The following is a 56969-nucleotide window of genomic DNA, read 5'->3' on the forward strand; positions in this document are numbered from 1 at the left end:
CCTCCCACGAGGCCAGCAGCTCCACCGTCCGGGCCTTCGGCGCCCCCGTCATTGACCCGCCCGGGAACAGGGCGCGGGCGACGTCGACGGCGCTCACCCCGTCGGCGGCCACCCCCGTGACGGTCGAGACGAGCTGGTGCACGCTCGCGAAGGACTCGACGGCCATCATCGCCGGCACCCGCACCGAGCCGGGCTCGCACACCCGCGACAGGTCGTTGCGCAGCAGGTCCACGATCATCAGGTTCTCTGCCCGGGTCTTCGCGTCCGCGGCCAGGGACCGGGCCGCGGTGGCGTCGCGCTCCGGGTCCGCGTGGCGCGCAGCCGTGCCCTTGATCGGCTTGGTGCTGTACACACCCGAGCGGCCCGAGAGGAACCGCTCCGGCGAGGCCGAGACGACGGCCAGCCGCTCCTGCTCAGGGGCGCCCCCGTCGATTTCGAGCAGCGCCGCGTAGGGGGCGGGGCTGCCCTCGCGCAGCGCCATGAACAGCGCCAACGGGTCGATCTCCACGTCATCGGCGACGTCGAAGCGCGTGGTCAGGCACAGCTCGTAGGACTCGCCCTCCCACAGTGCCCGGTGGCAGCGGTCGATCAGCTCGGCATACTCGCCGCGGTTGTGTCGCCACCTGCCGTGCACGGACGAGGCGGGTGACCCAGGCGCGGCGGGGGAGTCCGGGGACGCGGGCGAACGACGGTCATCGGCCAGGCGGTCGTCCGTGGCTGCAGCAGTGTCCGCCACCTCCAGCGCGGCGAGCACCCGCTCGTGCCAGGCGGCGCACGCCTCGTGGACGCGGGCCTCGTCCAGTCCGACGGTGACGCTCGTCAGGGTCCCGGCCCGGTGGTCGAGCACGACATACCGGCTCGGTCGCACCCAGAGCATGCCCGGCACGACCGGGTCCTCAGGTCCGGGCGTCGGGGCCCTGACGCCCAGGTCTGCGAGGCCGAGCTCATAGGAGCAGAACCCGACCACGCCACCGCGCAGTGGCAGGCCCTCCCCGCCGCGCACCTCACGGCCACCGACGAGGGCAGACAGGCGGGCCCACGCCGCCTCGGGATCCGTGTGGCCGGCGCGCAGGATCCTCGGGCCGAGCGGGCCGTCGTCGTCCGCGCCGCCCGCGTCCTCGTCGTTCAGCACGTCCGCTGCGTCGCCGAGCACACTGTGCCGGGCGCCCTCGTCGTGTTCGCCGGCCGGGGTCACCCGCGCAGAGTCCAGCCAGAACCTCGCCCCGGGCTGGTCCGGCATCCGTTCCAGGGCGTGCGCGTAGACGGCCGGGCCCGCGCTGGCGCTCGTGTGTCCGAGGGCGGCCAGCCGTGGGGAATCGATCGTCCGGGTCGCCACGTGCAGCGGCGCGGGTGCCGCCGTCGGGTCCGGCACGGCCACGCTCATGCGGTCCCGCCGGTGGCCTCGGCGCCGATGAGGGCGGGCAACACGCGGGCGGCTGTCCCGGCGAGTCGGTGCGTGACGTGTGGGCTCAGCTCGGTGCGCTCGGGGTTCACCTCGACGACCGGCACCCCGGCCTCGAGTGCGAGCAGCGGCAGGGACGCGGCCGGCTGCACGAACGAGGAGGTGCCGACCACGAGCACCAGGTCGGCGCGCTCCACGGCGTCGACGGCACGCTCCCACGGCCCGGCCGGGAGCATCTCCCCGAACCACACGACGCCGGGGCGCAGCGTCCCGTCCGGGCAGCGGGGGCACGCGGGCGGCTCGTGCCGGAGCATCGCCGCCAGGTCCGCCTCGGAGCCGGCCGCACCCTCATCGGCGACGCCCGGGTCGTGCTCGGCGGGGGCGTCGCACACGGCGCAGCGGTGCTCGAACAGCGAACCGTGCACGTGGGCGAGCACGCGCGCCCCGGCGCGCTCATGCAGGTCGTCCACGTTCTGGGTGACCACGTGCAGGCTGGCCTCCGCTGAACCCGCCGTGCCATCCGCCGCGTCGAGCCGACGCTGCCAGGCCGCGAGCGCCCGATGCCCGGCGTTCGGCTCACACGCGCGGATCATGCGGGCTCGCCAGCGGTACCAGGACCACACCAGTGCCGGGTCGGCGCGGAACGCCTCCTCGGTGGCGAGCTCCTGCGGGCTGAACCGCTCCCACAGGCCGGTCTGCGCGTCGCGGAACGTGGGGACGCCGGACTCGGCGGACATGCCCGCGCCAGTCAGGACGACGGGCCGTTGTGCGTGGTCGACGAGGGTGCGGACGGCGTCCAGCGTCGCGGCGTCGAGGCCGGCGCTGGAGACGGGGTCACCGGGGTTCTGGTGAGGGGAGTCGTCGGGGGTGGCAGGCATGGCTCCAGCCTAGAATGGCGGGCATGGCTGGACTGATCGTGCGCAAGGACATCGACCTCGTCCGCGAGCGCACTGATCTGAAGGCCGTCGTCGAGGAGTATGTGACGCTGCGCTCGGCCGGCGTCGGCTCGTTCAAGGGCCTGTGCCCCTTCCACGACGAGCGCACCCCGTCGTTCCACATCCGCCCGGCCGTCGGCACGTATCACTGCTTCGGCTGCGGTGAGCACGGCGACGTCATCGCGTTCCTCATGGCCCTGGAGCACACGACGTTCACTGAGACGGTCGAGCGGCTGGCCGAACGGGCCGGCGTCGAGCTGCACTACGAGGACGGCGGATCCGGCCCGGACAGGCAGGAGGTAGGGCGTCGGCGTCGGCTGCTCGAAGCGCACAAGATCGCCGACGAGCTGTTCGTGCGGGCCCTCGGCTCGCGCGAGGCGCAGACGGCGCGCGAGTTCCTCACCGACCGCGGGTTCACCGCGGAGCACGCCAAGCACTTCGGCATTGGCTACGCCCCGCAGGGCTGGTCGAACCTGCATGACGAGCTGCGCCGCCGCGGCTTCACCGACGACGAGCTGCGCGCCTCCGGTCTGGTCTCCGAGGGCCAGCGCGGCCTCTACGACCGGTTCCGGGGCCGGCTGATGTGGCCGATCCGGGACATGACCGGCGCGACCATCGGCTTCGGCGCCCGCAAGCTGTACGAGGACGACCCTGGCCCGAAGTACCTGAACACTCCGGAGAGCCCGCTGTACAAGAAGTCGCAGGTGCTCTACGGCATCGACCTGGCCAAGCGGTCGATCGCGAAGAAACGTCAGCTCGTCGTCGTCGAGGGGTACACGGATGTGATGGCCGCGCACCTGGCCGGCGTCGACACGGCCGTGGCCACGTGCGGCACCGCGTTCGGCGCGGAGCACATCAAGATCGTGCGGCGGCTGATCTCCGACGACGGCACCGGCGGCGAGGTGGTGTTCACCTTCGACGGCGATGAGGCCGGGCAGAACGCGGCGCTCAAGGCGTTCGACGAGGACCACCGGTTCCTGGCGAAGACGTTCGTGGCGGTGGAGCCCTCCGGCATGGACCCGTGTGATCTGCGCCAGCACAAGGGCGACGAGGCGGTGCGGGCGTTGATCTCCTCGCGGCGGCCGCTGTTCGAGTTCGCGATCCGCGCGGGGCTGAAGGACTACGACCTGAACACCGTGGAGGGCCGGGCCGGAGCCCTGCGGCACGCGGCGCCGATCGTCGCGGGCATCAAGGACTCGGTGCTGCGTCCCGGCTATGAGCGGGAGCTGGCCGGCTGGCTGGGCCTGGACCCGAACGATGTGCGCCGGGCCGTCGCCGCGGCGGGGCGTGGCCGGCGTGCGGGGGAGCGGGCCGGGGACCGGACGCAGCAGCGCGCGGAGCGTCGGGAGGCGGCGGAGCCGGCGCAGTCGGCCGAGCACGTGGACCAGCAGCCGCGGGTCCCGTTGGTCGTCCCCGTCGATCCTCGGGATCCGACGGCCCGGCGTGAGCGCGAGTCCCTCGAGGTGGTGCTGCAGCATCCGACGTTGCTCTCGGCCGAGCAGTGGCGGGCGTTCTACACGTCGCGGTTCACGGTGCCGCAGTATGCGGCGGTGCACGCGGCGGTGAAGCGGGCGGGCGCGTCGGGGGCAAGCCCCCAGCACTGGGTGGACGCGGTGCGTGACGCGGTGCCCGAGGAGGTCGGGGCGGTCGTCTCCGAGCTGGCGGTGCGAGACATTCCGGCGCGGACGGAGGCGGATGTGGTGCGCTACTGCCAGGACATCATGAACCGACTGTTCGCCCTGCAGATCCAGCACCAGAAGGAGGAGCTACTCGGGCGGCTCCAGCGGCTCGGGCTTGACGGGGCCCACGACGAGTTCGTGCGCCTGAACGAGGAGCTCATGCGGCTCGAGGCACGGCGTCGGGCGCTGCGGGCGGAGGACTGATCGGTCGGTGGGACGGCCGAGCGCGCGGCCGTGCCGTTGACCAGGCGGCCCCGGACACTGGTGGCCGCGTCGTCTGCATGGGCTGTGGCGTCGCGTCGATGTGACTCGCCGGGGACGCTCTGGTATGGTTTCATCCGTTGCTCGGACGGCCCTGGCCGCCGACGACAGCATTCCCCCGTAGCTCAACGGCAGAGCATTCGACTGTTAATCGAAGGGTTGCTGGTTCGAATCCAGCCGGGGGAGCTGAGCAGAAGCTCCCTGAGCCCCTGCACCGACTAGTTCGGTGTGGGGGCTTCGTCGTGCCTGAAGAAGCTCCGGGCCGAGCAGGTCCGCGAGCGAGATGTCTAGCCAGTCGGCAATCTCCATGAGTTCAACGAGGGTGAAATCACGAGTCGCATTCATGCGGACGCTCACGGCACTTCGGGCGATACCGAGGTGACGCGCGAGGTCGCTCTGTGACTTTTGGCGCCGTCCCAGCCATGCGCGAATCTCACTCGCCACCATCGCTGAGCGGGGGTCTCCATTGCTGTGCACTCGTCCTGTCATGACTCCAGGGTACTCGTGATGATATCGAATGTCATCGAATCGAGCCCGAAAGTTCGTGTTACGAGATCATCCGTCTTGACTTGATGACGCGTAACGAGAACACTTGTCCTCATGACGAGACAGACACAGCTCATTCGCCAGATTCGCTCACGACTCGCTCTGCTGGATCGGACGCAACGAGACCTTGGCCAATCGCTCGGCCTGGGTCATGCAGCTATCTCCGCCCGCATGAACGGGCACCGGGACTTTTCCTTCACGGAACTCGAGAAGGTGGCTACGTTCCTGGAGGTCCCACTGCACGAGCTGCTGACGTTCGAGCGTGACGGGGTGATGTCGCAGTGAGCGTGGATCTTCAGCCTTCGCTGGCCGACCAGGGCAACGACCTCCTCACCCAACGTGGAGCGCGTGAGCTGACGGATCAGATCAAGACCGGAATGGAGTCGGTCTGGCACCTGATCCGGGCTGCTTATCGCGGTCGGGCCTGGGAAGCGATTGGGTACCACTCCTGGGACGAATACGTCACACGAGAGTTCGGCAACCTCTATCTGCGGCCGCCGCTCGAAGAACGACAGAACGTGGTCCTGTCCCTGCGTGAGGCCGGAATGAGCACCCGAGCCATCGTGAGCGCCACGCAACTCTCGATTGGCACGGTGCACCGCGAGCTGAGGAGTGCCGAGACAGCAGGTGTTCCAAATGGAACACCTGAAGACGAAGAACACACTCGTGTCCTCGGTGTCGACGGCAAGGAGTACCAGCCCGCACGCCCGCAAGCACCGAAGCCCGCCGTAGAGGCCGTTGAGGAAGACATCGACATTGACGCGGTCCTGGACATGCCCGCTGAGGAGTTTGGTGTCGAGCCTCTGGACATGGAGCAGCGCGACAAGGAAGAAGCTGGGCGCGCCCGTCGAGTGCTGACCGCGTTCAACGGGTCTGGGGCCGCAGCGGTTCCCGCGCTCATCAAGGCTGCCGCGCCGATGGCCTCGCTGGTCTCTCCGGCTACAGGGGAGGCCGCGGTTTCGGACGAGGAGCTGCACGGAGTCGTGTGGGACTCCGCCCGGTGTGTGCGGACCCTGGCGAACGTGATTCAGAGCGTGGGCCGCGTGAAGGGCGAGTCCACGACAGAGATTCAGTCGACCTTGCGGGATGCGGTCGATGACCTGGACACCGTGCTGAAGCGGATTGAGGAGGTCGAGCAGTGAGTGCTCAGGAGCAGTGGGAGGCCCGGACGGCCCGGGCCCGACATGAGGAATCCCCGGTCAGCGGGCAGGCTGCCGAGGATTCCACTCACGTCCATTCCACGATGCAGGTTGGCTCCAATTCATCGGTTGGACGAGATGAGGATACCGCGCCCGATGGTGCCGCGTCATCGGAGCGGCCCGTGGGAGTGCCCCGGCGGCTGGACCCTACGGACGGACGGTTCATTCGGGCGATTGTGATCGGGACGGCCATCGCCGGGGTGGTGGCGTTCAGCATCAGCTTCGCGGCGTTGTACGAGGTCGCGTCCTGGCTGGGACTGCCGCTGTTCATGAGCTGGGCCGTGCCGGTGTTCATCGACCTGGCGATCCTCGTTTATGCAGGTTCGGTGCTGATCCATCAGGCCCGTGGCGAATCGGCGCGAGCGTCCTGGTGGGCGCTCGGGGCGTTCACGGGCTTGTCGATGATCGCTAACGGGGCTCATGCGATGAGCGCGCAGACCGGGAGCGTCTGGCAGTCCTTGGTGGGTGTGACCATCGCGGTGATGGTCCCGGTGGCCGTGTTCGTGGCTACCGATCAGCTGGCGCGGGTCGCGGTTGAGACGCCGGATTCCCGGCGCGCGGAGCAGGCGACGCAGATGTCGGAGGAGGCCGAGCAGATCCGGGCTCGGGCCGAGTTGGAGCGTCAGCGTGCCGAGGTTGAGGCGGAGCTCGCGGCCAGTCGTCGGCAGATCGAGTCGGCGCGGCGTGAAGCCGAGCGTGAGGCCGAGGTCGCTGAGGCTCGGCACCAGCGCGAGCTGGACCGGATGGGTCGTGAGGCTGAGGCCGAGGAGGTCCGGGCGAGCACTGCCTTGGAGTCCACGGCAACGGTGTCCGAGAGGCAGGAAGACACGACGGCCCCGGCTCCGGCTCCGGTGAAGGCATCGGGTGCTGAGGTGACCGCGTGGATCGTGGAGCAGGCCGAGGCGGGACAGGCCCCGTCGGCGGCGGAGATTGCCGAGCGGTTTGGGTGCTCGGAGCGCACGGGGCGTCGCCGACTGGCTGATGCGCGTGAGGCGCACCCGGAGTCGTTCAGCGTGGAGGAGGAGCAGGCATGAGCACGACCGGACGTGAGGACCACGAGGTCGAGATGAACGTGATGGCGGCGGAGTGGGCCATGAATCGCACCGAGACCACGAGCGTGGAGCAGCGGATGGTGCTGATCCAGCTGGCGGCACGGGCTGACGAGGACGGACGTGGGGCCGTGTCGTTGGCACAGCTGGCGCAGTCCAGTGCGCTGACGGTCGGGCAGGTCGAGCGGCATCTTGCCGGGATGAGCTGGCGGCGCGTGCTGGTCGTTGAGGTGCACGACGGGCGGGTGCTGTACCGGCTTCCGCTGACGGAGAGCGAGGGTCAGGCATGAGTATCGAGGCGATGATGTGGGCGCGTCGGGTCACGGAGACCGGCGTGCTGAACACCGGCCAGGCGTTCGTGCTGCTGCTCTTGGGGGATCACGCGGACGAGGAGTGGAGCTGCTTCCCGGGCCAGGAGCTGCTGGCTCAGGGGACGGCGCAGTCGGTGCGGTCGGTCCAGCGTCAGCTGACGAGGCTGGAGGAGCTGGGACTGATCTCGGTGAAGCCGATCTACGGCGGCAGGGACCGTGGTCGGACGGGATCGCGGTACCAGCTGCACCCTCAGACACTGGAGACGGTCACTGGAGAGCAGGTCGAGAACCGCATGAATCCGCGGGGCGACAATCTGTCGTCCAAATCCGAGAACCGCATGAGCACGCGGGGCGACAATCTGTCGCCCAAATCCGAGAACCGCATGAATACGCGCCCTGACACTTTGTCGCCCAAACCTGATTTGGGCGACACCGTGTCCGATTTGGGCGACAACCACGACATCGCGCCTTATAAGGATCGCGCGCGGACTAACCCTCAAGAACCCTCATTGACTGATCCGTCCGTCAGTCCGTCTGTCGTCTCCGGTACGCGAGGCGACGACGACGGACCGACGACGGACGACGAGTCCCAGGACGAGGGGGAGGTGGTCCCGGCTTCGCATCGGGGCGTCGACCTGACCGAGTTGGTCCAGCGAGTCCCAGCCGCTGACTCCCTGGAGGCTGGGCAGGTGCGCTCCATCGTGGACGTGGTCCTGGCTCGGGCGGCTGGACCGGTCCGTAAGCCCACCGCGTTCGTGGCCAGGTCGTTGGCCGCCGAGTTCGAGGAGCTGGTGGCGGTTACCCGCCCACGGTCTGCGCCGTCGAGCGGTGCCGGGGCTGGGCCGGTTGCGGTCCGTCAGGGCCGGGTCGGTGAGCCGTGCGAGAACCCGGGGGTGCATGTGCCCAACTACGGGCGGTCTGTGCTCGATGACTGCCCGCACTGCCGGATCGAGCGCCGGATGATCCCGCGTGAGCCGGTCGGAGCCGGGGCGGTGCGTGACTGATGGGTGAGCGCAACCAGCAGATGACCGAGGCCGTAGAGGTCTCGGGGGAGGAGCTGGCCGAAGCGGTCGCTTCGGTGCGCGGCACGGTGGTCTCCGTGCTCGGCCCCGCGGGCAACGGTGACGTCGTGGACGACGTTCTCCAGACCACGTGGGAGGCCGCGTGGAAGTCGCGGGACCGGTTTGACGCCGAGCGCGGATCGTTGCGGACCTGGGTCGGCACAATCGCCCGGAACAAGGCTGTCGATCACCTGCGTTCGGTCGCTGGGGATCGGGACCGGCAGGAGGTTTTCGAGGCGTCGGCGGTCGCCCGTGAGAAGAACTCGGTGTCGATGTTCCTGGCTGATCCGACCGACGAGGTTGTCGACGCGATGACCGCGCACAGCGAGGTCGCCGCGATCATGCGGGCCACGTTCGCGTGCATGGAGTCTCGGCAGATGGCCGCTCGGGCGTTGGCGGTGGTGATGGTCTACCGCGACGACGTGGCGGCTGCGTCGGCGGCGATGGGTGTCTCGGTATCCGCGTTGCGGCAGGCCCGCCGTGAGCTGGTGCGTTGCGCCCGTGTGGTGCGCGCGGCCCAGCGGGTCGCGGCGTCAGGTGCGCCGGTGACGTTGCGGGTGCTGGTGGGCTGCCTGCCCGACGACGGCGACGCGGGCGACTGGTCCCGCCAGGTGGCGCTGGCCTGCGCGAAGGCCGGGGGCCGTTTCGAGGCCGTCACGGTCGAGCACATCATGCAGACCACCGGGTTCAGCCACTCCACGAGCAGGCAGTACCTCGCGGATACGCGGCATCTGCTGCGGGTCGCGTCGACGGTGATTCGGAACGAGAGGGGAGAGCAGTGAACGAGCAGGAGACGCAAGAGCAGGGTGAGCCGCAGGTGATCTACATCGAGCGGGACAAGCCGAAGAAGCGGCTGAAGGACTCGGTGCAGAAGGCAGCGGCGCAGTGGCGTGAGAACTCGGTCGACGCGCCGTTGCCGGAGCAGCTGAGCGAGCGAGTTCCGGCGAGCTGGGACTCGCCACGAGGCCGGGCGCTGATCGGGGTGGTGTGCCTGGTGATGCTCGCCCTCTGGGTGCTGGTGATGGTTCTGGTGCTGTCGTGACAGACACGGAGGGCGGGGCCGACGAACTTGTGATGAGACCAGACAACGGGCAACGGGAAGGGTAGAGACGATGTTGGACGGGATTGATCCGGACGGACTGTCCGAGTGGACGACCCTGGCAGGTTGGGTGATGGGCTCCGCGCTGGTGCTGCTGATGGTGGCGGTGGCGGGGGGTGTCGCGCTGGCCCTCTGGGGCAAGGTCGTGTTTTCGTCGCGGGCGATTCGCCGTGGGTGGGCCACGGTGGGTGTGACCGCGGTGGGCGCGTCGATCGTGGCGAGTTCGGCGGCGGCTGCACAGTGGGGGACCAGCTTGGGGACCTCGGAGCTGATGCCGGCAGGTGCGCGGCCGCAGGCTGTGGAGGTGAAGAAGGAAGCACCGAAGCAGTCGTGTACGGACATGGCGGTGCGCGACTTCACGAAGGAGGACCCGAAGCCCTCTGAGGAGGAGATCAAGCGGGTCGTGAAGAAGGTGACCGATGGGCAGTTCGAGCACGATGTCGTGCAGACGGCGGTCGCGCCGGGCGATATCTCGGTGAACTCGCTGAAGTGGTATGCCGCCGAGGGTGATGACTGTTCCGCGAAGAACGAGTCCGTGGAGAAGGGCACGGAGGTCAAGGTTGAGGTGACGCAGGTCCTCAACGGTGCGGACGGGAAGTTCCGCCGTTCGACGAAAACGGAGACGTTCACTGTCGGGTGACTGGAGTTGGCTCCCGTTGGAGTCAGGCCCCTGACGTTCTGCTGCGGCAGGACGTCAGGGGCCTTTCTCGTGTCCCAAGGGCCTGACATGCCCCTGGGGTCGTGACGACGTACATCTGGCAGCGGGCGCCTGCCTGCTGGCCGGTGACCTGCCGGTCGACTTCATCACTCATACAGGAGGAACTGATGATGAATCTGACCACGACCCTGGCCGCCGGTGTCCCGCTGGCTGCTGAGGTTCCGGAGATTTCTCCGTCGTACGACGCGCCCTGGATGGACACGCTCGAGAACGTGACCGCCATGGTCATCGGCTCGTGTCTCGTCGCGATCATGGCTGCGGTCGCTATTGGCGGCATGATCTGGCTGTTCGGCAAGCTCTCGAAGTCCGGTGGTGCTCAGTCCGTGGGCATCTCGATCTTCCTCTGGGGCGTCGTCGGCGGCGCGCTGATCGCGTCGGTTTCGGCGCTGGTCCGCTGGGGCGCGGGTCTGACGCTGTTCTGATCTGAGACCCGGTAGAGCGCACTCACGGAGGAGGTAGCCAAAATGTGGGAGAAAGACTTCCAAGAATGGATGAACGGGTCGATCCTCGGGTTGGCGAAGGCCGCCTGGGGATTGCTCAAAGACTCCTTCGCCGTGGGTGCGCTCACCCCGGAGTGGTGGGTGTCGGTCGTCGGTGGGCAGGTAACCACCACCGTTGAGGGCGGCGGGACCGTGGTGGTCGATCACCCGGGAATGTTGAACATCATCGTGGTGGCGATGCTGCCGTTGTTGATCGTGTTCGTGGTCATTCAGGTGGTGCTCTCGGCACTGCGTGGGTCCACGGCAGGGATGATGCGGGCGCTGGTGACGGCAGTGTTCTCGGTGCCATTCACTTACGTCACTGTCGGATTGGTCTGGTTGGCCATGGGGGCCACACAGGCGATGACGATGTGGATTCTCGAGGTTGGTTACGAGGGGTCCGAGGGCGAGGACCAGGCCGTCTCGGCAGTGCTCAACCTGTTCGGGCTGAGCTACAACGGCAAGGATGACGAGATCATCCTCGATGAGAACTATGCGCAGTGGCAGATGGCCTCTAAGGACGCCGAGAACGGCATGATCCTGGTCGCTTGGCTCGTGGCGTTGGTGATCTTCATCGCGTGCTTCGTGTTGATGGCGATGATGATCTTCCGGACCGTCGTGATCCTGCTGCTGGCTTCGTTCGCTGCTCCGGCGATCTTCTCGCTGGCCCTGGAACCGGCGAAGGCGCTGGCGGGTCGGTGGCTGTCGATGGTCATTGGACTGTTGATGGCTGCGCCGGTCGGTGCGGCGACGATCCGGTTGGGCATGTCGATGGCGGCGCTGTCGACGGACTGGATTCAAACCGTGGCTGGCCTGGTTCTGGTGTTCGTCGCGGCCGCGATGCCGCTGGTGATGCTGTCGATGGTCACGTGGATCAGCGGCGGTAGCCAGGGTGTCGAGCAGGCGGGCGTGATGGCCGCAGGCCGCGCTGGACGCGGTGTTCAGAATTCGATGAGAGGTGCCTCGGTTCGTGCCGGGCGAATGAGTCAGCGCGCGGCGTCGATGGCCGTGAGAGGAGGGCGGATGCGATGAGCACCGTGGAAAAGCAGTTTGTCGAGTCCGAGTACGACGGAGTCCGGTTCCCGCAGGAGCGCACGGCAGGGCTATTGCTCGGGCTGACCTGGGATCAGCTGATCGTCGTCGGGTTCGGGGCGGTGTTCCTGCTGGTGAGCCTGTTCCGGGGCGGCTGGGCGATCCTTTTTGGTGTGCTTGTGCTGGCGGTCTGCACCGCGTTCGGGGTGGTGCGGTTCCGGGGTCGGTCCCTGCCTGCATGGGTTGCTGTCGGGCTGCGATACGCCAAGCGTGGAGCGGGCGATCAGCTGGAGTACCGACAGGGTCTGTCTCCGGCACACGAACTGAAGCTGCTTGATGGTGAACCGCAGGTGCGTGCGCTGGAGGTCGAGCAGAAGGCGACCCGCACGCCGAAGGGCGCTATCAAGCCCGGCAACCCGACGAGGTTCCGCCTGCCAGGCGGGGCCAGCGAGCTGAAGGCGTATGCGTTGCCGAACGGTGCCGGGTTCGTGTGGGACCCGCATGAGCGTGAGGCCGTGATCTGCGCGAAGGTCATCACCAGCCGTGGGTTCAGCCTCGAGTCGTTCGACGCGCAGGAGGAGCGGTCCCTGTCGTGGGGTGCGGCGCTGGCTGGGTTATCCCGGATGCCGGGTGTGGTGCGCGTGCAGGCATCGGACCAGACCACCCTGATTTCCGGGTCGGCGGTGCAGGGGTTCTACGAGTCGAAGCAGGAGCAGTCCGGGATGAATGCGGCTGAGGTTGACCCGTTCCTGGACCAGGCGTTCAAGGAGTTGATGAAGGAAGCGCAGTCGATGCCGGTGCATGAGCAGTGGCTGTCCGTGGTCGTCTCCCCTGCGCAGATTGGGTCGCGGCTGAAGGGGATGGGCGGCGGTCTTCCGGCCCTGATGGAGTACACGCTGAAGCTGATGACGACCATCGAGGGGCACTTGCCGCGTTCGGGTACGCGGGTCGCGGCCTGGCACTCGCCCCGGTCGTTGGCGGCGCTGTCGCGTGCGGCGTTCGATCCTGATTCGTCGGTGACGGTGACGATGACCGGTGAGGACGGGGAGCTGCGCGGCACCGCGCCCGCGTCGGCGGGGCCGATGGCCGTGGACGTCCACCCGGGCTACCTGGAGATGGACGGCTACCTGCATCGCACGTTCAAGATCGCGGAGCTGCCACAGGAGACAGCGCGACTCGGGTTCTTGGACGAGCTGGTGTTCTCCGGGGACTTCCGGCACACGGTGACTGTGGTGATGTCGCCAGTTGACCGCGCGAAGGCGATGCGCGCGACGCGGGGGCGGCGGTCCTCGTGGGAGTCGGATTCGCGGACGTTGAAGGCGATGGACCGGCCGCCGTCGCCGGAGCACGAGCAGGAGCTGGTCGACATCATGCGCGAGCAGGACGAGCTGATGCGGCGGCACGCGTCGCTGGACATGGTCGTGCTGGTCACGGTGACCGCGCGGAGCCTGTCGGAGCTGGAAGCGGCCTCGAACGATGTTGTCACGGACGCCATTGCGACTGGGTGCGAACTGCGCCCGCTGTGGCTCGAACAGGACTCGGCGTTCATGGCCGCGGCGCTGCCTTTCGGACGGATCAAGCTGTGACGAGCAGGGGAGGACGAGAGATGACGGTGAATCTGACGGCAGGCGTCGAGCAGAAGGCGCAGGAGCTGAGGATCGAGCGACTGGTCCTGTTCGGTCGGATTGGTCAGGGCAAGGGCGCGTTGGTGCGTCGGCTGATGGGGCAGGGCGTGACGTGCGGCCCCGTGTCGGGGAGGTTCTGATCGTGGGACGTTCGACCGAGCATGGGCTGTTCCAGGTCATCGAGGATGGACGCGAGAACCGGCGTGAGGCGCAGAAGGCCCAACGGCAGCTGAACCGTGAACGCGCGAAACGGCGTCGGGAGCGGGCGAGGGAGGCCAAGCAAGACCGATTCCCAGAGCCGGAGGGTCGCAAGGTCGGGCCGTCGGGGAAGTACCAGTTGCGTGGGATGCACACGCTGGCCCCTCGTGCGGTCCGCACGACCTCGCACACGGCGAGCACGGCGTACCCATTCGTGGCAGGGCCGGGGTTGGGCGCCCAGGGCCTCTACATCGGGCGTGACATGAACGGTGGCGGGGCGTTCTGCTTCGACCCGTGGTCGCTCTACAAGTCCGGGGTCATCTCGGGAATGTCGATGATGCTGTTCGGGCAGGTCGGCACGGGGAAGTCATCGCTGGCGAAGTCGCTGGCGGTGCGGCAGGTGCTGGCCGGGCGCAAGCTCTCGGTCGCCTCGGACAAGAAGGGCGAGTGGACCCGCGTGGTCCGGGGCCTGGGCGGCACTGTGATCCAGGTCGGGCCGGGCCTGGAGACGCGCCTGAACCCGCTCGATCCTGGGACGCGTCCCTCGACGGATGTGGAGGGCAAGCCGATGACGGATCACGCGTGGGCGATGATGGTCCGCACCCGGCGGATGTCGATCCTGGTGACGCTGGCACGCATCCTCACCGACCGTGACCTGACCTCGCCCGAGCATCACGTTCTCGCGGGTGCCCTGGACTCGGCGGTGGCGACGGCGGCGCGTGAGTCGCGGGTGCCGGTGATCCCTGACGTGATCGCGGCGTTGCAGGTTCAGCGAGACGATGAGGACAAGCTCATTGTGGAAGCAGCGTCGGTGATGATGATGACCCTTACGCGCGTCTCCTCTGGTGACCTCGCGGGCATGTTCGATGGGGAGACGACTGCGGTGCTCGACTCGTCAGCGCGGGCGACGTCGATCGACACCTCGGCGCTGCGCGGTGCTTCCCCGGAGGCGGTGCGTGTGGTGAACGCGTGCGCTGGTGCCTGGACGGAGGCGATGGTGACCACCCGTGACGGGGGCCAGCGCCTGGTGATCTACGAAGAGGGCTGGGACAACATCTCGAGCGAGGCTGACCTGCGGCGCATGGTCGAGCAGTGGAAGCTCGCGAGGGCCTACGGCATCTTCAACGTGCTCGTGCTCCACAAGATCGCGGACCTCGAGATGGCCGGTGACAAGGACTCCCGCATGGCCGCGATGGCGAAGTCGTTGCTGTCTGACGCGGACGTGAAGGTCATCTACCGGCAGGACCGGTCGGCGTTGAAGGTCACCGGCTCGGAGATGGAGCTGTCGGACCGGGAGCGGGCGCTGGTGCGGTCCCTGCCGAAGGGCACGGGCTTGTGGCGGCTCGGGGATTCATCGTTCGAGGTGCAGAACCGGCTCACGAAGGCCGAGCTGCCTCTGTTCGACACCGATGAGCGCATGGACAAGCAGCAGAATGAGGAGGTGTCGGCATGAAGCGCGAAAACCAGCAGGTGCTCGAAGGTGCTGACTGGCCGGAGAAGATGCTCCTGTTCGTGATGCTCCCGGTGATGGGCCTGTACATGCTGTACGTCGCGGCGGGGTTCCTCGCGGTCCGGGTGGCCTGTGGTGAGCCGCCGATCCCCGAGGGGCTGCTGGCACCGCTGGGGTTCGTGGCCACGCAGGACCCGGCAGCGTTCGGCACGACGGCCTCGGGCTGCACGGCCACCAGTCAGGGTGTCACCGGCGCGCTGATCGGAGTGGGTGTCGCAGGCGTCGTCGCCCTGGTCGTCGGTGTGACGGCGTGGCAGAAGTACCAGCAGTCGGACAAGAAGTTCATCAAGGACCTGCGGGAGCGTGACGGGCTGGCGCGGTCTCCGGAGATTGCCAAGGCCGTGGGTCGCAAGGCCGTGCTGGGTCGGGTGAAGAAGGTGCGCCCGTCGATCAAGAAGCCGAAGATCACCGACGGGTCGATGCGGCTGGGCAAGGCTGAGGGCGTCGACGTGTTCGCCTCCTATGAGGAGTCGGTCGTGCTCATCGGCCCGCCGCGCTCGGGTAAGGGTGTGCACCTGTTGATCGGTGCGATTCTCGATGCGCCGGGGCCGGTCATCACGACCAGCTCGCGTGCGGACAACCTCGGCGCGACGGCCGAGATGCGGAAGAAGAAGGGTCCGGTCGCGTTGTTCGACCCGCAGGGCCTGACGGGGCAGCCCTCGACGCTGAAGTGGTCCCCCATCACCGGGTGTGAGGAGCCGCGGGTGGCGAACCAGCGGTCGGCGTCGCTGATCGGCGCCTCGGGGCTGGGGGCGTCGAGTTCGAACGCGGAGTGGCAGGCCCCGGCGATCACGATCATGGAGTGCCTGCTGCACGCCGCCGCGCTGGGGGACCGGACCGTCGATGACTTGATGCGGTGGGGCAACAACCCGGCTGAGGCGAAGGAAGCGGTCAAGATCCTGACGGAGCACCCGAAGGCCGCGATGAACTGGAACCTCGTGTTGAAGGGGATCATCGAGGGCGACCCGAAGCTGTTGCAGTCGAAGTGGTTCGGCGTCGAGGGCGCGGTGAAGGGCCTGTCGGTGCCGGAAGTGCGTGATGTGCTGCGTCCGGGCGAGTTCGAGGAAGTGCTCGACATCGACAAGTTCCTCACCGAGTGCGGGACGCTCTACATTGTCGGCACGAAGACGGGCGGCTCCAGTGCGGGGCCGTTCCTGATCGCGATGATGGACGCGATCACGGAGCGGGCGCGTGAGCTGGCGGCGAAGTCGCCGGGGAACCGGCTCGATCCGCCGTTGTCGTTGGTGCTGGACGAGATCGCGAACATCTCGGGTGCCTGGCCGGGTCTGACGCAGCTGATGGCCGATGGTGGCGGTGTTGGGGTGTCTCCGTTCGCGGTGTTCCAGTCGATGGCTCAGGCCCGTAACGAGTGGGGAGAGCAGCAGGCGCAGGCGCTGTTCGACGCGGCCACGGTGAAGGTCCAGCTCGGTGGTGCCTCGAACGTCGCGGACCTGGAGCAGTTCGCGAAGCTGGCCGGTCAGCGGAAGATCCTGCGGTCCTCGACGTCGCGCGGCAAGGAGTCCACGTCGGTGTCGGAGCAGGTGCACGAGGCCGAGGTCGTATCGGTGTCGGAGCTGCGTCGTCTGCCGTTCGGCTGGGGGCTGCTGCTGAACCGCAACGGGCGGCCGATCCTGATGCAGATGACCCGGTGGTGGGACCGCAAGGACGGCAAGGAGATCAAGGCGGCAGCGGGCCGGTACTCGAAGGCGCTGCTGGACGAGCTCGAGTCGAAGGAAGCCGGGTCGTCCGAGCCGACGGCGGCGGACCGCGCCGACAACCCGGACACGGTGCAGCCGAAGCCTGAGTCCTCTCCCGTGCCGGAGTCCACGACTGCGGAGACGACGCAGAAGGAGCCTGCGGCCCCGGCCGAGGTGGAGCCGCAGACGGAGTCCTCGTCTACGGAGGACACCGCGCAGGACTCGGCGGAAGAGACCGAGGGCTCGACGGCGACGGAGCAGAAGCCGGAGCCAGAGCAGGCACCGGACCCGGCAATCGTGGTGCGGTGACGACGTGGCCAGGTTCGGACTGCACCGCACAGGCTCGCCGGCGTACAAGCGGTATCTGCGGTCGCAAGCGTGGGGATACCGCCGTGTGCGCTGGTTCCGGGATTGTCGTGCAGACGGACATGAACCGGCGTGCCAGGTTTGCGGCGTCACACTCTCGGATGTGAAGAGCCTGGACCTGCATCACGTGTCATACAAGGGGGTGACCAGGGACGAAGTCAGCGGGAAGTGGCTCGCGCGCGAGGCGCACGAGGACTTGATGCCGATGTGCCGGGAGCACCATCAGCGGCTTCACCAGATCATGGACGGACGGAAGGAATTCTTCGGATGGGACAGGCGGCGGGCGACGATCGTGATCGTGGCGCGGATGATCCGGCAGCGACAGGACACGGCATGAGCGCCCCGGCAGCAAGTCGCTGTCACGTCTGTCAACGTCCCGTGACGGTGCGCTGGCACAACCTCGATGGCCGTCATGTCGACCGGGCTGCTTGCCGGGCCTCGGGCGGGGTCGGGGTGTGGTTGTGCGAGACGTGTGAGGACGGCGCGCATCGGCACATGAGGACGACGGGATGCGATGGCCGGGAGGCCGTCGAGGAGCTGTTCCGGCGGCTCGAGAAGCTGCTGGGTGGACCGGCACGCAAGTACACGAGGGAAGGACGCTTCTGATGGGTTCGCCGTGGGTGGAAGACGACGAGGCTCAGGACTGGGACGACGTCGCAGGGACGGACGGACAGACAGACGGACCGGACGGAAAGGGGACGCCGCTGCCCTTCGTGGACCCAGGGGTCGCGGCGGAACTGGCTGAGGGTGGTCCTCCGCGGTGGATGGGTGTGCGCTGGCGCGAGATCGAAGCCCAGGACCAGTGGGAAGCGTGGAACGCGTTGCGCCGCTGGGTGGACTGGTTCGTACGCGAGTACCGGCTCGTGACGTCGATCGTTCCGCCGTGCTGGTACAAGCATTCGGACATCACGGCTGAGCTGTACGCGGCGATGTGCATGGAGTACAAGGTCTGGGAAGAGCAGGCTCCGGGTCTGGGGCCGATGATGATGTGGCACCCGCATGTGGAGATGCTGACCGCGCGGCTGCGCCGCATGGTCGATGAGGCCGGGTGCGAGAAGGTCGGCATGCACAAGGAGCCCGAGGCGTACGGGAACCGGCCCGCGTTCACACTGGACTACGACGAGGAGGACTTCACCGCGTGGGCATCCACGACGCGTGAGGAAGACACTCTGGGGCGGCCGAGCGATGCGGTGCAGTACATCCGCGCGCAGATCCTGAACAGTGACCGGGACGAGGTCGCGGTGTCGAACCCGGTCGGCCTCGCCCCGTTCCGGCCTCACGAGGGTGTGACGGCTGTGCTGGACGTTGCGTCGTCCACGCCAGCGGAGCCGCGTCTTCGCGTGGAGGTCTCGAGTTCGGACCCGGAGTTGGCGGTGGAGTGGCAGACGTCGAATGACGGGCGCGACTGGGCGTAAACGATCGTTTATGAATCGCCTCGGACTGCCGGCGTGACATAGGTTGAGCTCATGACGCCATCCGTCCTCGAGGCCACCGGCGCCGACATTCCACAGGCGGCCCGCGTGCTGGCCTCTGCCTTCGAGGAGTACCCGTGGACGCGCTGGACGATCCCTGCCGAGGAGTACTCTGAACGTTTGGAGGCACTGCAAGCGATCTACCTTCGCCACGCTCTCGACCATGGGATCGTGCTCATCGAGCGCGACGGCCACGGAGTCGCGGCCTTCTTGGCTCCTGGCGCTCCTGTCCCGAGCGAGGCCGACCAGGCACGTATCGCAGTTCTGATGGGCGACCGGCTTGCTGCTCTTGTGGCGACCGGACTGCCTGAACACCCGGCTGGCGCGTGGGAACTCGCGACGATTGGGGTGGACCCCGCGAGATGGGGCCAGGGCGTCGCGTCCTCGCTTCTCTCCGACGGGCTGCGAAGGCTCGATGCGGTGGGGGCCACTACGGTCCTGGAAACCTCCGATCCACGAAACGTCACCCTGTACTCGCGCCATGGGTTCGCCGTTGAAGTTACGACCAACATTCCGTCAGGACCTGTCGTCCACACCATGCGGCGCCCCGCGCAGCACACTTGAATCGATCGTTTCTGGCATGGGCGGTGATGGCGTCCCGGTCCTGCCTGAACGGGTGTGCAAAAACGCTGGACAGAACCCGGTGAGCCATAAGGCGGAGCGTTCGGCGTTTTTGGCACACCTGCCGTGGTGATCCTATCGGCCCCTTGGGCGCCCGGCCGGGGGCGGAGTGAGTGGCCGGACGGCGTCGCCTGCCCGGGCGCCCGGGCAGCCGGGGGCGGGGCAGCTTGAGCACCCGCTACGGGTGCATTCGCGTGTGACATGCGTTCTTGGCGGTGTGGGCGAATCCCTGGTGTCCCAGGAGGGTCTGGCCACGAGGAGGCTGTCGATGAGCACGCACACGGATTCTGTCGAGTTGCTGGATGTCGGAGTGTCGGCGGGGATGTGGCTGCCGGAAGAAGACATCGCGTCGTCGCTGACGAGCTGGGTGTGGTGCTGACGTGGTGGCAATCGCGGGGTACGCACGGGTGTCGACGCGCGACCAGAACTCGTCGCTGTCGACGCAGAAGCAGGCGCTCGAGGAGCTTGGATCGCAGAAGGTGTTCTGCGATGTCATCAGCGGCTCGAAGTCGGCGCGACCTGGGCTGCGTGCAGCGTTCGAGTGGTTGAGGTCTGGGGACACGCTGTTGGTGACCCGTCTGGATCGTCTCGGACGGTCGACGGTGGACACGTTGAGGACGGTTGCTGAGCTGGAGGAGCGGGGCGTGCGGTTGAAGGCCCTCGATCTGGACTTGGACAGCACGACTCCTGCGGGACGGCTGGTGATGCGGACGATGGCGTCCCTGGCCGAGTGGGAGCGGGAGCTGCTGGTCGAGCGCACGCGTGATGGACTGGCTCATGCGCGGGCGCAAGGTCGGGTCGGTGGTCGGCCGCGGGTGCTGTCCTCCGCGGGAGTGGACGCGGTCAAGGCGGCGCTGGCGGCGGGGTTGCCGGTGGCGCAGATCGCGGCGCTTCACGGGGTCTCGCGTAGGACGATCACGCGAGTGCGCGCGGGGGAGTACGACTGAGGGCGGCCCGGTGTCTGTCACATGCACGGTCGATGCGGGAGTCGTATCGGTGGTGTCCGGGCCACGGGGGTTCGGGCACGAGCTGAGGAGGAACGCTGATGCGTCAGAACATCGACCGCGAGAAGACCGTGACCGGGTACGTGGCCACCGCGCCGGAGACCGTGAACACCCAGCGGGGGCAGATGGTCGCCTTCCGTCTGGCCGAGCCGCAGGAGGGTCAAGTCCCTGGAAGTGGTGTAACCGTCTTCGAGGCATGAGAATCAGGCCAGGGCCGGCATCACCTCCGTGCCCATCACGGTGCCCGGTTCTTGCGTGAGGGGCTCGCGGCAGCGGGCCAGCAGCTCGAGACCGAGGTACCGGCGGCCCTCGGCCCACTCATCCGTCTGCTCAGCCAACACGGCCCCCACGAGCCGCACCACGGCATCCCGGTTCGGGAAGATGCCCACCGCGTCCGTGCGGCGCCGGATCTCCCGATTCAGGCGCTCGGCAGGGTTGTTCGACCAGATCTGGGACCACACGTCCTTCGGGAACGAGATGAACGCGAGGATGTCCTCCCGAGCAGCATCGAGGTGCCCAGCCACGGCGGGCAACCGCTCGGCCACGTAGTCCAAGAGCCGGTCGAACTGGGCGTGCACCGCGGGCCCGTCAGGCTGGTCGTAGACGCTGTGGAGCATGGCCTTCACCGCCGGCCACATGGCCTTCGGGGTCACCGCCATCAGGTTCGCGGCATAGTGCGTGCGGCACCGCTGCCACACGGCCCCGGGCAGGTTCGCCGCGATGGCTTCGACCAGGCCACGGTGGGAGTCCGAAGTCACCAGTCTCACCCCGTGAAGGCCGCGGGCGACCAGATCAGCGAAGAACTCGTTCCACGCCGCGCCTGACTCCGTGGTGGCCACCCGCAGCCCGAGTACCTCACGTCGCCCGTCAGCGTTGACGCCGGTGGCGACCATGGCCACCGCGTTGATCACCCGACCACCCTCGCGAACCTTCATGGTCAGGGCGTCCGCGGCGAGGAACACGAACGGGCCGGCATCCCCCAGCGGGCGGTGCCGGAACGCGTCGATGTGCTCGTCCAGCTCGGCGGCCATCCGGCTGACCTGGGACTTCGAGAGCGAGTCGATGCCCAGCTGGCGCACGAGCTTGTCCATGCGTCGGGTGGAGACCCCAGCGAGGTAGCAGTCGGCGACGACCGTGATCAACGCGGACTCGGCCCGCTTGCGTCGCTCGAGCAGCCACTCTGGGAAGTACGTGCCGGCGCGCAGTTTCGGGATGGCCACGTCGATCGTGCCGGCGCGGGTGTCGAGGGGCCGGTGGCGGTACCCGTTGCGCTGTGCGGTGCGGGTATCAGAAGCGGTGCCGTACTCGGCGCCGCAGACCGCGTCTGCGTCAGCGCTGAGCAGGGCGTTGATCACGGTCTGCAGCAGGTGGCGCAACAAGTCCGGCGAGGCTTCGCCGATCGCTTCGCGTAGCAGGCGTTCAGGGTCGACAATGTGAGGAGCGGTCATCGTGGTGATGTCCCTTTCGAGAGTGCTGTGGAAGGTTCACTCGAAGGCTCCCACGGTGACCGCGTCCATGCTGGGGACGGTGTTGGCGGCCGGGGAGGGTTACACCACTATCAGGGACTCAACTCCGCAGGAGATCTTCGACCGTGAAACCCGCCAGTACCGCGACCTCGACCCGATCTACTACGACGTGCGGATCGGCCGCGAACAGTTGGGCAAGAACGTGCTCGAGTCGGTCGACACCGGACAGCGCGTCAGCGTGACGGGCAAGTACAGCGTCGAGCCGTACGTAAACCGTGAGGGCCAGGCCGGCCTGAACAACGGAATCTGGGCTGACGAGGTGTCGGCGTCTATGCAGCACAACACGGTCCAGATGGGGCCGAGCGTCGGCGGCGCACAGGCCGGACGTGAGCGCGGGCTGGAGGGCCAGCGCCCGGAGAACGTCGCGGCGGACCCGGCCTGGCAGGCGTCCACGCAGCCGGTCGAGCAGAATCTCGGGATCGAGCAGGCAGGGCCGGGCATGTCCGGCCCGTCGCGCTAACGACGAGCAGTCCAGTGCAGCACCGGTCGGGCCTTCCTAGGTCCGACCGGTGCTGTTGTGCGTGCGGATGTCTGTCACATGCGCTCGGCGCGCTGGCGCCGTACCCGGTGTGTCCGGCCTGAGCGGTCGGGGCTGTCGGTAGGCGGCCCGTCGAATCGCAGGGAACCTCGGTGGAGGGGCCGGGCCGGTAACGGCGCACGAAGATCAGCACAGGGCCGTTGGAGGCGGGTTGACAGCCCGACGGCAACTGTGGAGTTATGTCAACCACGTCAGGAGAACCCGTGGCGCGAAAGAACAAGAACGGACAGGTCGCTGGGCAGCTGTCGCTGTTCGAGGCGTTGGAAGAGCTTGCGGTGGAGCAGGCAGAAAGGGTGCAGAGCGATGGAGCGGATCGAGATGGAGACGAGCGAGTCCGAGATGCAGGCGTCGAGCGCGACGGTGCAGGCGCAGCGGGAGTGGGAGGCGGACCCGACGGTGTGGCAGAGGCTGGAGGAGCCGACGCCGTTCGGGGACGTGTCGGTGGATCGGATGGGGCCGTACGCGGACCCGGAGTATCTGGCGGAGTTCCCGACGGTGGCCGAGGCGTTGATGGAGCTGAGCAGCTTCGAGGGGATGACGGAGGAGTTCGGCCGGTATCTGCGAGCGATGGTCCTGTCGAGGCAGGCGCAGGCGGCACCGGGTCGGGTGGAGCCGGTGGATCGGGTGCAGTTCGAGGAGCTGTCGGCGCGGGCGCAGCTGGAGGGGGCGGAACGGCTGGAGGCGATGGTGAACGAGGTGTTCGCCTGGATGGAGGCGCAGGGGATGGACCCGGGCCGCAACGAACCGCCGACGTTGGTGAGCCAGGAGCTGCGCGAGATGATGCTGACGATGCGGAGCTGATTGACGACGGCCCTGCGACTGGCGCCGCAGACGCGGGGCTGGCCGAGGACGAACCCGGGCCAGTCGTTGCAGGTGAGCCGTGGACGGGCGGCTCGCGCCGCCCGTCGGGGGTGCAGGCGCGGTTCGCCGCGAATCTGGCCGCACTCGAGGTTCTGGCCACGCTCGAGGAAGAGCAGCGGGCGGCGACGCAGGCGGAGCAGGAGACACTGGCCGGATGGTCGGCGTGGGGCGCGCTGCCGTTCGTGTTCGATGACGGCGACGAGCGCGTGAGCGCCGAGGATCGTCAGCGTGTGCGTGAGCTGCTGGGACCGCAGGGCTGGGCTCAAGCGCGTGCGACGACGCTGAACGCGCATTACACCGACACGGACATCGCGCACGCGATGTGGGAGGCGCTGGAGAGCGCCGGTTTCGAGGGTGGCCCCGTGCTGGAGCCGGGATGCGGTGCTGGTGAGTTCATCGGTCTGGCCCCGGATGAGGCGCAGATGGTCGGCGTCGAGGTCGACGAGACGACGGCCAGGATCGCGGCGCACCTGCACCCAGATCAGCAGATTCACGCGGCGGGGTTCGAGAAGACGAGCCTGCCGGAGGACTCGTTCCATGCTGTCGTCGGGAACGTGCCGTTCGGGGAGTTCTCGCTGCATGACCCGGTGCACAATGCGCTCGGGCACTCGATCCACAATCACTTCATCGTGAAGTCGCTCAGGCACACGGCACCGGGCGGTTACGTCGCGGTGATGACCTCGACGCACACGATGGACGCCAAGCGAGAGACCGCGCGACGGGAGATGGCCCGATACGCGAACCTCGTCGGTGCGGTGCGGCTGCCCAACGGGGCGATGCAGGCTAGCGCAGGTACCGACGTGAAGACTGACGTGCTCGTGTTCCGTCGACGTAAGCCGGGCGAGGACGTGGACCAGCGTGCCGTGAACGCGTGGGTCGAGCCGGGCCAGATCACGGTGACCGACCGAGACGGCGCGGAGCACCAGGTGTCGTACTCGAAGTGGTTCTCCAAGCATCCCAACCGGGTGTTGGGCCAGGTGGGGTACGCCAGCTCAGCTTTCGGACCGACGTACCAGGTTGGCGCGTGGGCGGGTACCGACGTGGTGGAGGAAGTGCGGGCAAGCCTGAACGAGCAGGTCCTCGATGCGCGGCTGGGTGGCAGCCTCGGCTATGACCCGGTCCCGGCCGTGGAGGTCGACACGGAGGCGGGGTTGCGGTTCGAGCCGGAACCGGAAGCCGAAATCGGTCACATCCGTTACAACGAGGACGAGCGGCAGTTCGAGCAGTACCGGGCCGGGATGGTCTGGGAACAGGTGCGCGTCACCAAGAAGCTCGCCCCGGAGGCGCGGGCGATCCTGTCCCTGCGGGACAAGGCCACCGAGGTGCTTGCTGCTCAGCGCAACGGTGCCCCGGAGGCTGAGCGTGAGCGCGTGCGAGCGGAGCTGCGCGAGTTGTGGGAGAGCTACCGGGACCAGTACGGGCCGCTGGGGCGCGGTAAGGACAAGTTCGGTCCACCGTTGAAGGCGGAGCGGACCGCGCACCTGCGCGAGCTGGAAGCTGAGTGGCGGGACACGCTGCCGCAGGACGGCGACGTCGCGCCTGCTGACGTTCCCGTGCCCGAGGACCTGGCTGCCGAGTGGGAAGAGGAGGTTTCGCGGGAGGTCTTCAAGAAGCGCGAACAGCCCCACATTGCGTGGTTGGCCGGTGATCCGAAGTTCGGGCTGCTGAAGTCGATGGAGGCGTTCGACCCGACAACCCAGAGCGCAGCACCGGGGGCACTGCTGACCCGTGATGTCGTCACGCATCGCACGCGACCTGACCATGCGGAGTCGGTCGAGGACGCGATCGCGATCAGCATGGAGGAGACCCGACGGGTCGACCTGGACCGTGTCGCGGAGCTGCTCGACGTGGATGCGGAGACCGCACGGGAGCGTCTGAGCGGGGAGGTGTTCGAGGAACCGGGCACCGGCGTGTTGGTTCCGAAGACGACGTATCTGTCCGGCAACGTGCGAGCCAAGCTGGCGACGGCGCGGGAGGCGATGGAGACTGACGCCCGGTTCCGGGAGAACGTCGGGGCGCTCGAGTCGGTCGTGCCGGACGAGATCGCGTTGCAGGACGTGTCCGTGAACGTCGGCGTGCGCTGGATTCCCGAGGAGACCTACCGGCAGTTCGTGTCCGAGACGCTGAAGGCGCAGTGCCAGGTGCGCCTGAACCCAGGGCCGGATGCGTGGGAAGTCGAGGTGCCCAAGGGCGGACTCGACCCGGCCGTGCGGTACCAGTGGGGGACGAAGGAACGGACCCCGGCGCAGCTGATGGTGTCGGCGATGAACATGAAGACCGTGACCGTCACGAAGGACGAAGGCGACGGGGTGCGGGTGAAGGACGAGACCGCGACCGCGGCGGCACGGGCGAAGGTCGATGAGATTCGGGCGCACTTCCAGACGTGGATGCTGGAAGACCCGGAGCGTGTCGCGGACCTCCAGCGGCGATACAACGACGTGTTCAACTCGTCGGTCGCTCCGGACTACACGGAGGCAGGCGCGAAGCTGTCGTTGCCGGGGCTGTCGGATGCGATGACGCCGTACACGTACCAGCGCGCGGCTGTCGCCCGCGCAGTGGCTGAACCGACGATGCTGCTGGATCACGTCGTCGGGGCGGGCAAGACCGGCTCGATGATCATGTCCGCGATGGAACTCAAGCGCACCGGGATCGTGTCGAAACCCTGCATGGTGGTCCCGAACCACCTGGTCGACCAGATCGCCACCGAAGCAGTTCAGTGGTACCCGGACGCGAATGTGCTGGCCGTGCCGACGGGACTGAATCCGGCTGAGCGGCAGAGCTGGATGGCCCAGGTCGCCGCGGGCGAATGGGACGTGGTCGTGATGCCGCAGACCACGTTCGAGCGCGTGCAGATCGATCCGACGAAGCAGGCGAAGTGGCTGGACGACGCGCGTGCCGAACTGGACCGCGCCACTGACGGAGAGAACCAGGACGTGGGCTGGGTCAAGCGCACGGAGAAGGCGAAGCAAGCCCTGATCAAGCAGTCGGCCAAGGTCAAGGAGAACACCGACCCGGGAGTCACGTTCGAGGAGACCGGGATCGACTATCTGCTCGTTGACGAGGCGCACCACTACAAGAACCTGGCCCGTTCCTCAGACCTGTCCGAGCTGTCCTGCACCGGGTCGAGACGTGCGATGGACCTCGACTTCAAGCTGCGCGCCTTGCGTGAGGTGAAGCAGGAGGCAGCCGAGCGTGCCGGGGTCGCCGGGCCGGGCTACCAGCCCGCAGTGGCCACGTTCGCCACGGGCACTCCGGTGGCGAACAACATGGCCGAGATGTGGGTGATGCAGCACTACCTGCGTCCCGATCTGCTCGAGGCCGCGCACGTGGACTCGGTGACGTCATGGGGGCAGGCGTTCACGAAGGTCAAACCGCAGCTGCGTCCGAACGTCACCGGCGACGGGTTCCAGCAGGTCATCAAGGTCTCCGAGTACGTGAACGTGCCGGAGCTGATGTCGATCAACTCAGCGTTCACGGACGTCGTGCTGCGTGACCAGTTGGAGACGAAGCTGCCGAAGGTCGCCACCGGTGACCGCATCCTCATGGCGCGTGAGCCGTCCGAACAGGTCCAGGAATACGTCGAGTCCCTGAAGGACCGCGTGGAGAAGGCCAAGAGGTCCGGTCCAGTCAAGGGCGGGGACAACATGCTCGTGATCGTCGGGGACGGGCGGAGGGTTGCGCTCGACTCGCGTCTGGTCGGGCTGCCCCGTGATCCCGACGGTGGCCGAGTGGCCGAGGTTGCTGACCAGATCATGAGTGAGCATGAACGGACCAAGGACAACGTGTATCTGGGGTCGGACGGAAAGCCGTCGGCGACCACGGGCGGGTTGCAGATCGTGTTCTGCGACCAGTCGACGCCCTCGGACGATGGCGAGTGGAGCGTCTACGACGGTCTGCGCGAAGAGCTGGTCGAACGCGGGATGGACCCGGAGAAGGTCGCGTTCATCCATGAGGCAAAGACCGACGAAGCCCGCAAGGAGCTGTTCGAGAAGTGCCGCGACGGACGCGTGAACGTCATCATCGGTTCCACACAGAAGATGGGCACCGGCACGAACATCCAGACCCGAGCAACCGCGTTGCACCACATGGACGTGCCGTGGCGTCCGGCTGACCTCGAACAGCGCGAGGGCCGCATCATCCGGCAGGGCAACCAGAACGAGGAGGTGAAGATCTACTCGTGGGCCACGGAGAACACGTTCGACGTCTACAGCTGGGACATGATCGCCAGGAAGGCCGCGTTCATCGCGCAGGTCAAGAACGGGCAGCTCAGTGGTCGCGAGATGGAAGACGTGGTGGCCGGACTTGAGTTGTCCGGTGCGACGGCAGCGGCGGTGCTGGCCAACGACCCGCGCGTGATGCGGCTGGCCGAGCTCCAGATGGACGTCGAGGCGCTGACCCGCGCTCAGTCGGCGTGGGCACAGCAGCGTGCGTCCCAGCGCGTCGAGGTGAACAACCTCGAGACCCGTCAGCAGGTGCTTAGCGGTCGGCAAGACGCGCTGATCGACGTGTCGGGGAAGGTCGTGTCCACCGAGGCGGACGCGTTCTCGTTCACGACGACGGATGGACGGACGACAACGGTGCGCGAAGAGGCTGGGAAGGTGCTGCGCGATGCGCTGCGCCGTGAGGCGGCACGAAGTGACCGGCCCGACTTCATGGACCCGAGCGAGCCGCGCCGTGTCGGCACGCTCGGCGGTGTCGAGTTGGGGGCGGTGCGACACGCACAGCGGGTCTACCTCGTGCCGATGGATGAGCCGAGCGTACGGAAGAGCTGGCATGTGCCGCAGGTGCTGAGCGAGGAGGTCTCACCTGCCGGTGTGGTCCGATCCGCTGAGAACTTCGTGGCATCGATTCCCGAGCAGCTGTCCAAGGACAAGGCCGAACTCGACCGCCTGGCCACCGAGATTCCAGACTTGAAGACTGGTCTGGATGAGGGGTTTCCGAAGGCGGGTGAGCTGGCCGAGAAGCAACGGGAGTTGGGTGTGCTGCAAGCGGAGATGCAGGACGAACACGACGAGGTCGGTCTGCCGGACGTGCCGGAGTACACCGCTGATGAGCTGGGCGAGCGGGGCCTACTGGGCCGTATGGCTACGCCACGCGAGGGCGATATCTGGGAACGACACCGAGCGTTCTACGCCGTGGGGTACACCACTGACTCGGTCGGTGATCAACAGCGGACGCTGTGGGCCTGGCCCGCCGACGAGGAGCCCTCCGAGTCGATGCCTGCGCACATGCTCGTGACAGACGGCAACCTCGTGGTCCGCCGTGAGACGGGCTTGTCCGAGCTGGAGCGCGAGTGCATGACGGCCGACCTGGACCGGCACGACATCGTCCAGCGGGCCGATTCCGCGTTCGGCTACGACGGCGAGGTACTGCGCGAACTCGACGCGCAGTACGAGACGGATTCACGTGGAAACCGACAGATAGTCACCGAGAAGCAGGTGCGTCAGGGACGGCTGGACGAGAAGGGCAACATGATCGTCTCCGAGACCGGAGAGTTCATCCCGAACGAGAAGTTCGTCCGCTATGGCTCGCCGGTGATCCGGCTCGACGCGACATCACCGGAGAAGGAAGCGGCTCGACGCGCTGCCGAAGCTGAGGAAGCGCTGAAGCGCCACCCGCGCGAGTTCCTGCCTGGCGAAGTGCTGCTGGAGGACGTGCCCGGATTCGGCCACGCCGGTGACATGGTCCGCCTGACACCAAGCACCTACGGGCCGGCGTCGCGGGTGGCCATCAGTCCGGACACCGGACAGGCACGTGACCGTAGCCAGTTCCAGGACAGAGCAGTGCGGGGTCTGTGGAAGACGGCGCCACCGGTCCAGCTGACCGAGGAGGAACGGACACGGCTGTGGGGCGAGAAGACCACGGCCATTCAGGTGGCCGGACTGCGTCCAGGCGACACGGTCATGGCCCCGGACATTGACCGGAACGCGACGGCCAAGGAAGCGGTCACGGTCATCAGCCCCGGCCAGGGCGGCAACCGCGACATTACGTACGTCGGACAGGACGGGGAGGAGCGCATGTGCAGGCGCAAGGAAACGAGCATGGTGACCGTGCATGGCCGGACACGGGCGGCGCTGTCCCTGCACGAGCTGGCCAAGCTAGACACCGAGGCCGGACAGCCAGTCAAAGCGTGCCCGGTCAAGGACATGCCCATGGCCGCAGACTGGTCTGGCCGGACACTCGTGGTGGACACCGTCAGCCCGTACAGCGTGTCCAACGGTGGACCGGACGGCGTGAAGATCGGCCAGGTCATCGGCCAGCGAGAGGAGGTCGCTACGCGTTACGACGGCCAGCGGGAACCGTACGGGGTGCTAAGCCTGCGAAGCGCGGACGGTCAGGAGTTCGAAGTCAGCAGCCGCATGACCGGACACATCTGGGAGGTCGACGGGCAGTTCGACCCGCAGAAGACGTTCGGTGCACGGGCGGTCGAAGGGTCGGTACCGGACCAGACGCCGAAGCCGGACACTGTGGGGGTCGGGACAAGTTCAATCGCCCGGACTGAACGTATGCCGAGCGCGGCGGACACGACCAGGCCCGCGTCGGGGCCGTCGATGCAGGACATCGAGAAGGCGGCGCCTGAGCACGTCCAGGCGATCTCCGTGAAATGGCCGGAGCATGGTGTGGATGGTCCGACCGCGGCTGGGCACATGGAACGATAAGCGACAAGGAAGGCAGGGAGCTGTTTGCGCCCTGGAAGTGATGAGAAGGAAGCGTGGGGGAATGAGCGATACCTTGTTGGTGGAGGCTGAGGAACGGCGTCGGATGACGCTCGAAGCCTTGGATCCAGAGGAGCAGGCGCGTCGAGGCCAGTACTTCACGCCAGCACGTGCTGCCGAGATCATGGCGGCGTTGCCGCGCGATCCGAGCACGGCGGAGGTGAGGATTCTCGATCCGGGTGCCGGTACTGGGATGCTCAGCGTGGCTCTCGTGCACCGTCTCCTGGCAGACTGTCCCGGGACGCGACTGCACATCACAGCGGTCGAGGATGACCCCGCGCTGGGGGCAGCGCTGGTTGCAACGTTGCGTGAGCTCGAGGGACTCGGGGATGTGAGCACCGAGCTAGTCGATGAGAACTTCCTGGTGTGGGCTGACACAACGTCAGAACGATTCGACTTCGTCATCCAGAACCCGCCCTACGCGAAGCTTTCTGCTAACAGCGTCGACCAGCGGCGTCTGCGGGCTAGTGGCGTCTACGTACCCAACATCTATGCGGCGTTTCTCACGCTTGGAGGACAGCTTCTGAAGCCCGGGGGACAGCAGGTTGCTATCACGCCGCGATCGTGGATGAACGGCACCTACTACGCACGGTTCCGCCGTGCATTCCTGGAGGACGTCGGTATCGACGCCATCCACACGTTCGAGAGCCGCTCGAAGGTCTTCGGGGACACTGGCGTTCTTCAGGAGTCCATCATCGTCAGCGCTACCAAGGGCCAACATCCGGACACTGTGGAAGTGTCGACCTCGACAGACCATATCGGCGAAATCGTGACCCGCACTGTCCCGTACGAGCAGATCGTTACGCCGGACTTTGTGCATGTCCCAGCGACAGCAGCCGACGCAGAGGCGGTCGCCTGGATGCAGGCTAATGCTCAGTGCACATTAGAGGATCTGGGTCTGGCCGTCTCCACGGGCCGGGTCGTCGACTTCAGAAGCCGAGACGCAATCGTCGCCGCCCATGAACCTGGAGCCGTCCCGCTCATCCATGCAAGCCATGTCCGGCAGCAGGGGGTGGGCCATCCCATCAAGCCCCGCAAGCCGGAGTGGTTTGTCCCGCGTGATGCCCAAGACCGGAAAATGCTCGTCCCCGGGGGAGCTGCTTATGTGCTCGTGAAGCGGTTCTCCGCGAAGGAGGAGCGGAGGAGGATCGTGGCTGGTGTCTGGGAATCGGAGGCAGAGGCAGCATTCGATAACAAGGTCAACTTCATCCACCAGGACGGCCAAGGGATCGACAGCGCCGTGGCTCGGGGGTTGACGGCGTACTTGAACACCAGTCGCGTGGACGCGTACTTCCGTGTGTTTTCCGGGCATACCCAGGTCAACGCGACGGATCTGCGACAGATGAGGTTCCCTTCCAGGAGTGCCCTACGAGCTCTAGCGGCTGCGACATCACCGCAGGGCGATTTGGACGCGGCCTTGGACGCAGTGTTGGACGCAAAGGGGGTGGCGGCATGACCAAGACGAATGAGGCTTCTCAGATTCTGGAGGCGTTCGGGTTCGACGCTGGGCGCACAAATCTGCGCTCGGCGTTGATCTTGCTCGCGCTCGCTCAGGTTGGACCTGATGACGACTGGGCGACGGCGAAGAACCCGATGATGACAGTGGACGGCATCCGCAAGTACATCAACGACGTATATGGGACACAGATCCGCGCGGCGAACCAGGGCAACCTCTACGCTCCCAATACTCGGGAGACGTTTCGGCGGCAGACCTTGCACCAGTTCCGCGACGCCGGTTTCGTGATCTACAACGACGACGACCCCGGGCGAGCGCCGAACTCGAGTAAGAACAATTACCGCATCAACCCCAAGGCGTTGGAAGTACTGTCCCAGTTCGCCACTCCGGGGTTTGCGTCGGCGATGGAGTCATACCTGGAACAGGCACCGGGGCTGCTGGCCAAGTACCGGGCGGCACGAGAGATGACGCGCATCCCGGTGACTCTTCCCGGTGGTAAGGCGTTGTCCTTGAGCGGTGGAGGGCAGAACGTCCTTATCAAGGCCATGATTGAGGACTTCTGCGGGTATTACGCACCGGGTGGGCAGGTGCTCTACATCGGTGACGCCGACGAAAAGCTTGCACACTTTGACGCCGACGCGTTGGGGTCTCTGGGGGTCACGGTTGATACTCACGGCCAGCTTCCCGACCTGGTGGTCTACCTGCCGCAGAAGAACTGGTTGTTCCTTATGGAAGCTGCCTCTACTCACGGACCCGTAGATGCCAAGCGTCATGGAGAACTCCAGGCGCTCTTCGCTGGTAGTACCGCGGGGTTGGTGTACGTCTCATGTTTCCCCGATCGCGCGACTATGCGGAGGTTCCTTGCCGAACTGGCGTGGGAGACGGAGGCATGGTGTGCCTCTGACCCGACTCACATGATCCACCTGAATGGGGACAAATTCCTCGGCCCATACACGGCCCCCTCGAGCATTGACGAGGGGTAGGTCCGTCACAGCTGTGGGGCCGTGGTGGTATCGACGCGTGGCGACCAGTCCGGTTCTGCGTCCCAGGCGGTGGGGTCCATGTCGTCGGGAAGATCGGTGACCCATCCCCAATCAACGGCGTTGTCCGTGAGTGTGTGGACGCGTGCGTCTGCGTCCTGGTGGAGCCTCGCGGAATTGGCCGGGTCGTCGGTGATGTGGATGCTGTCGGCCGCGCGTCGGTAGTGGTGTGCGGTGGCGTCGGTGTCGTCGGGCTTGTCCCCGAGTGCCGAGTCTTCGACGTCGTCTTGGTCGGAGACGGCGCGCCAGATCAGCACGCGACGCAGCGCGTCATCGGTGATGGGTCGTTCGGTCTCGAGATCGGTCAGCCACTGCGGCGGCTCGTTCCGCATGCTGGCGACTTGGTGGTCGAGTTCAGCGGTTAGGCGTGTACGGGTGTCTTCGACGGCGTCGTCGCGGGACGTTGGCGGCTGATCGGTGTCGGCTTCGATCGGGTCGGCGGGCGGCAGGAGCGAGCATCGGGTGAGCACAGTGACCGGGGTGTCGTCCGCGGTCGGTGCGTCCGGCAGGGTCTGGGCGGGGTCGGCCTTGACGAGCTTGCCCCAGTGTTCGGGGTCGCGCATGGCCTGGTTCTGGCCTGGGTCGGGCAAGTGTTGGTCGATCCACGCTGAGGTGCGCTCGGCTCGTCCGGCCCAGTCCAGGAACTCGAACTCCTGGACCATCCGGCCCAGGTCGTTGGCCCAGGCACGTTCTCCTGCGTGGACCTCATGCGCGGACCGCTCGGCCATCGAGTGATCCAGGACGGCCTTGAGGGCACCGACAGGGGTCTCGGCTCCCGGCGTGCGGTGCAGCAGACCCCACTCATCCGGGGATGGGTGGTCGTCTTCGGCCAGGTCGACGTAGGCGTGGTTGGCATGCTTGCCGCGGGTCATGGCGACGTAGAACAGCTCGCGGGACTGACCGATTTCCACCACGGTGTGGCCGGTGTCGACGGTGACGCCCTGCGCGCGGTGCGCCGTGCTGGCGTACCCGAGTTCCGTTGAGGAAGCGAGGTAGTCGGGGTCGAGGGTGACCGTGCCTCCCGTGGAGTCCACGACGGCCTCGGCCGACCCATCGGACTGGATAGAGGTCAGCGTCAGGCGGGTGCCGTTGGCGATGAACTGGCCGGTCGAGTCTCGCAGTGACCGGTCGTTGCGGCGCGCCAGAACCTCATCGCCTACACCGGCGGTCACGTCGGAGCGCAGCGTCACGGTGGTCTCGATGTCCACCAGGCCCTCGGCCACCAGGTCGGCCTGGGCGCGGGCGTTCAGGTCTGCGACGGTCGCGTTGTCCGAGGCGATGAGGATCGTGGATAGCCCCTGGTGCTTGTCCGTGAGCCAGGCGGAGTACGCGGCGTCGGCGGCGTCGACGTCCTTGTCGCCGTGGATGCGACCGTGCTCGGCGTAGGTCTCCAGCACGTCGTGGTCGCCCTCGCGGAGGTCGAGGGACGCGGTGCGTTCCCACTCGTTCCGGAACCGCCAGACCTGGTCGAGTTTGGCCACGTCGACGTCGTCGGCCCGGTCCATCCAGCCGAGGAAGCCACCGGCCTCGACGGCTTCGAGCTGCGCGGGGTCTCCGACGAGCAGCACCTTCGCCCCGGCCTGTTCGGCCTGGCGTGCCAGCTCGGCCATCTGTGCGGTGGCCACCATCGACGCCTCGTCCACGATGAGCAGCTGGCCAGGGCGCAGCGTGAACCGTGCCTGTTCGGCGTGCTGTTCGGCTAGCCGAGCGGTGACCGACTCGATCTGCCGTGTCCGGGAATCGGAGGGGGACCGGTCCCAGAGCTGGGCGAGCTTGGTCTCAAGCCCGGCCACGCGCTGGGCCCTGCGTGCGGCACCGTCACCGACGGACTCGAACAACCACTTCGCCGTGTTCTCCGTCTCGATGTCGAGCTCGTCGCGGAGCACACCTGCGGCGACCGCCGACGGAGCGAGACCGACCACCGACCCGTCACCGTGCTCGCGTGACCACAACTCGGCCACGGCTGCCATCGTCGTGGTCTTGCCGGTGCCTGCCGGGCCGATGATCGCGTCGATCCCTGCAGGAGAGGACAGCACGTGCTCGGTCGCGCGGGCCTGGTCAGCCGAGAGGGTGTGCCCGTCCTTCGTGGTCACGGCCGCGACCTGTCCGGACACCGTGGCCGGGTCGATGACCGGGGCGTCGTCGGCGCGGACACGGTCCATCAGGAACGACTCGTCGTCCATGATCTGGCGGGTGGTCCAGACCCCGGACACGCGCTTGTGGTCCAGCCCGGATCGGCCACCGGGGGCGGACAGCGCCGGGTCGAACTCCGGGGGAGCGGCCATCCTGTCCGGGGTGAGGGACACGGCCTGGTCCAGGGCCATCTCGACCAGCTCGTCGGCTGCTTCGTGGCGGGCCTGCGCCGAGTCGAACCGCACCAGGGCCAGCACCCGCTCGGCAGAGGCCAGCACGTTCGCACGCGTGAACGTGGTGCGGCGGACCGAGGCGTCGGTGAGCACCCAGGCGGCCATGGCCTCCCTGGCGTCCGGGGTGAGCTGGTCAGCGGTCACGGTGCGCCGGTCATGGCCGACAGCAGCGGACACGATGGCCGAGGGGTCGTGGCCACCGGCCAGAGCGCGGTCACGCCAGCCGACCATCTTCTCGGCCAAGGTCTGCGTCGAGTCGTCCTTTGGGGTCCGGGTCTCCAACGTCGCCTGCTGACGCAGCTTGAGCACGATCGCCGCCAAGGGCTCACGCCCGTTGGACTCTTGCCACTGCTGGATCAGCTCGTCCTTGCGGGCTTCGATCAGGCGTGACCGGGTGGAGAACTCCTTGATGAGGCTGTCCGGCACACCGGACAGCTCGATCCGGTGACTGGACGCTTGACCGGCTGTGTCCGCGTCGAGTTCCCGGCCAGAGAGCACCTGCTCCATCGCCTCGGACAGCGCCGGGTCACGCGACTCCGGTAGAGCACCGATCTGGCCGTGGAGCCGGTCGAACAGCAACGCGTTGTACTTCTCGGAGATCGCCACGACGTGCCGGTGCAACGTGTAGCTGTCCAGCGTGGCCCACTGATCGTCCAAGAGCCGCTGCACGCGGTTCGAGATGACGACGTGGGTGTGCAGCTGGGGGTCACCGGCGCGCGAGTCCCAGTGATCGAAAGCCGACGCCACTAGACCGCTCACCGGGACGTGCGCCACGCCGCCGTGGCCAGCGCGGGACTGGAGCACGTTGTCCTCGACCCACTCGAGGGCTTCCTGCATGGCCTGCCGGTGTGCTGCCTGAATCTCGCCCTGGAGGGCTGGGCCGGACATCGCCCAGAGCGCGGACACCGACTTCGGCGGGGAGAACGTGAGGTCGAACCCGGCCACGGGTTTGCGCGTGGACTTCGCTGTCCGGCCAGCCGGGGTCTTCGCGTCCTGGGGTGCGGCCACCTCGCGGATCGGTGCCCGGCCCAGCGCTCGGCCAGTGTCCGGGTCCTTGGCCATCTCGTAAATGGACACCGCGTCGAGCTTGGCCACTTCCTGGCCAGCGGACAGCGAGGTCCCGGCCAGGCCACGGCCCAGCCACTGGCCAGGCGGGGCGGACGCCTCGGTGTAGTAGGCGGTCAGGTCACGCCGGGAGCTGGCCACGGCCTCGGGGGACAGGGACCGGTCACCAGTGGCCACGCTGTCCAGGTAGTAGTCGATGGACATCTTCGAAATGGACACGGTCACGACCGGTCACCTCCGTTCTCGTTGGCCGGACGGCCACGGTCAGGTCCGGCCACAGCAGACCGGAACCGCTTGTGCGTGGCCAGGATCTTCTTGTCCGCCGCGCTCACCGTCTGTCCGGCCACCGCCTTGGCCAGACGACGGCACAGCGTGTCCCACTGCCGGACAATCCCCTGCAACTGCACGCGCTCGGCCGCGGCCACCTCGGCGGCAGCAGACAGCCGCTGGTACGCGGTGACCAGCTCCTCGTGCCGGTCACGCAGGCTGGCCAGCCGGTCACGCAGGCTGGCCAGCCGGTCACGCAGCGCGGCCACCTGTTCCGGCGAGAGGTCCGTGTCCGCCGTGGCCATCGACCATGACCGGCGCAGGTCGGCCACCTGTCCGGCCAACCGCGCATTGTCCTGCCGGACAGCAGCGGTCCGGACAGCCTGGCCATGCAGGGCGTTGTCCGCGCTGCGCCGCTCGGCGGACAGCAGCGTGGCCAGGTGCTTCACCTGGTCGGTCTTGCGGACATTCGAGGCGGTCAGTTGACCGATGCGGGTCTCGGCCGCGATCAGCTGTGACTCGAGGTCACGGACACGCACGACTGCCGGATGGACAGCCGTCTGCGCTGTCCGCTGGCGGTAGGCCGCGCTGCGACATGCAGGGGAGCAGTAGCGGCGGGCGCGTGCTGCCTCATCTGGAAGCGGGAGTGCGCAGTGGGCGCAGGAGCGAGGGGTCGTCATGTCGGGGATTCGTTCCCCAGCATGACGACGGTGTGTCACGCCCAGCGTGACACCAGTGCACCTTGGTGCCAGACGTGTGAAAGGAAATTTGCAGGTCTGCTCCGCGACGGAGGAGCGAGGAGCGGACCTGCGCGGGCGGCGCACGGCGCGGCTTGCCGCGCCTACGGCGGTCGCGACGGGTGGAGCTGCTCCGCGGCGGGTCGGCCGGGCCGGCTGGTCGCGCATCAGGTGCGTGGACGGGGCGGGCGTGGCCGGACGAGCAGGGGGGGGCAGCGGCCGTGGTGGCCGGGTGCCGCCGGTAGAATGAGAGCAGCGAATCAAGGGGGACGAGCATGGCGACGAAGACGGAGACGAAGCAGTCGGCGCGACTGACGAAAGCGGAACGCGCGAGGGCCGTGCAGGAGGTTGAGCACAGCCTGCGGATGGAAGGACAGGAGCTGACGCCCGAGACGAAGGCGGACATGCAGCTCTACGTCGCAGGGGTGATCTCCTCGGACGAGGGTCTGGAGCGTGCGCTGGCGCGTCACCGGAGGGTCTGAGGGATGGACCCGTACGTCGAGCCGGAGACGGGTGTGCTCCGGAACAAACTAGGGATCACAGACAAGGTCGCTCTCGCGGATGCAGAGGGCGACCTTTCTAGTTGGCGGGCACTGCAACTCGCTGAAAGGAAGTGGCCCGTCTCCGGCGACCTGGACGAGCTGCGGCGGATTCACGGGTACCTATTCCAAGACGTCTATACCTGGGCCGGGCAGGTCCGGACCGTGGACATGCGCAAGAACGTCGACGGCGCGGCTGCGTTCCTGCCGTGCGCGGTGATCCCGACCGCGACGAGCTTCCTCGCCCAACGGCTGCGTGAGGACGACCACCTGCGCAGACGAGACCGTGCGGGGTTCGTGGACGGGCTGACGGACTACTACGAAGAACTGAACTACATCCACCCGTTCCGAGAGGGCAACGGTCGGACGCAACGGCTGTTCTGGTCCCGCGTCGCCTACGACGCCGGATGGGTGATCGAGTGGCGAGCGGCGGTCGGAGCCGAGAACGATCACGCCTGCCGACTCGCGAACGACGAGGGCGACAAGCGCCCGCTACGCCAGATGATGCAGCGGATCATCTACCCACGGCAGACTGAACGCACGGGTGACGCCGCGGACGCGGAATGGCATCACATCATCGGCATGGGCTTCGACTTCGCCCCGGACACCACCGGCCCCGACCTGAACTGACCGCAACGCCCGGCCAGCGCGCGCACCCAACCCGGCCACCGACACCTCGGCACGGTTCGCGCGACGACCCAGGGTCGGCCCCTGCCAACTACCGCACCACGGTGCCGAAGCCGCCCCGGACCCGGTCAGGACTCGTTGGCCGCGCGAGCACGTGCACGGGTCTCGCTGACCTGCGACGGCCGGAGACCGGCCAGGTCTGCGGCCCGCGCGGCGGTCATCGCGCCCGACTCGGTCACCTCGACGAGAACAGCGTCACGGGCCTGGACGGCAGCGTGCCGCGCGGTGCGTGCCTGGCGTGCCGCTTCGGCGGTCTCGGTGACCGCGGCCAGGACATCGCCAGGGTCCACCGTCCCCAGACCTGCGGCGATGATGTTGTGCACCTGCGGGCGAGCCATCCGCGCCGCGCGGGCAATCGCCGCCGTGGCGTGCCCCGACGCTGCCGCGTCCCGCATCGCCGCGTTCCGTGCATCCTTCGTCGCGGTGACGGCCTCGGCTGTCTCCCGGACCCGCGCCGCGGCCTCCACGACCTGCTGCTCTGCCTTGCTCATCGCGATCTCCTCGCTCTCACCGTTACCCTGAATGGGCTACGTGGTTCCCTCGTGGCTTGTGAGTGAGTCGCCAGCCCCGTTCAGGGGCCGGCGGCCCGGCCCTCGCCCCGTCTTGGCCGACTGGGGGCGGGGGTCTTCTCGTGTCAGGACACGAGATGCGCGATCCAGTGCGCCGCGATCATCGCAGCGGCGGCCCCGCCCTGATGGCGGGGCCGCGTTTTAGCTGACTCAGGACTGGAACGAGAGGTCCCGAGCCACCCGCGCGGCCACGCTCTCAGCGGTCGTCCACTGGCTCGGCGCGGGGATGATGCGCGGACCCTTCGGGGTGTCGATCATGCCGTAGAACGTGCCATCGTCGGCCTGTCGGACATTCTCGCGCTGGACCTTCTCGCGGGCGTCCTGGCTGATCTCGCGGGAGGTGACGATCCCTTCGCGCACCCAGTGTGCTTCCCCTGCGCAGATGCGCCACGGGCTAGCCCCCTCGCAGGCCGGTGCTTCGTGCTGGCTCGACTCAAACATGCTCAGCAGCGCCATCACGTGCAGATGATCGGGGCCGTCTGTCCACTCGACATTGACCCACCCGGCAGCCGTGCCGCGTGCCATGCGAACGCGGAACTTCGTCATCGGCCAGGTGGCCTTCAGCGCCTTGCGGCTGCGGCTTCCTTGGGGGCGTACTGCTCCGTCATGGTCGTTCTCCTTCGTGAGTGAGTCCGGGCGGTGATCCCGCCCGGGCCGGTGCGGGGCTTGGCCTCCCCGTCCTAACACGACAAGTGTATCATACAGCGAACCTCAGGGTCAGGAAGTCGTGCGGGGGCAAGCGTTGCACTCGACCCGTCTGGCCTCTCCTGACTCACGCACTCGGTGACCTGGAAACGATGACTGCCCTCCCCGCCCGCTCGTCCATGCCTGCCCTGGCCCCTGACCACAGCATGAGGTGAGGATCATCGCCGGACCACCGGTGCTCTCAGGACGTCATGACGGAGGTGCGCACACGGCCACCAAGCCGTCCGCAGGGAGCGCGCCCCGCGCGCGAGCGGAGGACGGGTGCCGGCCGCCGCGCCGCCGCGGACGCGGGGGTTTGGGGGCGGCGTAGAGCCCCCAAGAGGCCGAGCGCAGCACCGCGGTGACCGTTCACGGCGTCCTGGAGGTCGCGCAGCGTGTCGGCCGCTGTACAGCTAGGGGCTCCTCAGCATGAGCGCCGACGCCCCTAGACCCGCTGTTCGACTCGGGCCCATCTTGGCTTCTCCGCCGAACAGCTAGGGGCCCCAAGCGTAGACGTGCCAGAAGCGGGAATGCGCCGACCGTCAGTAAGTTGAGTCCCTGATAGTGGTGTAACCCTCCCCGGCCGCCAACACCGTCCCCAGCATGGACGCGGTCACCGTGGGAGCCTTCGAGTGAACCTTCCACAGCACTCTCGAAAGGGACATCACCACGATGACCGCTCCTCACATTGTCGACCCTGAACGCCTGCTACGCGAAGCGATCGGCGAAGCCTCGCCGGACTTGTTGCGCCACCTGCTGCAGACCGTGATCAACGCCCTGCTCAGCGCTGACGCAGACGCGGTCTGCGGCGCCGAGTACGGCACCGCTTCTGATACCCGCACCGCACAGCGCAACGGGTACCGCCACCGGCCCCTCGACACCCGCGCCGGCACGATCGACGTGGCCATCCCGAAACTGCGCGCCGGCACGTACTTCCCAGAGTGGCTGCTCGAGCGACGCAAGCGGGCCGAGTCCGCGTTGATCACGGTCGTCGCCGACTGCTACCTCGCTGGGGTCTCCACCCGACGCATGGACAAGCTCGTGCGCCAGCTGGGCATCGACTCGCTCTCGAAGTCCCAGGTCAGCCGGATGGCCGCCGAGCTGGACGAGCACATCGACGCGTTCCGGCACCGCCCGCTGGGGGATGCCGGCCCGTTCGTGTTCCTCGCCGCGGACGCCCTGACCATGAAGGTTCGCGAGGGTGGTCGGGTGATCAACGCGGTGGCCATGGTCGCCACCGGCGTCAACGCTGACGGGCGACGTGAGGTACTCGGGCTGCGGGTGGCCACCACGGAGTCAGGCGCGGCGTGGAACGAGTTCTTCGCTGATCTGGTCGCCCGCGGCCTTCACGGGGTGAGACTGGTGACTTCGGACTCGGGACTGGTGCACGTGTAGGTGACAGGCATCTTCACGCCGGGTCTGCGGGCGTGTGGTCCATGATCAACTCGTACTCGACGGGCGTCAATCGGCCCAGGCGCACCTGCCGGCGTCGGCGGTGGTAGGTCCGCTCGATCCAGGTGATGATCCCGGCGCGCAGCTCGTCCCGGGTGTCCCATCGCCCTCGGTCCAGCACGTTCTTCTGCAGCAGCGCGAAGAAGGATTCCATGGCCGCGTTGTCCCCGGCAGCACCGACCTGGCCCATGGACCCGATCAGCCCGTGGGCGGTGAGGGCGTCCTGGAATAGGGCCGAGCGGAATTGCGAGCCGCGGTCCGAGTGCACGATGCACCCGGCCACCACGTCGGTGCCTCCGCGGCGTGCCACGGCCTGCTCGAGCGCGTTCACGGCCAACGAGGCTTGCATCCGTGAGGCCATGGAGTACCCCACGATCCGCCCGGCGTGCACGTCCTTGATCGCGCAGAGGTAGAGCTTGCCCTCACCGGTGGGGTGCTCCGTGATGTCGGTCAACCACAGCCGGTTGGGCTCCTCGGCAGAGAAGTCCCGGCGGACGCGGTCATCGTGCACGGGCGGGCCTGGGCGGCGTCCGTTCTTGCCGTGCTTGGCCCCGAATGCGGAGTGCCACTGGTTCTCATGGCAGAGCCGCCAGGCAGTCCGGGTGGCCATGGGTTCCCCGGCCGCCTCGGCCTCGTCCCGCAGCAGCCGGTACCCGAACTCCGGATCGTTGAGGTGCGCGTCGTGTAGCACGTTGGCCCGGTAGGCCTGCTCGATGTGGGAGGGACTCACGGGGTGGTCCCGCCAGCGGTAGTAGGGCTGGCGGGCGAGCTTGAGGACCCGCAAGGACACCACGACCGGGATCTGGTCGGCGGCGAGCTCGGACACGAGCGGGTACATCATTTTTTCGGCAGGTTCGCCTGGGAGAGATAGGCCGCAGCCCGGCGGAGGACTTCGTTCTCCTGCTCGAGCAGCCGGATCCTCCGGCGGGCTGCGCGGAGTTCTTCGGCCTCGGCCTTGGTGGTGCCGGGCTTGTTCCCGGCTTCGATCTCGGCCTGGCGCATCCAGTTCGTCAGACAGGAGAAGCTGATCCCGAAGTCCTTCGCGATCTGCCTCAAGTGGGTGCCGGGCTCACGGTTCTGGGCGACGCGGACGACGTCGTCGCGGAACTCTTGGGGGTAGGGGGCGGGCATGGTGCACATCCTTCCCTGCAGTGTGGGAACACCACAGATCGTATGTCACCTACACGCGCATCAGTCCCCTCCCACCGTGGCCTGGTCGAAGCCATCGCGGCGAACCTGCCCGGGGCCGTGTGGCAGCGGTGCCGCACGCACTATGCCGCGAACCTGATGGCGGTGACCCCGAAGGCCATGTGGCCGGCGGTGAAGGCCATGCTCCACAGCGTCTACGACCAGCCTGACGGGCCGGCGGTGCACGCCTAGTTCGACCGGCTCTTGGACTACGTGGCCGAGCGGTTGCCCGCCGTGGCTGGGCACCTCGATGCTGCTCGGGAGGACATCCTCGCGTTCATCTCGTTCCCGAAGGACGTGTGGTCCCAGATCTGGTCGAACAACCCTGCCGAGCGCCTGAATCGGGAGATCCGGCGCCGCACGGACGCGGTGGGCATCTTCCCGAACCGGGATGCCGTGGTGCGGCTCGTGGGGGCCGTGTTGGCTGAGCAGACGGATGAGTGGGCCGAGGGCCGCCGGTACCTCGGTCTCGAGCTGCTGGCCCGCTGCCGCGAGCCCCTCACGCAAGAACCGGGCACCGTGATGGGCACGGAGGTGATGCCGGCCCTGGCCTGATTCTCATGCCTCGAAGACGGTTACACCACTTCCAGGGACTTGACCGCGCAGGTACTGGACCGCAGGAAGGAAGAGGTAAATCACGAGCGGAGCCACACAGAAGACAAGCCACGGCAGGGTGAGAGGGAGGCCGCGCAGGAGCAGCAACACGACCATGAGCGCGGGGGAGCACAGGATGATCCGTACGAGCCACCTCTTGGCCCGGTTTAGCCATCGGACGTCGCGGGGCTTTTCCGGCTTACTCAGATAGGTGTACGCCTTGTAGGACCACCACGGGGCGCGTGTGAGCACGAACCAGAGTCCGCAGTCGTGCTCCTTGAGGTGCGGCGGGAGGACGATTCGGCTCACGTAGGCACCTTCCGGGTCTGGAGAGAGGTCGGCCCCTCCAGCGGAACGGGACGTGCTGGAGGGGCCTCGGGGGTGGGCGGCCGACCTGGAGGGGGGATGGGTCCAGCCGCCGTGTGTCAGCGTAACCGGGTCAGTTCAGGTCGCGCCACGTGTAGTCGCTGATCCTGGGCTTGCGATCGTCGGTGAAGGTGAACACGAACGCGCGACGGGTGGGGTCGTCCAGGGTCTCGCCATCGTCGTTCGTCCAATGCCACGTGGCCATGACGCGGACTCGGCCCTTGTCGCCGTGCGGGGTGAGCTCGACCTCGGGGACGGAACGGCCCTCGTGCTTCGCGGCCTGCCACCACACCTTGTTCGTGGTGTCCCAATCACCGGTGAGGACCTTGTCCGCGCACTTCTTCGTCATCAGGTGCTTCGCGCGGGCCTCGGCGTCGGAGTCGTTGGCGTCCTTCGTGGTGTCCCAGGTCGTCATGATCCGGGCTGCCTCTAGAGCGATGCGCTCCTCCTTCGTGTCGGCCTCGGGAGTGCTCGCGGCAGCCGTGGTGGGCGAGGAGCTGGCCGGGGCGGGGGCGCCGCTGGAGGCAGCTGCCGTCGTGGGGGATGGCTGCGGCTCTGGGTCGGCGGTGATGGGTGCGCCGAACATGGCCCACGCGCCACCGGCGAGGACCAGGGCGACGGCGGCGGTGATGATGCCGAGCAGGATTCGGTGTCGGGTTGTGCGGGTCGCGGGGCTCATTCGAGGCTCACTCCTTGCTGAATCAGGATCGGCTCGGGGTCAACGGCAGTCGCTGTGCCGCGCGAGTAGCGATCATCCGGGGCTGATGGTTCGTTGATCTGGAAGTGCAGGTGCGCGGTCTGAGAGAACTCGCCGGTGTTGCCTTCGGTGCAGATCGGGTCTCCGGGGGAGAGCTTGTCTCCGACCTTGACCCGGTGGCTGTCCTCGGCGCAGTGCACGAAGCTGAAGACGAGGCCGGGGTCGCCTTCCTGACGGCCGATGACGATCTGCGCGCCGTGGGTGTAGACCTGCGTGATCTTCATGTTCGTGGGGGCCACGACGGTGGTCACGTCCGAGCCGGGGGTCGAGAAGTCGACGCCGTTGTGGTTCTTGACGTCCTCGGTGCACCGAACGCCAGGGATGCAGCCGCGGTAACCGAAAGGGCTGGTGAAGCGGCCACCCGGAAGGGGGTGGGTCCATTCGCCGTCGGGGATGTCCTCGGTGATGGGCTCTTCCTTGGTGGAGCAGTCGGTGGTGACCTCTTGGACGCCGGGGCCGAGAATCTTGTGGAGGTAGTCGCGGATCTCGGGGCGGTCGGGGACGCCGTCGTGCTGTTCAACGACGCCTGCGCCGAGCCGGTACGCGCTGAGCATGAGTTTGACGAGTTCCTGTTCGCGTTCGTCGCCCTTGAGGCCGCGCACGCGGTCCTCGAGCTGGGACCGGTGTTTGGCGTGGACGAGGCCCATTGCCCGGATGGAGTCGTGGCCGTTGTAGGGGTCGCCGGTCGCGCCGACGTCTTTCCAGGCGATGTCCTTGACCTGGCCGAGTCCTCGGGCGTCGGAGGGGCTAGTGGCGTCCTCTTGCCAGTTCGACTCGGTGCGAATCTGGGCGGCCAGCACTTCCTGGCTGAGTCCGGAGACTTTCGCAGCCTCAGCGATGTCTCGCCGGTACTTGTCCGGGATCTGCGCGGATCCGGCGTCGCCTTCTTCACAGATCAGCGAGGTACGGGGTCCGCGTGGGCCGTCGTCGGGGATGAGGGAGCTGCTGAGCGCCAGCGTGACGGGCACGATCAGCAGCGCGAGCATGATGCTGATGATGCCGACGATTCCGACGGCGGTTCGTTTCATGCCAGGCCCTCCACGAGCGCCGCGGTGGCTTCGAGGTAGGCGCGGCGGGTGTCACGGTGCAGCGCGTCCCAGTGGATTTCGTCGCCCTCGTCGAGGGCCGGGTCGAACGGCACGACGATCACGGCCCGCACGTGGTCGGCCAGCAGCTCCTGCACCTTGGCCAGGCGCTCGGCGGATGCCTCGGAGGGCTGGGTGATGACCGCGATGGAGTTGGCGAGCTTGTCGGCGTGCCCGGTCTTGCGGAGCGCGTCGATGGTCACGAACGCCCTCCTTGCCGCATCTTCCTTGTTGGTGATCGCGATGACGAACTCGTCCGCGACGTCGACGGCTGCCTGCCAGGTCGGGGCGGTCGAGGCGTTGCCGGTGTCGATGACGGCCAGGCTGTAGAACTGGCGCAGGGCGGAGTGCATCTTGCGGAACGCGGCGGCGTCGATGACCTCGCGGTCACCGGCGTGGTCCTGGGAAGCCAGGACGTGGAACCGGTCATCTCCCTGGGGGCGGATGAAGCCGCTGAGCTTGTCGGCGTGCTCGGGGGTTGTGAAGTCCTCGATGCGGTCGAGCAGGTCCAGGGCGGTGTGCTGGTGCGCTGCCGGGCGGGCGCGGTCGGCGAGGTTCCCGGAGTTCTCGTTGTTGTCCCAGGCCAGGACGGTGCCGCCGCGGACTCGGCCGAGCGTGGCCGCGAGCAGGAACGTGGCCGTGGTTTTGCTGGCCCCGCCCTTGATGTTCACGACGACGGCGGTGCGGTGGCCGGGCAGGCCGCGCTGCACGGTCGCGGTGAGCTCGCGGGCGTGCAGCTCGTCGGCGGAGGGGGCCAGGGTCAGGCCGAAGACTTCGTTGAGGGCTCCGCGCCAGCCTTCACGGGCGGGGGCCTGGCGGTGGCGGTCGGCGCGGGTGCGCGTGGCGAACGCCTCAGCGGTTGAAGACAGCGGGGCCGGCTCATGTGCGGTGTCCGGGGCCGGGGTGAAATGCAGGTCATTCACGCCGGGTAGGTCGGAGGTGATGGTGACGGGGTTGTTCAGGTAGTCGGCGGTGGCCTGGCCGATGCGGGTCAGGCCGGTGGTCTGCACGGGGGAGGGCTTGCCGGTTGGGTCGGTGAGAGTGAAGTCGCTGTAGGACAGTCCGTAGGTGGGGGTGTCTGTGGCGTCGGGGGCCGGGGTCGTGTGACCGTCGGTGGTTACGGTGAAGGTGTCCGGGTCGATGGTCAGTCCGGGGTGGTGTCCGGTCACGCGGATCGTGGGTGTCCGGCCGGGCTTGGAGGTGGCCACGGTGGCCAGCGCTGTGTCCAGGTCGGTGGCGGGCAGGCGGGTGCCGGTCGTGTCGGTCAGGGTGACCTGTCCGGTCAGGTGCAGGGTTGTGGTCATGGTGTCCTCCTGAAGATGGTCGAGTGGCCAGTGCTCCGAGCTGGTGTCCGTACTGGATTCGGTCAGGGGGTGCAGGGATGTGTGTCCGTGGCCGGACATGACTGTGGCCACCGTCCGCATGGGCGCGGTCGGTGGCCAGGTGGTGATGAGTCGGGGTCAGGTGTGCTGCTCGTGTGGGCGTGGCCGTCGTAGGACGACGCTGAGTGCGGTGACGATGGACAGGGTGCAGGTCAGTGCGGTGCTCGTCGGGCCGGTGTGTGGCTGGTCGGAGTGCAGGTGAACGATGGTCATTCCGGCGGCACCGATGAGGGTGTGGAGCAGCATGAGCTGTGCTGCCCGTCGGGAGAGTCGGAATGTGAGGTGTCCTGGGTGCCGGGAGTTGGCCTGCGACCATCGGAAGAGGGCATAGGCCAGCGGGCACATGACGAGCACGGCCGAGAGCGCGGAGATCGCACTGACGTGCAGAGCGGTCATGTGCGGTCGAGGTCGGGGCCGGTCACGCTCGGCTGCGCGGTGGTGGCCATGTCTGCCTGAGCGTGCTCGATGGCCCGGTTCAGCCGGTCGGGGTCGAGGCCGGACCACCGGTCGGTGGGGGTCTCGATGATCGGGGTCTGCGTCATGCCTGCGTCGCGGAGCTGCTCGAGCTTGTCGGGGTGCTGAGTGAGGTCGACGTAGTCGTAGGGCACCTGGTCGCGGTCGAGTCTGCGCTGCACGAGGCGGCAGGGCTGGCAGGACGGCTGGCCGTAGACGGTGATCGGGGTGTTCATGACGTCGTCCTTCTGCATCAGAACGGGTTCTCGTTCTCGACGGTCTCGGTGTCGTCGTTGGATTCATCGGCGGTGAGGATCAGCTCAGTGATGTCTTCGACGGTGAGGTCCTTGTCAGTGGTGTTGTCGATCCACCATCCCGAGCGGGTGAGCGTGCGGGCGGTGTGGAGGACCTGCTGGGCCTGGGCCTGGTCGTCAGGGGTCTCGTCGGAGTCCACGATTTCGGACAGGGCTTGGAAGCGGGCGCGGGTGGCCCAGTTGATCTGCTTCTCGGAGCCGGTCAGGTCGGGCAGGTCGTGCTGCTGCTCGAACTCGGCGGCATCGAGCAACAGTTGGCGGTTGAGCTGTTCGAGTTCCTGCTTGCCCTTGGCGCGGAAGCACTTCGTGCAGACGCGGTTCTTGCCGAGACCGAAGGCGTGGGCCTTCCGACGTCCGGCGGGGACGTGGGCGAGGTCGACGGTCTCGGTGTGGCCGCAGCTGAAGTCGATGGAGAGTTTGGTGCGAATGGGCACTGGTAATCCTGTCGTCGTGGTTAGTGGGACGTACGGGATTCGCGGGTGGGGGCGGCGCAGGTGTGTCTGTCTTAGCAGGCGAGGTCGTGCACGCGTGCGGTCATGTCGGGCAGGGCGCGGATTGCGGCGACGTCGCGGGCGAGTTTTTCGGCGGTGACGCGGGTGTAGACCATCGTTGTGGCGACGTCGGCGTGGCCGAGGAGGTCGCGGAGGCTGAGGATGTCGAGGGACGCGGTGTAGACGTGGGTGGCGAACCGGTGGCGGAGCGTGTGCGCGGTCCAGCCGTCATCGAGGAGGTCGTTGAGACGCTGCGTGATCGAAGCGGCGAGGTAGTGGCCGCTGGGGTTCCGGTTCGACGGGAAGATCCACCCTTTTGAGGGGGCGAGGACAAGGGCTTCGGTAAGGAGTGGGTGGACCGGGACGTAGCGGATGTTGCCGCCCTTGCCGGTGACGTGAATGAAGCCGTCCCGGATGTCCTCGGCCTTCAGGTGGGCCATTTCGGAGACTCGGAGGCCGCTGAGGGAGCCGAGGAGGAGCATGAGGATGTCGGCTGGGCGGGTGCATTGGGCGATGGCCCGGTGTAGGACGTGATCGGGTGTCGGTCGGGGGAGTCCGCGGGGCACGGTGATGCGGGGTAGGTGCGCGGCGGGATTCGCGGTAGTGCGGTCGGTCTCTACGGCCCATCGGTAGAACACGCGGATGGCGTCTGCGGCGTTCTTGCGGGTCGAGGGGGACGAGCCGACCGTGAGGAGCCAGTCGGTGATGTGCGTAGGGGTGAGGTCCCAGATGCTGAGTTGCTGGTCGTCCGCCCAGTCGCTGAGGCGACGTGCGTAGTGCACGCGGTTCTTGACGGTTCGGGGGCGCCGGTACACCGAGAGCCAGGTCTCGAAGGCGGTCAGCGTGGCATGGGACATCAGGGCCTCCAGCATGGGTCGAGTGTGTCCCGTGGAGGCTGGGCAAAAACGTTGGGGCTGTCGAGGTTTCGACAGCCCCATGTGAACGTTCGGTGAGGGTTAGGTGTACTGACCGGAGACGTTGATCGACCCGATCGAGTTCAGTCCAAGGTGACGCTGGCGGCGGTGTCCGGTGGTGTGCCGATCTCGTCGACGGTGTGGCCCGAGCATGGATGGCGCGTGAGCGTAGCCTTGCGAATGCGGTCGAGAGAGAACCACCGCACACCGCCGCGCAGTCGACACCACCCGATGAGGTACCAGCTACCACGGGTGCCGGCGAACAGAATGGGCTCGACGTCACGACGGGTGTGCTCGCCAGCGGCGGAGACGAAGTGGATGCGCAGCACTCGTTGATCTGTCATGGCCTGTTCGCAGGTCGAGCGGACGGACCGAGAGGTGCTGGGGGGCGAGTCGACCCAGACGCGCTGCGCGAGCTCGCTCACCTGCTCGCGAGTGTGCGGGTCGAGGACATCCACGATCTTGCGGACGGCGGCTGCCGCGAGATCCGAGTACGGCGCATCGGGTGCGGCCTTGACCGCTGCCAGCAGTGCCAAGGCTTGAGCCGGTGACAACGCGATCGGCGGCAGGGAGCCACCTTCTACGATCCCGTACCCGCCGCCTGGACCAGGGCGGGACCACAGCGGCACCCCGGAAGCTTCGAGTGCCGTCAGGTCTCGTTTGATGGTCCGGACAGACACCCCGAATTCACGGGCAAGTCCCCCAGCACTCCTCCCACGCTTCCCGCTGCGCCTGAGGGCCTCCGACAGCGCGTGGAGGCGTTCCGAACGCTTCATCAGGAAACCATCGCCATATTCATGTCATAAATAGTGCCACTCCGTTGTCCAGGAGCCCTGCCAGCATCGAGCACATGACATCAAACGCAACGGACCAACCGCACGTGATCCTCGTTCCCGGCTACTGGCTCGGCGCCTGGGCCTGGGATGACGTGGTGCCCGCCCTAAAGGAGCAGGGGCTCGACGTCGAGGCCATCACTCCGTCGGGCCTCGACGAGCAGGATCCCAATCGGAAGAACACCACTCTGCAGGACCAGGTCGATGCCCTCCAGGCCCTTGTCGAACAGGCCGGCGGCGACGTCGTTCTCGTGGGGCATAGCGGCGCCAACGCCGCGGTGAGCACCGTCACGGACAGGACCCCCCAGTTGCTCCGCCGGGTCATCTGGGTCGATTCCGGGCCCATGCCAGACGGAGGAGCCTTCGCGCCGGAGCTCCCGCAGGACATCGAGGAGCTCCCGCTGCCCGACTTTGACACGCTCGGTCAGCAGGCCAGCCTCGAAGGGCTCAGCGACGGTCAGCTCAAGACCTTCCGCGCCCGCGCTGTCCCCGAGCCTGCAGGTGTCGCCCGCGCCACGGTCTCCTTGACCAATGATCGGCGCCACAGTGTGCCGACCACCCTGATCTGCTGCTCCCTGCCGTCCAACCAGGTCCTTGAGCTGGCCCAGGCACGACACCCCATGTTCGCCGCCGTCAACGACCTGATCGACGTCCAGATCGTCGACCTGCCCACTGGTCACTGGCCGATGTGGAGCCGCTCTGAAGATCTGGCCAACGCGATCGCTGCCGCCGCTCTCGCCTCCTGAGTTCCTCGTCACCGATGAAGGGGGGGCAGCCATTGCCGCTGACCCCCTTCATCCCGTTCCGAAAGCCCCCCATGAGCCACAAGAACGCCGCCCTGACACCCCGCCACCGCCTGCAGGTCGCTCGCCTCGTCGTCGAGGATGGCTGGCCGATCAGCGAGGTGGCCGCTCGGTTCCAGGTGTCCTGGCCGACGGTGAAGCGGTGGGCCGACCGCTACCTCGCCGGTGAGTCCATGGAAGACCGGTCTTCGCTCCCGAGGGTGTCGCCGCACAAGACCCCGAAGACGGTGACCAAGCGGTGCGTCAGCCTGCGAATGCGGTTGCGCGAAGGCCCAGTTCAGCTCGCCGCTCGACTCGGCATCGCGCCATCGACGGTGTACCGAATCCTCACGACGGCACGCCTCAAGCGGCTGTCCTACGTCGACCGTGCCACCGGCGAGCCGATCCGCCGGTACGAACACCCCCATCCCGGCTCGCTGGTGCGCGTGGACGTGAAGAAGTTCGGGAATTTCCCCGACGGCGGCGGCTGGCGCTATGTCGGCCGACTCCAAGGCGAACGCAACCGTGCCGCCACGCCCGGGAAGCCGAAGAGCAAGTGGCACAACCCAAAGCTCGGGTACGCGTTCGTGCACACCGTCATCGACGACCACTCCCGCGTCGCGTACACCGAGGTCCACGACGACAAGACCGCCATCACCGCCGTCGCCGTCCTGCACCGGGCGGACGAGTGGTTCGCAGACCGCGGTGTCACCATCGAACGGGTGCTGTCTGACAACGGCGGGGCATACCGGTCACACCTGTGGCGCGACACCTGCGAGGCCCTATCGATCACCCCGAAGCGGGCCCGTCCGTACCGGCCGCAGACCAACGGAAAAGTGGAGCGCTTCCACCGGACCATGACCGACGGGTGGGCGTACACCCGCTGCTACACCAGCGAGCAAGAAAAATGTGACGCCCTGCCGGACTGGCTGCACCAGTACAACGAACACCGTCCGCATACCGCCTGCGGCAACCAGCCGTCCTCCTCACGATTGATCAACGTGTCCGGTCAGTACACCTAGGGGGGACCGACTGCAGCGGGCCGCGGAGGGGAGTCCTAGTAGTGGTTATCGCGCGGCGTCGACGGTGCCCCGGTCGGGCACCGTGGCGGTCAGGAGGACCGCGGCCAGCGCCCCGCCGACAATGAAGATGTCCGCGATGTTGCCGATGAACCAGTTCCCGTAGGCGAGGAAGTCCACCACGTGGCCTTGCCCGAATGACGGTGGGCGCAGGAGCCGGTCACCCAGGTGGGAAGTCACCGCGCCGCCGAGACACCCGATCACGATCGCCCAGGACACGGTACGGACCCGGAGGGTGAACCAGATCGCCGCGGCGACCGCCACCGCCGAGATGATGGTGAAGATCCAGGTCGAGTTGGCCCCGAACGAGAAGGCCGCCCCGGGGTTGTAGGCCAGCTGGAGCCCGAGCAGCTCACCCAGGAGCGGGACTCGCTCGCCCGTGGACAGGCTGTTCTCCGCCCACCACTTGGTCACCTGGTCCAGGACCACTACGCCGGCCCCGATCGCAATGGTCAAGAGCACCAGGGGGTACCTGCGCCGGTGGTTCATTCGTGTCCTTTCGCGATGCGCCCGCTTCCCGGCGCCTCAGTGAATCTGCTGACCCCGGCGCGACCTGTGAAATCGCTGGCAGGTACCGGATGGACCGGACAGGTCGGGTCTCACCGGGCCTGGGCGTCTCTGTCCCGCAGGCACGGTAGGAGCTCATCCCGTGGTGGCGGGTTGGGCTTGCCGGTCGGTGAGGGGTTCCAGGGCGGTGCGTCGGGTGGTGGCGGCGCGCAGGCCGTTGCCGATGACGATGACCTCGGCGACCTCGTGGACCAGGACCACGGCGGCCAGGCCGAGGACGCCGGTGATGGCCAGCGGCAGCAGCACGGCGATGATCAGCAGCGAGAGAATGATGTTCTGATTGATGATGGCCCGGCCGCGGCGGGCGTGGGCCAGAGCTTGGGGGATCAGGCGCAGGTCGTGGCCGGTGAAGGCGACATCGGCGGATTCGATGGCTGCGTCCGAGCCGGTGGCGCCCATGGCGATGCCGACCTCGGCGGCGGCCAGGGCGGGAGAGTCGTTGATGCCGTCACCGATCATCGCGGTGGGCCGGGTGCCGGTCAACTGGTGGACGGCGGTGGCCTTGTCCTCGGGGCGCAACTCGGCGCGCACGTCGTCGATGCCGGCCTGGTCGGCGATCGCCCGGGCGGTGCGGGCGTTGTCCCCGGTGAGCATGGTCAGGTCGATGCCCTGGCCGGTCAGGGTGGTCACGACGGTGGGGACCTCAGGGCGCAGTTCGTCACGGACCCCGATGGCCCCGGCGACCGCCCCGTCGCGGTGGATGATGACCACGGTCATGCCCTGGTCCTCCAGCCCCTGGACCTGGGCCGCCAGGGGGCCGGGGGCCAGCCAGCGGGGGCTGCCGACGGTGACGGTAGCCCCGTCCAGGCGGCCGGTGATCCCGTGCCCGGCGGTCTCGGTGACGCCCTCGGCCGCGGGCGTGTCCGGGGTGGCAGCGGTGATGGCCGCGGCCAACGGGTGGGTGCTGTGCTGTTCCAGTGCCGCGGCCCAGCCCAGCACTTGGTCCTCGGTGATGCCGGGGGCGGCGAGCACGGCGGTGACGGTGGGCTGGTTGCGGGTCAGGGTCCCGGTCTTGTCCACCGCCAGGTGGCGGATCCCGCCGAGGCGCTCGAAGGCGGCCCCGGATTTGATGACCACCCCGAACCGGCTGGCCGCGCCGATCGCCGAGACCACGGTGACCGGCACCGCGATGGCCAGCGCGCAGGGCGAGGCGGCCACCAACACCACCAGGGCGCGGGTGATCCACAGTTCCGGGTCCCCGAGCAGGGACCCGAGGGCCGCGACGAGCACGGCCAGGATGAGCACCCCGGGCACCAGGGGCTTCGCGATCCGGTCGGCCAGCCGGGCCCGGTCCCCCTTCTCGGCCTGGGCCTGTTCGACCAGGTGCACGATGGTGGTCAGGGAGTTGTCGGTGCCGGCGGCGGTGGCGTCAATCTCCAGGGCCCCGGCGGTATTGATCGACCCGGCCGAGACGGTGTCTCCCGGGCCGACCTCGACCGGGATGGACTCGCCGGTGATCGCCGAGGTGTCCAGGGAACTGCGCCCGGTACGCACGATCCCGTCGGTGGCGACCCGTTCCCCGGGCCGGACCACGAGCACCTGCCCGGGTCGCAGGTCCTTGGCCTCGACCTCCACCGTGGCCCCGCCGGCCCGGATGGTCGCGGTCTCGGGCACCAGTTTCAGCAGGGCGCGCAGGCCCGCCCGGGCCCGGTCCATAGCCTTGTCTTCCAGGGCCTCGGCGATGGAGTACAGGAACGCCAGGGCGGCGGCCTCCTCGATGTAGCCCAGGATCACCGCGCCGATGGCGCTGATCGTCATCAGCAGTCCGATCCCGAGCCGGCCCCGGGTGAACAATCCGCGCAGCGCCCCGGGCACGAAGGTCCAGGCGCCCAGCACCAGCCCGACCCAGAACACCACCGTGGCCACGAGACCGGCCCCGGACCATTCCAGGACCAGCCCGGAGAGGAACGCCAGCCCGGAGAGCGCCGGGAGCAGGATGGCTGCATCGCGCCACCACGGCCGGTGCTCCTCGTGCTCCTCGGGTGCACCGGGAGTGGGGGTCGGGGCCTCGCAGCCGCAGGCGGCGCTCACGAGGCCACCTCCGCCGTGTCGCAGCACCCGGGTACCGGGCAGCCCGGGTCCAGGCAGGGCGCGGAGGCATCCACCGCGAGGGTCACCTCGAGCAGACTGCTCAGCGCCCGGGCCAGGTGCGCATCGACGATCGCGTACCGGGTGCGGCGGCCCTGGTGCTCAACGGCCACGATCCCGCAGTCCCGCAGGCAGGCCAGGTGGTTCGACACGTTCGACCGGCTCAGCCTCAGGGCCTGGGCCAGCTCGGCCGGATACCCGGGGCCCTCCAGCAGGGACAGCAGGATCCGGGATCGGGTGGGGTCGGCCATCGCCCGGCCCAGCCGGTTCATCACGTCCAACCGTGTCGCAATCGTCAGCATGTGGTGAACTATACAGCCTGTGCTAGTAGTCTCTTGCGGGGTTTCGCCCGGGCCGGGCGACCCCGATCGATTGAATCAGTGAGGACCCTCCGTGACTGCCCGTTGCTGCCCCACCTTCCCGCATCGCCGCTGCCGGGGCCGAGGAGGACGGCCATGAGCCTGGGTGGGTTCTTCGCCGAGATGGTCCAGTCCGGGGCACTGCTGGTGGCGATGCCGCTGGCCGTGGTCGCCGGGCTGGTGTCCTTCCTCTCCCCGTGCATTTTGCCGCTGGTGCCCGGATACCTGGGGTATGTCTCCGGGCTGGCCGACCCGCGCCGGGCGGACAACCGGCGCCGGGTGATGACCGGGGTGGGACTGTTCATTATGGGCTTCGCCGCGGTGTTCACCCTCTACGGGGCCGCCTTCGGGGTGATCGGCGGGTGGCTGTTGCAGTGGCAGGACGCGCTGATCCGGGCCTTGGGGGTGTTCGTGATCCTGATGGGCCTGGTGCTCATCGGCTGGCTGCCGTTCCTGCAGAACACCCGGCGGATGTCCTTCCAGCCCAGGACCGGGATCGCCGGGGCCCCGCTGCTCGGGGTGGTCTTCGGCCTGGGCTGGACCCCGTGTATGGGCCCGACCCTCAGCGCCGTGCTGGCGTTGAGCACCACCACCGGGGACCCCTGGCGCGGGGCCCTGCTGGGCTTCCTCTACTGTCTGGGCCTGGGCATCCCCTTCGTGCTGGTGGCGATGGGCCTGGACTGGGTCACCCGAACGCTGGGCTTCGTCCGCCGCCACATCCGCGCCTTCAACATCATCGGCGGGGTACTGCTGGTGCTCGTCGGGGTGCTGATGGTCACCGGGATCTGGACCCTGTGGATCTACCAGCTGCAGAACCTGGCCGGCACCTTCACCACCCCCGTCTAACCCCGCCCGCACACGCCCCCACCTCACGGATTGGACCGCTCGTGACTTCCCCTGACCCTACCGCTTCCACCCCGTCTTCTCCCACCCCGTCCCGGCAGCGCCGGGCCAAGATCGTGGTCTGGGTGCTGCTGGGCCTGGTCATGGCCGCCGCCCTCATCGGTTACCTTGTGGCCCGCGGGACCGCCACCGCCCAGCAGCAGGACCCCAACCAGTCCACCGCCCAGTCCACCGGGCAGTCGACTGGGTCTGCCGGTCAGTTGGTGCGGGAGAATAGCCGGGTGCTCTCGCAGGCCCCCAATGAGAAGGCCGTGCTGGTGGAGTTCCTGGACTTCGAGTGCGAGGCCTGCGCGGCGGCTTACCCCTTCGTGGAGGACCTGCGCGCCGAGTATGCGGACACCGTGACCTTCGTGCACCGGTACTTCCCGCTGCCGGGCCACCCGAACTCGGTCACCGCGGCCATCGCCGTGGAGGCCGCTGCCCAGCAGGGCGCCTACGAGTCGATGTACCAGAAGATGTTCGAGACCCAGACCGAGTGGAGCCACACCACGGAGGACCGCAGCCCGGTCTTCCGGGCCTACGCCGAAGAGTTGGGCCTGGACATGGCCGCCTACGATGCCGCGGTGGCCGACCCGGCCACCCGGGACCGGGTCGAGCTGGACGTGGCCGACGGCACCGCCCTGGGCGTGGCCGGGACCCCGACCTTCTACCTCGACGGTGAGCCGCTCACCGTGAACAGCCTGGAAGAGTTCACCGCCGCCGTCGAGGCCGCCACCCAGGACTGACCGCCCGGACCATCCGCGGCCACACGGGCCAGAGCAGAGGACCGAGAGCAAAGGACTTCCCATGACCGACCGGCTCACCGAGCCCACCGCCCCGAGCGCCGCCTCCCCAGTATCGGCAGCCGGCCCGGCGCCGGCCCCGGCGTGGTTCACCGGGCGCCGGGCCTTCGGCCTGGTGCTGCTCGTCACCGGCGCCGTCGGCTGGATCGCCTCGGCGACCCTGGTCCTCGAACGCCTCGCCCTCTACGAGAACCCCGGCCACACCACCAGCTGTGACATCAACCCCTGGGTGTCCTGCGGACGGGTCATGGGCACCTGGCAGTCCGAGCTGTTCGGCTTCCCCAACCCGCTGATCGGCATCGTCGCCTTCTCCGTGGTGATCTCCACCGCGATGGTCGTGCTCTCCGGGGCCCGGCCCGGCCGCGGGTACTGGCTCGGGCTGCAGGCCGGGGTCACCCTCGGGATAGGGTTCGTGGCCTGGCTGTGGTTCCAGGCCCTGTACGAGATCTACATCCTCTGCCTGTACTGCATGATCGTCTGGGCGGCCATGATCCCCCTGTTCCTCCTGCTCACCGCCCGCAACCTCGCCCACGGCGTGATCCCCGCCCCGCCGGGGGTGGTCCGGTTCGCCACCGGCTGGGCCGGGACCCTCATCGCCGTCGCCTACGTCGCCGTCGCCGGCTCGGTCTTCGTCCAGTTCCTCCCCGCCTTCACCGGCTTCTGACCGGTCCTGGGGCGCGACCTCGCCATTATCGACTGAAGGCGCTATCATCGTCGTATGACGATGATTAAGGAGCCGGGGGTGTCCCCGGCGGCGGCGCTGTTCCACGGGTTCTCCGACCCCACCCGGTTGGCGATCCTGCGGCACCTGGCCACCGGGGAGCACAAGGTGCGCGAGCTGACCGAGCACCTCGGGTTGGCCCAGTCCACGGTCAGTGCGCACCTGGCCTGCCTGGCCGGCTGCGGGTTGGTGGCCTCCCGGCCGGTGGGCCGGGCCTCGCTGTACGCCCTGGCCGCCGAGCCCGAGCTGCTTCAGGTGCTGGCCGCCGCCGAGCGGCTGCTGACGGTCACCGGGCACGCGGTCGAGCTCTGCCCACACTCCGGCACCCCGGGCCCCGACGGCCCCGCCGCGGCCTGAGCCCGGTCCCGGAGAAGGAGGACACAGTTAATGGGTGCACACCACCACGCCTCGCCGGCGCACCGCTGGCGGCTGGCGGTCGCTTTCGCCATCACCACGGCGGTGCTGTTGGCCGAGGTGGCCGGGGCGCTGATCACCGGCAGCCTGGCCCTACTGGTGGACGCGGCGCACATGCTCACCGACGCTG

General features: G+C 67.9%; 55 protein-coding genes, 1 tRNA gene and 3 pseudogenes (2 of these 59 running past the window's edge). 37 read left to right on the forward strand and 22 right to left on the reverse strand.

Going from position 1 to position 56969, the window contains the following annotated elements:
- A protein-coding gene (locus tag HDA30_RS01010) for an anthranilate synthase component I family protein (protein ID WP_184240823.1) crosses the window boundary here: on the reverse strand, nt 1–1384 show its 5' portion. It extends 269 nt beyond the left edge of the window; only the first 1384 of its 1653 coding nucleotides appear in the window; it begins with the start codon at nt 1382–1384; its stop codon lies beyond the left edge, outside the window.
- Nucleotides 1381–2280: an NAD-dependent deacylase gene (locus tag HDA30_RS01015; RefSeq protein WP_184240824.1), complete on the reverse strand. Its 900-nt coding sequence runs from the start codon at nt 2278–2280 to the stop codon at nt 1381–1383. Before HDA30_RS01015 ends, HDA30_RS01010 begins: the two co-directional genes overlap by 4 nt.
- Nucleotides 2281–2303: 23 nt before the next feature.
- Between HDA30_RS01015 and dnaG the strand changes: the two genes are divergently transcribed.
- Both dnaG and HDA30_RS01025 read left to right on the forward strand, forming a co-directional pair.
- Nucleotides 2304–4220 carry a DNA primase gene (gene dnaG / locus HDA30_RS01020; RefSeq protein ID WP_184240825.1) on the forward strand — a complete coding sequence of 639 codons (1917 nt, stop codon included), beginning with the start codon at nt 2304–2306 and terminating at the stop codon, nt 4218–4220.
- Between the two features lie 171 nt (nt 4221–4391).
- Nucleotides 4392–4463: transfer RNA gene (locus HDA30_RS01025), tRNA-Asn, on the forward strand.
- Here HDA30_RS01025 and HDA30_RS10800 read toward each other — a convergent pair.
- The gene (locus HDA30_RS10800; RefSeq protein ID WP_184242237.1) at nt 4425–4766 is read right to left on the reverse strand and encodes a helix-turn-helix domain-containing protein; all 342 of its coding nucleotides are present in this window, start codon (nt 4764–4766) and stop codon (nt 4425–4427) included. The two genes, HDA30_RS01025 and HDA30_RS10800, sit on opposite strands and share 39 nt — an antisense overlap.
- Before the next feature lie 111 nt (nt 4767–4877).
- Between HDA30_RS10800 and HDA30_RS01035 the strand changes: the two genes are divergently transcribed.
- From HDA30_RS01035 to HDA30_RS01125, 19 genes are all read left to right on the forward strand, one after another.
- Nucleotides 4878–5108 carry a helix-turn-helix domain-containing protein gene (locus tag HDA30_RS01035; RefSeq protein ID WP_184240826.1) on the forward strand — a complete coding sequence of 77 codons (231 nt, stop codon included), beginning with the start codon at nt 4878–4880 and terminating at the stop codon, nt 5106–5108.
- Nucleotides 5105–5965 (forward strand): DNA-binding response regulator, encoded by an 861-nt coding sequence (locus HDA30_RS01040; RefSeq protein WP_343059252.1) that lies wholly within the window; start codon nt 5105–5107, stop codon nt 5963–5965. The genes HDA30_RS01035 and HDA30_RS01040 overlap by 4 nt, the downstream gene beginning before the upstream one ends.
- 179 nt (nt 5966–6144) lie before the next feature.
- Nucleotides 6145–7056: a DUF2637 domain-containing protein gene (locus HDA30_RS01045; protein WP_343059253.1), complete on the forward strand. Its 912-nt coding sequence runs from the start codon at nt 6145–6147 to the stop codon at nt 7054–7056.
- On the forward strand, nt 7053–7361 hold the full coding sequence (locus tag HDA30_RS01050) for a hypothetical protein (protein ID WP_184240828.1): 309 nt from the start codon (nt 7053–7055) through the stop codon (nt 7359–7361). The genes HDA30_RS01045 and HDA30_RS01050 overlap by 4 nt, the downstream gene beginning before the upstream one ends.
- The gene (locus HDA30_RS01055; protein ID WP_184240829.1) at nt 7358–8386 is read left to right on the forward strand and encodes a helix-turn-helix domain-containing protein; all 1029 of its coding nucleotides are present in this window, start codon (nt 7358–7360) and stop codon (nt 8384–8386) included. Before HDA30_RS01050 ends, HDA30_RS01055 begins: the two co-directional genes overlap by 4 nt.
- Complete coding sequence (locus HDA30_RS01060; RefSeq protein WP_184240830.1) at nt 8386–9225, forward strand: RNA polymerase sigma factor; 840 nt, start codon at nt 8386–8388, stop codon at nt 9223–9225. Before HDA30_RS01055 ends, HDA30_RS01060 begins: the two co-directional genes overlap by 1 nt.
- The gene (locus tag HDA30_RS01065) at nt 9222–9485 is read left to right on the forward strand and encodes a hypothetical protein (protein ID WP_184240831.1); all 264 of its coding nucleotides are present in this window, start codon (nt 9222–9224) and stop codon (nt 9483–9485) included. The genes HDA30_RS01060 and HDA30_RS01065 overlap by 4 nt, the downstream gene beginning before the upstream one ends.
- Nucleotides 9486–9639: 154 nt before the next feature.
- Entirely contained in the window at nt 9640–10182 is a 543-nt protein-coding gene (locus HDA30_RS01070; protein ID WP_246418764.1) for a hypothetical protein, read from the forward strand.
- A gap of 185 nt (nt 10183–10367) precedes the next feature.
- A complete protein-coding gene (locus tag HDA30_RS01075; protein ID WP_246418671.1) occupies nt 10368–10682 on the forward strand; it encodes a hypothetical protein in 315 nt (104 codons plus the stop codon).
- Nucleotides 10683–10724: 42 nt separating this feature from the next.
- On the forward strand, nt 10725–11771 hold the full coding sequence (locus HDA30_RS01080) for a hypothetical protein (RefSeq protein ID WP_184240833.1): 1047 nt from the start codon (nt 10725–10727) through the stop codon (nt 11769–11771).
- Nucleotides 11768–13357 (forward strand): PrgI family protein, encoded by a 1590-nt coding sequence (locus HDA30_RS01085; RefSeq protein WP_184240834.1) that lies wholly within the window; start codon nt 11768–11770, stop codon nt 13355–13357. Before HDA30_RS01080 ends, HDA30_RS01085 begins: the two co-directional genes overlap by 4 nt.
- Nucleotides 13358–13377: 20 nt before the next feature.
- On the forward strand, nt 13378–13536 hold the full coding sequence (locus HDA30_RS01090) for a hypothetical protein (RefSeq protein WP_184240835.1): 159 nt from the start codon (nt 13378–13380) through the stop codon (nt 13534–13536).
- Between the two features lie 2 nt (nt 13537–13538).
- Nucleotides 13539–15047, forward strand: coding sequence for a conjugal transfer protein TraC (locus tag HDA30_RS01095; protein WP_184240836.1), 1509 nt, complete (start codon nt 13539–13541; stop codon nt 15045–15047).
- Nucleotides 15044–17110, forward strand: coding sequence for a TraM recognition domain-containing protein (locus HDA30_RS01100; protein ID WP_246418672.1), 2067 nt, complete (start codon nt 15044–15046; stop codon nt 17108–17110). The genes HDA30_RS01095 and HDA30_RS01100 overlap by 4 nt, the downstream gene beginning before the upstream one ends.
- A 160-nt stretch (nt 17111–17270) precedes the next feature.
- Entirely contained in the window at nt 17271–17504 is a 234-nt protein-coding gene (locus tag HDA30_RS10430) for a hypothetical protein (RefSeq protein WP_246418673.1), read from the forward strand.
- Between the two features lie 268 nt (nt 17505–17772).
- Nucleotides 17773–18582, forward strand: coding sequence for a hypothetical protein (locus HDA30_RS01110; RefSeq protein WP_184240838.1), 810 nt, complete (start codon nt 17773–17775; stop codon nt 18580–18582).
- Between the two features lie 51 nt (nt 18583–18633).
- Nucleotides 18634–19203 (forward strand): GNAT family N-acetyltransferase, encoded by a 570-nt coding sequence (locus tag HDA30_RS01115; RefSeq protein ID WP_184240839.1) that lies wholly within the window; start codon nt 18634–18636, stop codon nt 19201–19203.
- A gap of 440 nt (nt 19204–19643) precedes the next feature.
- Complete coding sequence (locus HDA30_RS10620) at nt 19644–20207, forward strand: recombinase family protein (protein ID WP_343059255.1); 564 nt, start codon at nt 19644–19646, stop codon at nt 20205–20207.
- A gap of 98 nt (nt 20208–20305) precedes the next feature.
- The gene (locus HDA30_RS01125; RefSeq protein ID WP_184240840.1) at nt 20306–20464 is read left to right on the forward strand and encodes a hypothetical protein; all 159 of its coding nucleotides are present in this window, start codon (nt 20306–20308) and stop codon (nt 20462–20464) included.
- Between the two features lie 3 nt (nt 20465–20467).
- Here the strand turns inward: HDA30_RS01125 and HDA30_RS01130 are convergent, their stop codons facing one another.
- Nucleotides 20468–21712: an IS256 family transposase gene (locus tag HDA30_RS01130; protein WP_031943898.1), complete on the reverse strand. Its 1245-nt coding sequence runs from the start codon at nt 21710–21712 to the stop codon at nt 20468–20470.
- A 1-nt stretch (nt 21713) separates the two neighbouring features.
- On the opposite strand from HDA30_RS01130, the gene HDA30_RS01135 reads away from it, so the two are divergent.
- The 5 genes from HDA30_RS01135 to HDA30_RS01155 all read left to right on the forward strand — a co-directional run bounded on the left by HDA30_RS01135 (nt 21714) and on the right by HDA30_RS01155 (nt 32344).
- Nucleotides 21714–22250 carry a single stranded DNA-binding domain-containing protein gene (locus HDA30_RS01135; RefSeq protein WP_184240841.1) on the forward strand — a complete coding sequence of 179 codons (537 nt, stop codon included), beginning with the start codon at nt 21714–21716 and terminating at the stop codon, nt 22248–22250.
- A 381-nt stretch (nt 22251–22631) separates the two neighbouring features.
- Entirely contained in the window at nt 22632–23129 is a 498-nt protein-coding gene (locus HDA30_RS01140; protein ID WP_184240842.1) for a hypothetical protein, read from the forward strand.
- Between the two features lie 110 nt (nt 23130–23239).
- Nucleotides 23240–29848, forward strand: coding sequence for a helicase-related protein (locus HDA30_RS10710; RefSeq protein ID WP_184240843.1), 6609 nt, complete (start codon nt 23240–23242; stop codon nt 29846–29848).
- Nucleotides 29849–29909: 61 nt separating this feature from the next.
- Nucleotides 29910–31361, forward strand: a complete 1452-nt coding sequence (locus HDA30_RS01150) for an Eco57I restriction-modification methylase domain-containing protein (RefSeq protein ID WP_184240844.1) — start codon at nt 29910–29912, stop codon at nt 31359–31361.
- On the forward strand, nt 31358–32344 hold the full coding sequence (locus HDA30_RS01155) for a BsuBI/PstI family type II restriction endonuclease (RefSeq protein ID WP_184240845.1): 987 nt from the start codon (nt 31358–31360) through the stop codon (nt 32342–32344). The genes HDA30_RS01150 and HDA30_RS01155 overlap by 4 nt, the downstream gene beginning before the upstream one ends.
- A 5-nt stretch (nt 32345–32349) precedes the next feature.
- Here the strand turns inward: HDA30_RS01155 and mobF are convergent, their stop codons facing one another.
- A complete protein-coding gene (mobF, locus tag HDA30_RS01160; RefSeq protein WP_184240846.1) occupies nt 32350–36057 on the reverse strand; it encodes a MobF family relaxase in 3708 nt (1235 codons plus the stop codon).
- Entirely contained in the window at nt 36054–36638 is a 585-nt protein-coding gene (locus HDA30_RS01165) for a hypothetical protein (protein ID WP_184240847.1), read from the reverse strand. The genes mobF and HDA30_RS01165 overlap by 4 nt, the downstream gene beginning before the upstream one ends.
- 473 nt (nt 36639–37111) lie before the next feature.
- Here HDA30_RS01165 and HDA30_RS01170 point away from each other — a divergent pair, with 473 nt between their 5' ends.
- Together HDA30_RS01170 and HDA30_RS01175 are read left to right on the forward strand one after the other, a co-directional pair.
- Entirely contained in the window at nt 37112–37318 is a 207-nt protein-coding gene (locus HDA30_RS01170) for an antitoxin VbhA family protein (RefSeq protein ID WP_184240848.1), read from the forward strand.
- A gap of 3 nt (nt 37319–37321) precedes the next feature.
- The gene (locus HDA30_RS01175; protein WP_184240849.1) at nt 37322–38005 is read left to right on the forward strand and encodes a Fic/DOC family protein; all 684 of its coding nucleotides are present in this window, start codon (nt 37322–37324) and stop codon (nt 38003–38005) included.
- A 125-nt stretch (nt 38006–38130) separates the two neighbouring features.
- Here the strand turns inward: HDA30_RS01175 and HDA30_RS01180 are convergent, their stop codons facing one another.
- Complete coding sequence (locus tag HDA30_RS01180; protein WP_184240850.1) at nt 38131–38553, reverse strand: hypothetical protein; 423 nt, start codon at nt 38551–38553, stop codon at nt 38131–38133.
- Nucleotides 38554–38781: 228 nt separating this feature from the next.
- Nucleotides 38782–39318 (reverse strand): LPD29 domain-containing protein, encoded by a 537-nt coding sequence (locus HDA30_RS01185; protein WP_343059256.1) that lies wholly within the window; start codon nt 39316–39318, stop codon nt 38782–38784.
- A gap of 669 nt (nt 39319–39987) precedes the next feature.
- On the opposite strand from HDA30_RS01185, the pseudogene HDA30_RS01190 reads away from it, so the two are divergent.
- Nucleotides 39988–40692 (forward strand): annotated as a pseudogene (locus HDA30_RS01190) (IS256 family transposase); the annotation flags it as partial.
- A 31-nt stretch (nt 40693–40723) separates the two neighbouring features.
- On the opposite strand, the gene HDA30_RS01195 reads toward HDA30_RS01190, so the two are convergent.
- Nucleotides 40724–41898, reverse strand: a protein-coding gene (locus tag HDA30_RS01195) for an IS3 family transposase (RefSeq protein ID WP_184240852.1) whose coding sequence is annotated in 2 segments (ribosomal slippage) — nt 40724–41611 and nt 41614–41898 — 1173 coding nt in all. Because the reading frame shifts where the segments join, the coding sequence is not laid out codon by codon here.
- Nucleotides 41899–41967: 69 nt separating this feature from the next.
- Between HDA30_RS01195 and HDA30_RS01200 the strand changes: the two are divergent.
- Nucleotides 41968–42510: pseudogene (locus HDA30_RS01200) on the forward strand (transposase); the annotation flags it as partial.
- A gap of 3 nt (nt 42511–42513) precedes the next feature.
- Here the strand turns inward: HDA30_RS01200 and HDA30_RS01205 are convergent.
- The 10 genes and pseudogenes from HDA30_RS01205 to HDA30_RS10715 all read right to left on the reverse strand — a co-directional run.
- Nucleotides 42514–42858 (reverse strand): hypothetical protein, encoded by a 345-nt coding sequence (locus HDA30_RS01205; protein ID WP_184240853.1) that lies wholly within the window; start codon nt 42856–42858, stop codon nt 42514–42516.
- A gap of 130 nt (nt 42859–42988) precedes the next feature.
- Entirely contained in the window at nt 42989–43594 is a 606-nt protein-coding gene (locus tag HDA30_RS01210; RefSeq protein WP_184240854.1) for a hypothetical protein, read from the reverse strand.
- Entirely contained in the window at nt 43591–44700 is a 1110-nt protein-coding gene (locus HDA30_RS01215) for a peptidoglycan DD-metalloendopeptidase family protein (RefSeq protein WP_184240855.1), read from the reverse strand. The genes HDA30_RS01210 and HDA30_RS01215 overlap by 4 nt, the downstream gene beginning before the upstream one ends.
- Nucleotides 44697–46061: a MinD/ParA family ATP-binding protein gene (locus HDA30_RS01220; protein WP_184240856.1), complete on the reverse strand. Its 1365-nt coding sequence runs from the start codon at nt 46059–46061 to the stop codon at nt 44697–44699. The genes HDA30_RS01215 and HDA30_RS01220 overlap by 4 nt, the downstream gene beginning before the upstream one ends.
- A 156-nt stretch (nt 46062–46217) precedes the next feature.
- On the reverse strand, nt 46218–46535 hold the full coding sequence (locus HDA30_RS01225) for a hypothetical protein (protein ID WP_184240857.1): 318 nt from the start codon (nt 46533–46535) through the stop codon (nt 46218–46220).
- Nucleotides 46532–46828 (reverse strand): glutaredoxin family protein, encoded by a 297-nt coding sequence (locus HDA30_RS01230; RefSeq protein WP_184240858.1) that lies wholly within the window; start codon nt 46826–46828, stop codon nt 46532–46534. The genes HDA30_RS01225 and HDA30_RS01230 overlap by 4 nt, the downstream gene beginning before the upstream one ends.
- A gap of 17 nt (nt 46829–46845) precedes the next feature.
- Nucleotides 46846–47340 carry a hypothetical protein gene (locus tag HDA30_RS01235; RefSeq protein WP_184240859.1) on the reverse strand — a complete coding sequence of 165 codons (495 nt, stop codon included), beginning with the start codon at nt 47338–47340 and terminating at the stop codon, nt 46846–46848.
- 71 nt (nt 47341–47411) lie between these two features.
- Nucleotides 47412–48269 carry a tyrosine-type recombinase/integrase gene (locus HDA30_RS01240; protein WP_184240860.1) on the reverse strand — a complete coding sequence of 286 codons (858 nt, stop codon included), beginning with the start codon at nt 48267–48269 and terminating at the stop codon, nt 47412–47414.
- A gap of 125 nt (nt 48270–48394) precedes the next feature.
- Nucleotides 48395–48847 carry a helix-turn-helix transcriptional regulator gene (locus HDA30_RS01245; RefSeq protein WP_343059359.1) on the reverse strand — a complete coding sequence of 151 codons (453 nt, stop codon included), beginning with the start codon at nt 48845–48847 and terminating at the stop codon, nt 48395–48397.
- Between the two features lie 66 nt (nt 48848–48913).
- A pseudogene (locus tag HDA30_RS10715) lies at nt 48914–49087 on the reverse strand (HTH domain-containing protein); the annotation flags it as partial.
- A gap of 74 nt (nt 49088–49161) precedes the next feature.
- Between HDA30_RS10715 and HDA30_RS01250 the strand changes: the two are divergent.
- Nucleotides 49162–49890, forward strand: coding sequence for an alpha/beta fold hydrolase (locus tag HDA30_RS01250; protein ID WP_015780342.1), 729 nt, complete (start codon nt 49162–49164; stop codon nt 49888–49890).
- Between the two features lie 71 nt (nt 49891–49961).
- Complete coding sequence (locus HDA30_RS01255) at nt 49962–50948, forward strand: IS481 family transposase (protein WP_184240862.1); 987 nt, start codon at nt 49962–49964, stop codon at nt 50946–50948.
- A 45-nt stretch (nt 50949–50993) separates the two neighbouring features.
- Here HDA30_RS01255 and HDA30_RS01260 read toward each other — a convergent pair whose 3' ends face one another.
- The 3 genes from HDA30_RS01260 to cmtR all read right to left on the reverse strand — a co-directional run bounded on the left by HDA30_RS01260 (nt 50994) and on the right by cmtR (nt 53962).
- Nucleotides 50994–51467, reverse strand: coding sequence for a signal peptidase II (locus HDA30_RS01260; protein WP_227718746.1), 474 nt, complete (start codon nt 51465–51467; stop codon nt 50994–50996).
- Between the two features lie 180 nt (nt 51468–51647).
- Nucleotides 51648–53603, reverse strand: a complete 1956-nt coding sequence (locus HDA30_RS01265) for a heavy metal translocating P-type ATPase (protein WP_184240863.1) — start codon at nt 53601–53603, stop codon at nt 51648–51650.
- Nucleotides 53600–53962 carry a Cd(II)/Pb(II)-sensing metalloregulatory transcriptional regulator CmtR gene (gene cmtR / locus HDA30_RS01270; RefSeq protein WP_184240864.1) on the reverse strand — a complete coding sequence of 121 codons (363 nt, stop codon included), beginning with the start codon at nt 53960–53962 and terminating at the stop codon, nt 53600–53602. The genes HDA30_RS01265 and cmtR overlap by 4 nt, the downstream gene beginning before the upstream one ends.
- A 153-nt stretch (nt 53963–54115) precedes the next feature.
- Between cmtR and HDA30_RS01275 the strand changes: the two genes are divergently transcribed.
- From HDA30_RS01275 to HDA30_RS01295, 5 genes are all read left to right on the forward strand, one after another.
- On the forward strand, nt 54116–54865 hold the full coding sequence (locus HDA30_RS01275; protein ID WP_036313837.1) for a cytochrome c biogenesis CcdA family protein: 750 nt from the start codon (nt 54116–54118) through the stop codon (nt 54863–54865).
- A 41-nt stretch (nt 54866–54906) separates the two neighbouring features.
- Complete coding sequence (locus HDA30_RS01280; RefSeq protein WP_343059258.1) at nt 54907–55647, forward strand: DsbA family protein; 741 nt, start codon at nt 54907–54909, stop codon at nt 55645–55647.
- A gap of 61 nt (nt 55648–55708) precedes the next feature.
- The gene (locus tag HDA30_RS01285; RefSeq protein WP_221419028.1) at nt 55709–56368 is read left to right on the forward strand and encodes a vitamin K epoxide reductase family protein; all 660 of its coding nucleotides are present in this window, start codon (nt 55709–55711) and stop codon (nt 56366–56368) included.
- A gap of 54 nt (nt 56369–56422) precedes the next feature.
- Nucleotides 56423–56782 carry an ArsR/SmtB family transcription factor gene (locus HDA30_RS01290; RefSeq protein WP_246418674.1) on the forward strand — a complete coding sequence of 120 codons (360 nt, stop codon included), beginning with the start codon at nt 56423–56425 and terminating at the stop codon, nt 56780–56782.
- A 30-nt stretch (nt 56783–56812) separates the two neighbouring features.
- Nucleotides 56813–56969: the beginning of a cation diffusion facilitator family transporter gene (locus HDA30_RS01295; protein WP_036313825.1), read on the forward strand. Its footprint extends 752 nt past the window's final position; only the first 157 of its 909 coding nucleotides appear in the window; its start codon is at nt 56813–56815; the stop codon falls past the right edge of the window.

Origin of the sequence: Micrococcus cohnii, from assembly GCF_014205175.1 — a bacterium.
Taxonomy (GTDB): domain Bacteria; phylum Actinomycetota; class Actinomycetes; order Actinomycetales; family Micrococcaceae; genus Micrococcus; species Micrococcus cohnii.

Coding starts and splice junctions, on each gene's coding strand:
- HDA30_RS01015 (WP_184240824.1), bottom strand. CDS start 2,280: ATGCCTGCCACCCCCGACGACTCCCCTCACCAGAACCCCGGTGACCCC.
- HDA30_RS01070 (WP_246418764.1), top strand. CDS start 9,640: ATGGTGGCGGTGGCGGGGGGTGTCGCGCTGGCCCTCTGGGGCAAGGTC.
- HDA30_RS01090 (WP_184240835.1), top strand. CDS start 13,378: ATGACGGTGAATCTGACGGCAGGCGTCGAGCAGAAGGCGCAGGAGCTG.
- HDA30_RS01060 (WP_184240830.1), top strand. CDS start 8,386: ATGGGTGAGCGCAACCAGCAGATGACCGAGGCCGTAGAGGTCTCGGGG.
- HDA30_RS01130 (WP_031943898.1), bottom strand. CDS start 21,712: ATGACCGCTCCTCACATTGTCGACCCTGAACGCCTGCTACGCGAAGCG.
- HDA30_RS01150 (WP_184240844.1), top strand. CDS start 29,910: ATGAGCGATACCTTGTTGGTGGAGGCTGAGGAACGGCGTCGGATGACG.
- HDA30_RS01125 (WP_184240840.1), top strand. CDS start 20,306: ATGCGTCAGAACATCGACCGCGAGAAGACCGTGACCGGGTACGTGGCC.
- HDA30_RS01255 (WP_184240862.1), top strand. CDS start 49,962: ATGAGCCACAAGAACGCCGCCCTGACACCCCGCCACCGCCTGCAGGTC.
- HDA30_RS01285 (WP_221419028.1), top strand. CDS start 55,709: ATGACCGACCGGCTCACCGAGCCCACCGCCCCGAGCGCCGCCTCCCCA.
- HDA30_RS01085 (WP_184240834.1), top strand. CDS start 11,768: ATGAGCACCGTGGAAAAGCAGTTTGTCGAGTCCGAGTACGACGGAGTC.
- HDA30_RS01210 (WP_184240854.1), bottom strand. CDS start 43,594: ATGAGCCCCGCGACCCGCACAACCCGACACCGAATCCTGCTCGGCATC.
- HDA30_RS01035 (WP_184240826.1), top strand. CDS start 4,878: ATGACGAGACAGACACAGCTCATTCGCCAGATTCGCTCACGACTCGCT.
- HDA30_RS01175 (WP_184240849.1), top strand. CDS start 37,322: ATGGACCCGTACGTCGAGCCGGAGACGGGTGTGCTCCGGAACAAACTA.
- HDA30_RS01110 (WP_184240838.1), top strand. CDS start 17,773: ATGGGTTCGCCGTGGGTGGAAGACGACGAGGCTCAGGACTGGGACGAC.
- HDA30_RS01050 (WP_184240828.1), top strand. CDS start 7,053: ATGAGCACGACCGGACGTGAGGACCACGAGGTCGAGATGAACGTGATG.
- cmtR (WP_184240864.1), bottom strand. CDS start 53,962: ATGCTGACGATTGCGACACGGTTGGACGTGATGAACCGGCTGGGCCGG.
- HDA30_RS01100 (WP_246418672.1), top strand. CDS start 15,044: ATGAAGCGCGAAAACCAGCAGGTGCTCGAAGGTGCTGACTGGCCGGAG.
- HDA30_RS01055 (WP_184240829.1), top strand. CDS start 7,358: ATGAGTATCGAGGCGATGATGTGGGCGCGTCGGGTCACGGAGACCGGC.
- HDA30_RS01215 (WP_184240855.1), bottom strand. CDS start 44,700: ATGAAACGAACCGCCGTCGGAATCGTCGGCATCATCAGCATCATGCTC.
- HDA30_RS01140 (WP_184240842.1), top strand. CDS start 22,632: ATGGAGCGGATCGAGATGGAGACGAGCGAGTCCGAGATGCAGGCGTCG.
- HDA30_RS01275 (WP_036313837.1), top strand. CDS start 54,116: ATGAGCCTGGGTGGGTTCTTCGCCGAGATGGTCCAGTCCGGGGCACTG.
- HDA30_RS01155 (WP_184240845.1), top strand. CDS start 31,358: ATGACCAAGACGAATGAGGCTTCTCAGATTCTGGAGGCGTTCGGGTTC.
- HDA30_RS01075 (WP_246418671.1), top strand. CDS start 10,368: ATGATGAATCTGACCACGACCCTGGCCGCCGGTGTCCCGCTGGCTGCT.
- HDA30_RS01115 (WP_184240839.1), top strand. CDS start 18,634: ATGACGCCATCCGTCCTCGAGGCCACCGGCGCCGACATTCCACAGGCG.
- HDA30_RS01250 (WP_015780342.1), top strand. CDS start 49,162: ATGACATCAAACGCAACGGACCAACCGCACGTGATCCTCGTTCCCGGC.
- HDA30_RS01180 (WP_184240850.1), bottom strand. CDS start 38,553: ATGAGCAAGGCAGAGCAGCAGGTCGTGGAGGCCGCGGCGCGGGTCCGG.
- HDA30_RS01230 (WP_184240858.1), bottom strand. CDS start 46,828: ATGAACACCCCGATCACCGTCTACGGCCAGCCGTCCTGCCAGCCCTGC.
- HDA30_RS01225 (WP_184240857.1), bottom strand. CDS start 46,535: ATGACCGCTCTGCACGTCAGTGCGATCTCCGCGCTCTCGGCCGTGCTC.
- HDA30_RS01240 (WP_184240860.1), bottom strand. CDS start 48,269: ATGCTGGAGGCCCTGATGTCCCATGCCACGCTGACCGCCTTCGAGACC.
- HDA30_RS01170 (WP_184240848.1), top strand. CDS start 37,112: ATGGCGACGAAGACGGAGACGAAGCAGTCGGCGCGACTGACGAAAGCG.
- HDA30_RS01220 (WP_184240856.1), bottom strand. CDS start 46,061: ATGACCACAACCCTGCACCTGACCGGACAGGTCACCCTGACCGACACG.
- dnaG (WP_184240825.1), top strand. CDS start 2,304: ATGGCTGGACTGATCGTGCGCAAGGACATCGACCTCGTCCGCGAGCGC.
- HDA30_RS01080 (WP_184240833.1), top strand. CDS start 10,725: ATGTGGGAGAAAGACTTCCAAGAATGGATGAACGGGTCGATCCTCGGG.
- HDA30_RS01290 (WP_246418674.1), top strand. CDS start 56,423: ATGACGATGATTAAGGAGCCGGGGGTGTCCCCGGCGGCGGCGCTGTTC.
- HDA30_RS10800 (WP_184242237.1), bottom strand. CDS start 4,766: ATGACAGGACGAGTGCACAGCAATGGAGACCCCCGCTCAGCGATGGTG.